General features: G+C 42.5%; 50 protein-coding genes and 1 tRNA gene (2 of these 51 cut by a window edge). 39 read left to right on the top strand and 12 right to left on the bottom strand.

Annotation, left to right across the window (positions count from 1 at the left end; genetic code table 11):
• Nucleotides 1-530 carry the 5' portion of a glutathione S-transferase family protein gene (locus ACEN2L_RS01755; protein ID WP_306024112.1) on the bottom strand. It extends 130 nt beyond the left edge of the window, so the window shows 530 of its 660 coding nt (coding positions 1-530); its start codon is at nucleotides 528-530; the stop codon falls past the left edge of the window.
• Nucleotides 531-682: 152 nt separating this feature from the next.
• Entirely contained in the window at nucleotides 683-3,202 is a 2,520-nt protein-coding gene (locus tag ACEN2L_RS01750; protein ID WP_441741481.1) for a TonB-dependent receptor domain-containing protein, read from the bottom strand.
• Nucleotides 3,203-3,755: 553 nt separating this feature from the next.
• Between ACEN2L_RS01750 and ACEN2L_RS01745 the strand changes: the two genes are divergently transcribed.
• Nucleotides 3,756-4,775 (top strand): LacI family DNA-binding transcriptional regulator, encoded by a 1,020-nt coding sequence (locus tag ACEN2L_RS01745; protein WP_306024110.1) that lies wholly within the window; start codon nucleotides 3,756-3,758, stop codon nucleotides 4,773-4,775.
• 49 nt (nucleotides 4,776-4,824) lie between these two features.
• On the opposite strand, the gene ACEN2L_RS01740 is transcribed toward ACEN2L_RS01745, so the two are convergent.
• Entirely contained in the window at nucleotides 4,825-6,747 is a 1,923-nt protein-coding gene (locus ACEN2L_RS01740) for an alpha-amylase family protein (RefSeq protein WP_441741480.1), read from the bottom strand.
• 270 nt (nucleotides 6,748-7,017) lie between these two features.
• Between ACEN2L_RS01740 and ACEN2L_RS01735 the strand changes: the two genes are divergently transcribed.
• The 4 genes from ACEN2L_RS01735 (at nucleotide 7,018) to ACEN2L_RS01720 (ending at nucleotide 11,164) form a co-directional block, all read left to right on the top strand.
• The gene (locus ACEN2L_RS01735) at nucleotides 7,018-8,298 is read left to right on the top strand and encodes an MFS transporter (RefSeq protein ID WP_441741479.1); all 1,281 of its coding nucleotides are present in this window, start codon (nucleotides 7,018-7,020) and stop codon (nucleotides 8,296-8,298) included.
• 164 nt (nucleotides 8,299-8,462) lie between these two features.
• On the top strand, nucleotides 8,463-8,681 hold the full coding sequence (locus ACEN2L_RS01730; protein ID WP_441741478.1) for a YgaP family membrane protein: 219 nt from the start codon (nucleotides 8,463-8,465) through the stop codon (nucleotides 8,679-8,681).
• Between the two features lie 19 nt (nucleotides 8,682-8,700).
• Nucleotides 8,701-10,623, top strand: a complete 1,923-nt coding sequence (locus ACEN2L_RS01725) for a putative bifunctional diguanylate cyclase/phosphodiesterase (protein WP_441741477.1) — start codon at nucleotides 8,701-8,703, stop codon at nucleotides 10,621-10,623.
• A 103-nt stretch (nucleotides 10,624-10,726) separates the two neighbouring features.
• Nucleotides 10,727-11,164: a DUF3010 family protein gene (locus tag ACEN2L_RS01720; protein ID WP_306021198.1), complete on the top strand. Its 438-nt coding sequence runs from the start codon at nucleotides 10,727-10,729 to the stop codon at nucleotides 11,162-11,164.
• A 171-nt stretch (nucleotides 11,165-11,335) separates the two neighbouring features.
• Here the strand turns inward: ACEN2L_RS01720 and ACEN2L_RS01715 are convergent, their stop codons facing one another.
• Nucleotides 11,336-12,217: a LysR family transcriptional regulator gene (locus ACEN2L_RS01715; protein WP_441741476.1), complete on the bottom strand. Its 882-nt coding sequence runs from the start codon at nucleotides 12,215-12,217 to the stop codon at nucleotides 11,336-11,338.
• A gap of 130 nt (nucleotides 12,218-12,347) precedes the next feature.
• Here ACEN2L_RS01715 and ACEN2L_RS01710 point away from each other — a divergent pair, with 130 nt between their 5' ends.
• Nucleotides 12,348-13,022, top strand: a complete 675-nt coding sequence (locus ACEN2L_RS01710) for a type 1 glutamine amidotransferase domain-containing protein (RefSeq protein WP_306021196.1) — start codon at nucleotides 12,348-12,350, stop codon at nucleotides 13,020-13,022.
• Nucleotides 13,023-13,162: 140 nt separating this feature from the next.
• Here the strand turns inward: ACEN2L_RS01710 and ACEN2L_RS01705 are convergent, their stop codons facing one another.
• The 6 genes from ACEN2L_RS01705 to ACEN2L_RS01680 form a co-directional block, all read right to left on the bottom strand.
• Complete coding sequence (locus tag ACEN2L_RS01705) at nucleotides 13,163-15,004, bottom strand: choice-of-anchor I family protein (RefSeq protein ID WP_441741475.1); 1,842 nt, start codon at nucleotides 15,002-15,004, stop codon at nucleotides 13,163-13,165.
• A gap of 156 nt (nucleotides 15,005-15,160) precedes the next feature.
• A complete protein-coding gene (gene cydB, locus ACEN2L_RS01700) occupies nucleotides 15,161-16,159 on the bottom strand; it encodes a cytochrome d ubiquinol oxidase subunit II (protein WP_441741474.1) in 999 nt (332 codons plus the stop codon).
• Entirely contained in the window at nucleotides 16,156-17,538 is a 1,383-nt protein-coding gene (locus ACEN2L_RS01695) for a cytochrome ubiquinol oxidase subunit I (RefSeq protein WP_441741473.1), read from the bottom strand. Before ACEN2L_RS01695 ends, cydB begins: the two co-directional genes overlap by 4 nt.
• A gap of 33 nt (nucleotides 17,539-17,571) precedes the next feature.
• Nucleotides 17,572-18,123, bottom strand: a complete 552-nt coding sequence (locus tag ACEN2L_RS01690; RefSeq protein WP_306022866.1) for a GbsR/MarR family transcriptional regulator — start codon at nucleotides 18,121-18,123, stop codon at nucleotides 17,572-17,574.
• Between the two features lie 337 nt (nucleotides 18,124-18,460).
• Complete coding sequence (locus tag ACEN2L_RS01685) at nucleotides 18,461-19,237, bottom strand: hypothetical protein (RefSeq protein ID WP_441741472.1); 777 nt, start codon at nucleotides 19,235-19,237, stop codon at nucleotides 18,461-18,463.
• 161 nt (nucleotides 19,238-19,398) lie between these two features.
• The gene (locus ACEN2L_RS01680) at nucleotides 19,399-20,520 is read right to left on the bottom strand and encodes a zinc-binding dehydrogenase (protein ID WP_441741471.1); all 1,122 of its coding nucleotides are present in this window, start codon (nucleotides 20,518-20,520) and stop codon (nucleotides 19,399-19,401) included.
• A gap of 326 nt (nucleotides 20,521-20,846) precedes the next feature.
• Between ACEN2L_RS01680 and ACEN2L_RS01675 the strand changes: the two genes are divergently transcribed.
• The 33 genes from ACEN2L_RS01675 to ACEN2L_RS01515 all read left to right on the top strand — a co-directional run bounded on the left by ACEN2L_RS01675 (nucleotide 20,847) and on the right by ACEN2L_RS01515 (nucleotide 55,698).
• A complete protein-coding gene (locus ACEN2L_RS01675) occupies nucleotides 20,847-21,590 on the top strand; it encodes a putative porin (protein WP_441741470.1) in 744 nt (247 codons plus the stop codon).
• A 123-nt stretch (nucleotides 21,591-21,713) separates the two neighbouring features.
• On the top strand, nucleotides 21,714-22,370 hold the full coding sequence (locus ACEN2L_RS01670) for a cupin domain-containing protein (protein WP_306022862.1): 657 nt from the start codon (nucleotides 21,714-21,716) through the stop codon (nucleotides 22,368-22,370).
• A gap of 110 nt (nucleotides 22,371-22,480) precedes the next feature.
• On the top strand, nucleotides 22,481-22,927 hold the full coding sequence (locus ACEN2L_RS01665) for a lipocalin family protein (RefSeq protein ID WP_441741469.1): 447 nt from the start codon (nucleotides 22,481-22,483) through the stop codon (nucleotides 22,925-22,927).
• A gap of 134 nt (nucleotides 22,928-23,061) precedes the next feature.
• Complete coding sequence (locus tag ACEN2L_RS01660) at nucleotides 23,062-23,394, top strand: zinc ribbon domain-containing protein YjdM (RefSeq protein WP_306022860.1); 333 nt, start codon at nucleotides 23,062-23,064, stop codon at nucleotides 23,392-23,394.
• A 399-nt stretch (nucleotides 23,395-23,793) separates the two neighbouring features.
• Nucleotides 23,794-24,831, top strand: coding sequence for a dihydroorotase (pyrC, locus tag ACEN2L_RS01655; RefSeq protein ID WP_441741468.1), 1,038 nt, complete (start codon nucleotides 23,794-23,796; stop codon nucleotides 24,829-24,831).
• Nucleotides 24,832-24,838: 7 nt separating this feature from the next.
• A complete protein-coding gene (locus ACEN2L_RS01650; RefSeq protein ID WP_441741467.1) occupies nucleotides 24,839-25,645 on the top strand; it encodes a substrate-binding periplasmic protein in 807 nt (268 codons plus the stop codon).
• Nucleotides 25,646-26,098: 453 nt separating this feature from the next.
• Entirely contained in the window at nucleotides 26,099-27,478 is a 1,380-nt protein-coding gene (dbpA, locus tag ACEN2L_RS01645; protein ID WP_441741466.1) for an ATP-dependent RNA helicase DbpA, read from the top strand.
• Nucleotides 27,479-27,509: 31 nt separating this feature from the next.
• Complete coding sequence (locus tag ACEN2L_RS01640; protein ID WP_441741465.1) at nucleotides 27,510-27,890, top strand: GFA family protein; 381 nt, start codon at nucleotides 27,510-27,512, stop codon at nucleotides 27,888-27,890.
• Between the two features lie 58 nt (nucleotides 27,891-27,948).
• A complete protein-coding gene (locus ACEN2L_RS01635; protein ID WP_441741464.1) occupies nucleotides 27,949-28,368 on the top strand; it encodes an MAPEG family protein in 420 nt (139 codons plus the stop codon).
• A 2-nt stretch (nucleotides 28,369-28,370) separates the two neighbouring features.
• The gene (locus tag ACEN2L_RS01630) at nucleotides 28,371-29,000 is read left to right on the top strand and encodes an RraA family protein (protein WP_441741463.1); all 630 of its coding nucleotides are present in this window, start codon (nucleotides 28,371-28,373) and stop codon (nucleotides 28,998-29,000) included.
• A 90-nt stretch (nucleotides 29,001-29,090) separates the two neighbouring features.
• Entirely contained in the window at nucleotides 29,091-30,932 is a 1,842-nt protein-coding gene (locus tag ACEN2L_RS01625; RefSeq protein ID WP_441741462.1) for an ABC transporter ATP-binding protein, read from the top strand.
• Between the two features lie 385 nt (nucleotides 30,933-31,317).
• Nucleotides 31,318-32,448, top strand: coding sequence for a pyrimidine utilization protein A (rutA, locus tag ACEN2L_RS01620; protein WP_306022852.1), 1,131 nt, complete (start codon nucleotides 31,318-31,320; stop codon nucleotides 32,446-32,448).
• Nucleotides 32,448-33,185, top strand: coding sequence for a pyrimidine utilization protein B (gene rutB / locus ACEN2L_RS01615; RefSeq protein ID WP_441741461.1), 738 nt, complete (start codon nucleotides 32,448-32,450; stop codon nucleotides 33,183-33,185). Before rutA ends, rutB begins: the two co-directional genes overlap by 1 nt.
• Before the next feature lie 43 nt (nucleotides 33,186-33,228).
• Nucleotides 33,229-33,612 (top strand): pyrimidine utilization protein C, encoded by a 384-nt coding sequence (gene rutC / locus ACEN2L_RS01610; RefSeq protein WP_306022850.1) that lies wholly within the window; start codon nucleotides 33,229-33,231, stop codon nucleotides 33,610-33,612.
• 91 nt (nucleotides 33,613-33,703) lie between these two features.
• Nucleotides 33,704-34,489, top strand: coding sequence for a pyrimidine utilization protein D (gene rutD, locus ACEN2L_RS01605; RefSeq protein ID WP_441741460.1), 786 nt, complete (start codon nucleotides 33,704-33,706; stop codon nucleotides 34,487-34,489).
• A gap of 33 nt (nucleotides 34,490-34,522) precedes the next feature.
• Nucleotides 34,523-35,113, top strand: a complete 591-nt coding sequence (locus ACEN2L_RS01600) for a malonic semialdehyde reductase (protein WP_441741459.1) — start codon at nucleotides 34,523-34,525, stop codon at nucleotides 35,111-35,113.
• A gap of 33 nt (nucleotides 35,114-35,146) precedes the next feature.
• Nucleotides 35,147-35,668, top strand: a complete 522-nt coding sequence (locus ACEN2L_RS01595; protein WP_441741458.1) for a flavin reductase — start codon at nucleotides 35,147-35,149, stop codon at nucleotides 35,666-35,668.
• Between the two features lie 123 nt (nucleotides 35,669-35,791).
• Nucleotides 35,792-37,282, top strand: a complete 1,491-nt coding sequence (locus ACEN2L_RS01590) for a CoA-acylating methylmalonate-semialdehyde dehydrogenase (RefSeq protein WP_441741457.1) — start codon at nucleotides 35,792-35,794, stop codon at nucleotides 37,280-37,282.
• Between the two features lie 298 nt (nucleotides 37,283-37,580).
• On the top strand, nucleotides 37,581-38,285 hold the full coding sequence (locus tag ACEN2L_RS01585; protein WP_441741456.1) for a hypothetical protein: 705 nt from the start codon (nucleotides 37,581-37,583) through the stop codon (nucleotides 38,283-38,285).
• 203 nt (nucleotides 38,286-38,488) lie between these two features.
• A tRNA-Trp gene (locus ACEN2L_RS01580) sits at nucleotides 38,489-38,565 on the top strand.
• Between the two features lie 83 nt (nucleotides 38,566-38,648).
• A complete protein-coding gene (gene secE / locus ACEN2L_RS01575; RefSeq protein ID WP_306022844.1) occupies nucleotides 38,649-39,026 on the top strand; it encodes a preprotein translocase subunit SecE in 378 nt (125 codons plus the stop codon).
• Between the two features lie 3 nt (nucleotides 39,027-39,029).
• The gene (gene nusG, locus ACEN2L_RS01570; protein WP_306022843.1) at nucleotides 39,030-39,566 is read left to right on the top strand and encodes a transcription termination/antitermination protein NusG; all 537 of its coding nucleotides are present in this window, start codon (nucleotides 39,030-39,032) and stop codon (nucleotides 39,564-39,566) included.
• 294 nt (nucleotides 39,567-39,860) lie between these two features.
• A complete protein-coding gene (rplK, locus tag ACEN2L_RS01565; RefSeq protein WP_306022842.1) occupies nucleotides 39,861-40,289 on the top strand; it encodes a 50S ribosomal protein L11 in 429 nt (142 codons plus the stop codon).
• Nucleotides 40,290-40,293: 4 nt separating this feature from the next.
• Nucleotides 40,294-40,983 (top strand): 50S ribosomal protein L1, encoded by a 690-nt coding sequence (gene rplA / locus ACEN2L_RS01560; protein ID WP_306022841.1) that lies wholly within the window; start codon nucleotides 40,294-40,296, stop codon nucleotides 40,981-40,983.
• Between the two features lie 338 nt (nucleotides 40,984-41,321).
• Nucleotides 41,322-41,840 (top strand): 50S ribosomal protein L10, encoded by a 519-nt coding sequence (gene rplJ, locus ACEN2L_RS01555; protein ID WP_306022840.1) that lies wholly within the window; start codon nucleotides 41,322-41,324, stop codon nucleotides 41,838-41,840.
• A 52-nt stretch (nucleotides 41,841-41,892) separates the two neighbouring features.
• Nucleotides 41,893-42,264: a 50S ribosomal protein L7/L12 gene (gene rplL, locus ACEN2L_RS01550; protein WP_441741455.1), complete on the top strand. Its 372-nt coding sequence runs from the start codon at nucleotides 41,893-41,895 to the stop codon at nucleotides 42,262-42,264.
• A 281-nt stretch (nucleotides 42,265-42,545) separates the two neighbouring features.
• Complete coding sequence (gene rpoB, locus ACEN2L_RS01545) at nucleotides 42,546-46,574, top strand: DNA-directed RNA polymerase subunit beta (RefSeq protein WP_441741454.1); 4,029 nt, start codon at nucleotides 42,546-42,548, stop codon at nucleotides 46,572-46,574.
• Nucleotides 46,575-46,670: 96 nt separating this feature from the next.
• Nucleotides 46,671-50,858: a DNA-directed RNA polymerase subunit beta' gene (rpoC, locus tag ACEN2L_RS01540; RefSeq protein ID WP_306022837.1), complete on the top strand. Its 4,188-nt coding sequence runs from the start codon at nucleotides 46,671-46,673 to the stop codon at nucleotides 50,856-50,858.
• A 209-nt stretch (nucleotides 50,859-51,067) separates the two neighbouring features.
• Nucleotides 51,068-51,442, top strand: coding sequence for a 30S ribosomal protein S12 (gene rpsL / locus ACEN2L_RS01535; RefSeq protein ID WP_306022836.1), 375 nt, complete (start codon nucleotides 51,068-51,070; stop codon nucleotides 51,440-51,442).
• A gap of 78 nt (nucleotides 51,443-51,520) precedes the next feature.
• Entirely contained in the window at nucleotides 51,521-51,991 is a 471-nt protein-coding gene (gene rpsG, locus ACEN2L_RS01530) for a 30S ribosomal protein S7 (RefSeq protein ID WP_306022835.1), read from the top strand.
• 12 nt (nucleotides 51,992-52,003) lie between these two features.
• Complete coding sequence (gene fusA, locus ACEN2L_RS01525) at nucleotides 52,004-54,109, top strand: elongation factor G (RefSeq protein WP_441741453.1); 2,106 nt, start codon at nucleotides 52,004-52,006, stop codon at nucleotides 54,107-54,109.
• A gap of 67 nt (nucleotides 54,110-54,176) precedes the next feature.
• On the top strand, nucleotides 54,177-55,361 hold the full coding sequence (gene tuf, locus ACEN2L_RS01520) for an elongation factor Tu (RefSeq protein WP_441741452.1): 1,185 nt from the start codon (nucleotides 54,177-54,179) through the stop codon (nucleotides 55,359-55,361).
• Between the two features lie 208 nt (nucleotides 55,362-55,569).
• On the top strand, nucleotides 55,570-55,698 hold the full coding sequence (locus ACEN2L_RS01515) for a hypothetical protein (RefSeq protein ID WP_441741451.1): 129 nt from the start codon (nucleotides 55,570-55,572) through the stop codon (nucleotides 55,696-55,698).
• 262 nt (nucleotides 55,699-55,960) lie between these two features.
• Here ACEN2L_RS01515 and ACEN2L_RS01510 read toward each other — a convergent pair whose 3' ends face one another.
• On the bottom strand, nucleotides 55,961-56,584 hold the full coding sequence (locus ACEN2L_RS01510) for a thiol:disulfide interchange protein DsbA/DsbL (RefSeq protein WP_306023214.1): 624 nt from the start codon (nucleotides 56,582-56,584) through the stop codon (nucleotides 55,961-55,963).
• Nucleotides 56,585-56,801: 217 nt separating this feature from the next.
• Nucleotides 56,802-57,671, bottom strand: partial view of a topoisomerase IV gene (locus tag ACEN2L_RS01505; RefSeq protein WP_306023213.1) — the 3' portion only. It continues 252 nt past the right edge of the window; the window shows 870 of its 1,122 coding nt (coding positions 253-1,122); its start codon lies off the right edge, out of view; it ends in the stop codon at nucleotides 56,802-56,804.

The following is a 57,671-nucleotide window of genomic DNA, read 5'->3' as shown; positions in this document are numbered from 1 at the left end:
AAGTCAAAATCAAAACACTTTTTAGCTACCACCGAAGCAAGGTCTGCACTGTATAAAAACATGATATCAGCAGCGCTAAACTCACTTCCGGCAATATAAGGGCTAAATTTTGCTGTTCTGGCTAAGCCTTCCATGCCTTTATATAGTGCGCGTTTTACTTCTTTTTTAGTGGCGTCACTCACCACCTGCCCAAAAAACACTTCTGGGTGGCAACGCCGAGCAGGTAATTCGAGATACAGTTCGCACATTTTAACTAGCTCTTTTACTTTTGATTTCGCAAAAGGTTCAGCAGGGTAAAGTGCTGGAAGGGGAAAAGTTTCTTCTAAATATTCGAGAATAACATTCGTTTCACATAAGGTGCCTTGATGTGTTTCTAAAGCAGGTACCTTGCCCATAGGACTCAGCCTCAGAAAGTCGCTCGATTGATTTGGATAGACAGTGTTTTTCGTGTATTCAACATCTTTATAAGCCAAAGCTAATTTAATCATGTTGAAGTAGTTACTTACATCAAAGCCATGCAGGGTTAACATTCTATGCTCCTATTATTATACTGCGTTTTAGCATGGGATAATTTAGTCCTAGTAACAAGATTATTTCATTTATAGATGTTTATAATTTGAACAACACAACAAACAAAAACGCCCGCAGTGAGCGGGCGTTTACATGTCGTTGTTAAGCGAGATTAATCAAACATATATTTAACTGAAAGTACGGTAGTACGTCCGTTAAGTGGGCGAGCACGAATGATGTCGCCTGCGTTTGCCGTTGCTTCTTCAGATTCAGTAATGACAAATTCATCGGTTGCGTTGTTTACGTTAAGTGCAACTGAGAAACGGTCACTGATCCAATAGGTCGCAAACAGGTTAACTAAGTTGTAACCATCCTGTTTAAGTTCATTTGAATCTTGAACATAAAATTCAGTAGAACCTTGGATAGAAGCACCAACTGACCAGTCATCTTGCACGTATTCAGGGGTGATGGTGTAGATCCAATCAGCTTGACGACGTGGTGTTTTGCCTTCTAGGGCAGGGTTGAAAGCATCTTTACTGATTTCAGCGTCAGTCCAAGTCAAGTTACCAGTAACCCGGATGTCATCAGTTGCATTCCATCTGCCTTCGAACTCAAGACCTGTCGCTTTATATTCACGAATGAAGGTTAGGCCACTAGTAAGCTCTGCTTGCGTATCTTCAGTTACAGTGTCAAATAACGTCGCGTTTAACATTAAGTCACGCGTTCCGTATTTAAAGCCTATTTCTAATTGCGTCGTTTCATCAAAACCTGAGGTTGTGCTAGTCAAGCTGCCATCAGAATTTAATGTACCAGCAATTTGTAATAAGCGGTCGGCAATTGCTCGGCTACCTTTACTGTAACGGGCGAAAATTGTTTTTGTATCGTCAAGTAAGTAAGAACCACCTAACGAGTAAGAAACATTGCTTGCTGTGTAGTCAACAATTTGTGAGCTTGCGCCAGCACGATTTAAGTTGATGACACCACCAGCAATAAATCCACTGTTAACTGCTGAAGCGTCTTCGATTTGCTCGATGGTACCGTTGCCGTTTAAGTCAAAGTCAGTATTGCCACCACAACATGAGCTAATAAGTTCGCCAGAAGCAGTCACTTCGTCGTAACGAACAGAGGCATCTACTAAGATATTGTCTGACAATTCGAAGCCGATGTTCATGTAAGGTGCTTTAGTAACGTAGTTTAAATCCCAATCCCAAGACAAGAAGCTGGCTGATAATAAGCCATCAGCAACGAGTTGTGTGCCATCGCCATCGGTGATGTTAAGCATCTGAGAGTTACTGCCATCCAAGGTTTGGATAAAAGTCTGCCAGCTAGCCCAGCTTGTAGCGATGTTTTGATTTGAGTAGTAATAACCCGCTGTCACAGATACGCCATTATCAAATTCTTTACGTAGGCTCATGTCGTTGATCATGTTGCCTAAGTCGTTAATGCGAGTATCAAACAACAAGTTAGTAAATGCTAAGCCATTATATGCATCACCGGCGTTTGGTCCATTTGCTAACGTAACAGACGTTGAATCACAGTTTAATGCACTGCCATCACCAGCTGTTGCGCCTGAACATAAAGCGGCAGCAAAACCATTAGCACTTTGAGGGCCTACAGGAAATCCGTCTGTGAACGGTGCAATAAAGCCACCAGAGATATCAGACATACGGAATTTATTTAAAAAGAACACGTTGTCCGCTACTTCTAAGTCAACTTCCATTCCAAAAGACGTTACTTTTGATTCAATGCCATCACGAAGATCACGGTTTTGCGCGTTACCGTAGCTATCAAAAGTGGAAATATTAGTGTTGTAAGCTGAGTTAAGCGCTTGTGAGCTAGCATCGTAGTTGTCTACTGGACCAAATTCGCCATTGCCGTTGAAACGCACAGGAGACGGCAAGTAAGTTGAGACTTTGTCATCTAAGTTTTTGAAGTAAAAACGAAGATGGCCTTTATCAAGTACCTTGGTGATGTTTAGTTTGATCTGACCACCTTGGTCACCATTGTAACCCGTTTCACGAGGGCCTTCACCGTTGCGGGCAAAACCAGCGACATGGTAAAACAAGTCATCAGCAAGCTCTCCGCCGTAGCGAAAATCTAAGCGAAACTCATCATAGTCAACACCAAAAGATGTTCCGATAGCACCACCACCTGATTCACCGGTGTTGCTGATTAGGTTGATTACACCGCCTGGAGAGTTACTTGCAAACGTCGAGGCAGAACCACCACGAACAGATTCTACTGTAGCTACAGACCAATCGTAACGTAGGAAGTTATCGGCATTACCGAAGTTGATATCACCGTATTCTAATACTGGCAGGCCATCTTCATGTATTTGCAGGAATTTAGAACCACCAGTAGCTAGAGGAATACCACGAATAGTAATGTTCGCATTACCACCACCGCCAGACGATTCGGCGCGTATACCAGGGATAGCACGAAAAACTTCTGCGGTAGAACGCGGAGCAAGTTTAAGTATGTCATCTTCGCCTAAGGCACTAACTGAAACACTCGCCTCTTGCATGGTTGCGCCAGCAGGAGAAGCGGTGACTACGATTTGTTCATAAGTCTCTTTGGCCTTTTGCGCTTCCGGTGCTTGGGTTTCCTGTGCGAATGCTTGGACGCTTAGACTTAAAGTTGCAATAGCGATCGCGGCACTAATTTTGTTCTTGTTAAAAACGGAATTAGTCATTGTGAACCTCATTTAGTTTTAGTGTGTTTGTGTAACCAAAGTAATTAAGCGCTATTCAAAACAGCTAGAAACCGGCTTAATCGTTTAAGATGTTGCGCAAATGATAGTGCTTAAAATCTGACTTGTAAATAAATTATAACAATAAAATAACAATGAATTTTAAAAATGCCTGCTTATTCACGCCAATAAAACTCTATGTGCATGATAAATATAGCTTATTTTTTTTACGATTTTTTGAACTTTTATTGTTAAATTAGTGTCCGTTAGTTGTTGTTTTAATCTTTATTAATCGGTTAAGCAATTTAGGTGTTTTGTCACTTGTTGTTTAGATGTTGCTGACGCAAAGCCTTGAGAGTGTTGTTTAGTTAACATTGATTAGAAAAAACACTGAGGGATTATTACAAAATTTCATCGCGTAAATTAGCGCTGATTAGGTTGACATGCCGCGATAATTAGAACAAATCACTGTTAGGTTTCACTAGTAGATTCCGGTAGTATTGCAAGATGCACAAAGTAAAAAAGTCAGGAAATAGTGATTAAAAAGAAACTCAATTTGAAACAAGTTGCAGCGCAGTTAGGTGTTTCGACAGCGACGGTTTCTAACGCATATAACAGACCAGATCAGTTGTCAGAAAAGTTAAGAGAGCGAATTTTACGAGAGTCCGCTGAACTAGGTTACTACGGTCCTAATTTAGCTGCGCGCTCGTTACGACGGGGAGAGTCGGGCGTTATTGGTGTTATGTTGGCCGACTCGATCAGCTATAGCTTTTCTGATCCTGTGGCTAATCAACTGATGCAAGGAATCGCAGAAGTTTTAGTTGAAAACAAAAAGCAATTATTGCTGTTGTCTAGCGGTATGACATCTGCAGAGCAAAGTAGTGCAGAGTCTTTACCCGACGGTTTTATTCTTTATGGCGCTTTGCAAGGCAACGGATTTGAACACATCAAACGCACCGGTAAACCAGTGGTTGTGGTAGATTTTGAATTTGCCGATAGTGGCTCAGTAAATATAGATAACGAGCAGGGCGCCTATAACATTGCTGAACATGCGCTGCAAAAAGAAGACAACAGCCAAGTGGCGGTTTTGGGCCTTCGTCTGATTGACTCCTCTCGAATCTGTCGCCTAAGTCAAGAGGATCTAAGCATGCCCAGCCAAGAGATTTCTCGATTAAGGTTAGCGGGTTATATGCGAGCCGCCGAAGCGAATAAAGTCAGTATACCGGTCGATAAAATATGGCATATACCAATCAATTCTCCTGAAAAAGCAGAAGTAGCTGCCAGAGAGGCGTTGACCTCTTCACCTTTACCCACTGTGTTACTGTGTATGAGCGATGTAATTGCTTTAGCAGCCTTAAGGGTGGCGAATGAATTGAATATCGCCGTGCCGGGGCAAGTGCAAGTAACAGGCTTTGATGACATACCCGAGGCATCCCGCAGCACGCCACCGTTATCTACTGTCTGTCAGCAAAATTTGGAAAAAGGTAGATTAGCTGCCACTATGTTACTTGAGGGAAATTCAAAGGAAAAAGTCATTCTTGAAACTCGTTTGGTCGTCCGTCAAACCTGTAAATAAAAAAGCTGCTGACATTCATTTACCGTCAGCAGCTTGTCTTAATATTACTTTAGGCCAACCACATCACTTGATAAGCTTGAAGTGCAATTTGCCCCTGATTAGATGACACAGACTGTTGGGTGATTAAATCATGACCCAGTGAGCTGTAGAGTTGATCGACAATTTTACTGTCTACGTGTTGTTCAAATTCACTGAAGTTGCACAATACTAATAATGTTTTACCTTCGTTGTCGTGTCTGGCAAAAGCAAATATATGACCGTTGTTTGTTTCAAGTATCTGAGTCTCTGCTTGTCCAAAGATACTGTTTTGTTGCCTTATTTGAATTAATGTTTTCAAACCTTGCGATATTTTGTATTGCGCTGATTGTGGGATATTTGCCTGATCAATGGCGGAATCGGTTACAGCAATCCTATTTACCCAACGGTCATCGTGCTTTTTACTGTCGTCATGTTGATAAGAGTAATCGTTCAACAACCCTAATTCATCACCCGAATAAAGCAGAGGTACGCCACCAATGCTCAAAATAATACTATGAACCAGTAGGATACGTTTGATCGCGTGGTCGATATTTTGAGAGTCATTATGCTCAATAGCGCTTTCTAAGCCTGCTAAGGATGCCAACGAGCCGCATACTCGACAGTCTCCTGTGCTGGGGTTTTCGCCAAAAGCAACGCCGCTGGCAAAAGAACCTTCAAAGCGACCAGTATAAAACTGATTGAGAAAGTAACGGTGGTCGTTACCATTGATGCCAAGTTGTTGCGCAACATCATCGTCAAACGTCCAGCCAATATCGTCATGACAACGAATATAGTTGACCCATGCACACTGGTTTGAAATAGCAAAGCTCTTGCGCATAGATTGCGTTAACAATTGTGTTTTACGCGTTGCTAAACTCTCCCACACTAAAGCCATTAATAAGGGATTATAGGATAACTGGCACTCTTGTTTATCGATATATTTAAGCACTTCGTCAGGATGAACAATGGCTTCTGACTTAAAGACGACAGCTGGAGCACTGATTTGCAGGCAACTATTAAATGCTTGAATCAAAGTATGGGCTTTGTCTTGATTTTCACAAGTCGTGCCCATTTCTTTCCAAATAAACGCTAGGGCATCAAGGCGTAATGCTTCACAACCCAAGTTCGCTAAAAATAGCATCTCGTCTGTAATACCGTTAAATACAGCGGGGTTAGAGTAATTTAAATCCCACTGAAAACTATTAAATGTTGTCCACACCCATTTTTTAGCCTGCTCATTCCAGGTAAAGTTTCCTCTTCTTACTTGAGGAAATATTTCTCGAAGTGTGTGTTCGTACTGATCAGGCAGGGTGCGATCATCAAACATATGATAGAAATCGGTGTACTCACTGTCACCCTCTTTGGCTGCCATGGCCCAACGGTGTTCATCAGATGTATGGTTAAATACAAAATCCAGTACCAAACTGATACCAGATTTTTCTAATGCTTTGGCTAGCGTTTTAAGGTCGTCTATATCCCCTAATTTTTCATTTACCTTCCGATAATCAGATACGGCATAACCACCGTCACTATCGCCTTTGGGCGAGTCATAAAGAGGCATTAGATGCAGATAAGTAATGCCTAGTTCCTTTAAGTAGGGGATCTTAGCCTGCAGATTAGTTAGGTCACCCGCGAATAAATCTACATAACATGCCATACCTAGCATGTTTTCCGATTGATACCAGTTAGGATCATTCAAACGTTTTTTGTCTTTGCTCTTTAGGGCTCTAGATCGCTGACTAAAGCCTTGCGCCAAGGTATCGACTAATTGCTGTAAATAGTAATAGAAATCGTAACGGTGACCATAAAGTTGGAATAATAGTTCAAACAACCTTGGAAACTCTGTATTTAGCCTAGCTTCAAATACGGCCATATCACTTTTCGACAACTGAGAACGATCGAGACTGATTAGGATGCGATTCAATGAGCGTTGACTTTCTTGTAATAAGTTCATAATTAATTAATCTTCTGATACGTTTAAGTTAAAAGTGTGTGTGCTAATTATTATTGATTCTACCGCATAAAGTAAATACTTTGCTAGGTTATTTTTACAAGGTATTTACAAATAAATTCTGATTTGTTAATGTTAATTCATTGATGCTTAATCGATTAAGTGTTTATTTTAGTATGACATAAAGAAAGATATTCGCTTAAGATTAGCTGTTGATAACATATTTTACGTAAAAACGTTAACCGAATTGAATTGATTAAAGGGTAATAGGCAATGACAAAAGATCAAATAGGAAGCAGTACTACGCTTATTCGTTGGCTTACTTACCTCATGTTTATGATGTTTGCCATGACATCAGATTCTGTTGGTGAAATTATTAAAGAGGTCAAACGTGAATTTGATGTAAGTAACACGGAAGCCAGTTTGTTACATTCATTGTTTATGATAGGTATTGCATTTTCTGGACTTTTTCTGGGTTTCTTAGCGGATAAATTTGGTAGAAAAATCACCATAATCTTGGGTTTAAGTTTATTCGCTCTTTCTTGTTATTTTTTCCTCGCAGCTAATAGTTTTGGCTTCATTCTAGGCCTTATCACCTTATCGGGTATTGCGGTTGGTGTATTTAAAACGGCAGCATTGGCGTTGATAGGTGATATATCGACATCGACTAAAGAGCATACTGGTACAATGAATGGGGCTGAAGCTTTTTTTGGTATAGGCGCTATTATCGGGCCCTTGATTGTAGCCTGGATGGTTAGAGAGGGCGTGGATTGGAAATTACTGTATGTGCTTGCTGGTGGTATGTGCACGTTACTTATTCTGTTAGCTTGGAAAGCTGACTATCCAACTCACAAAAAGCAAACCTCAAACAAAGAACCCATAAACTTTATGAGTAGCTTAAAACTACTTAAGAACCCCTATGCAATGGGTTTTTCAGTGGGGGCATTTTTGTATGTTGCAGCCGAAAGTGCGATTTACGTATGGATGCCAAGTTACTTAGTGTGTGATGCTGCGAGCCTTAGTGATACCTTTGCTTGTTATACCGATGGCCCCGATAAAATGCTAGCTATGTATGCCGTATCTGTCTTTTTCTCCTTACGCGCAGCAGGTCGTTTTGTTGGCATTTGGATGATGCAACGCTACAACTGGTCTTTAGTTTTGATGTTGTTTAGCTTTGCTATCATGGTCTGTTTTGTTGCGGGGCTTCTTGGCGGCAAAGGTGTCGCCCTTTACACCTTCCCATTGACGGGGATTTTTATGTCGGTCATATACCCAACATTCAATTCTAAAGGTATAAGCTGCTTTACAAAACGCGAGCACGGAACGGTTGCCGGTGTTATATTGTTTTTTACCGCTGCTGGAGCCGCCGCCGGGCCATTCATCATGGGTGTGATCAGTGATGCTTACGGTGGCGATGCGAAATACGGATTTATTGTAGCAACCGCGTTTACTGCGATACTCTTTGCAGGATTGCTATATAACTACTTATTTAATCCGACAGAAAAACGTTTGGCTGAAATAGAAAAATCTGAATATGGCAACGCCCATAATTAGTGTTGGTATCTGCTAGGCTGTTGACAGTTAACAGTGTGGTCAGTTTAGCTGCGCCGTTTAAAGGCGTAGTTTTATTTTTAGACTAAAGTGAATTCATGAAGTCGTCGAGATTACTGACGTCTGGTTAATGATTGGTATTTATATTTTGAAAGAGATGAACAACGATGACCCTTCCCAAAATGAATTTGTCTAAGGCCGACCGTCTTATTCGAGGTGTTTTAAGCATTGTCTTAATTATATTCGCGGTTTTTTGGTCTGAACAAATAGGCGATGTGCTACTGCAGGCTCTTATTATTATTTTTGCTGTATTAAACCTCATTTCCTTTACCATCGGATGGTGCCCAGTTTATAAATTAGCGAATATCTCTACTTTTAAAGGCTAAGTTTTTTTAAGGGTGACTATTGTCTAATTTTAGCTCTTCAATCTCTGACGCTAACCTACGCCGCAGGCTGATCATTGGGTCAATTAGTTTGGCGGTCGCGGTATCCATAATTTTTATTGTAGTGGCCTATCGATTGTCCAGCGATTTAGCTGAGTCAATCGAGGTAAAAGAGTTTAACAAACAATTTCGTTGGTTTTTTACTGAGCTTGAATCTTTAAATAGGCAAATTGAAGACCCTGAGCAATTGATAACTGCGGTGCAGGACAACCCTGTTTTTCAAAACTTAGAAAGTGAACTAGTTGCAGTGGAGGTTTGGTCAAATCAAAAGCTGCATAAGGTACTTAATCGCATCAATGCAGCGGACATGATTAATGAACTTGCATCGATAGGGGAGTCTTTAGAGGCAAACGGGGCTCTAAAATATCAAGATCAGCATTTATTTTGGCAGTTTCAACGCACCCCAGGAAACACTTTCTCGTTACTGTTAGTACGCAAAATCAGTAGTCTCGACCAAGCTTTAAGTTTCATTGCGAATCGCTTGTCCATCACAGCATTCTTAACGTTTTGGTTGGCTATTTGGGCTGCTTTGGTCATGTCGGCCGTGATCACAAAGCGATTCGAAGAAAACAATCAAAAACTGACTTTTTTGGCCTTGCATGACCCCCTTACCGGCTTAAAAAATCGGACCTATTTACATGAATATTTTAATGCCGAGGTAAATAATAGTAAGCCGCTTAGGCAAAAAATCGACCAAGAACAAGCCGCTATTTTAATGATCGATTTGAATAAGTTTAAAGATGTAAATGACATCTTTGGTCATGCAACTGGTGATGAGTTAATAAAAATTATTGCACTTCGTTTGCAAGCAGTAATAGGGGAAAACGATGCTTTGTTTCGTTATGGTGGCGATGAGTTTTTGGTGTGGCTTAATCTAGACGATTCAAGAGATGTTATGCCCTTTGCATCCGAGTTATTAAATTGCTGCGGGCGTCCTGTTCCATTGGCAAACAATCAGTTTGAAGTGGGTGCGAGTATCGGTATTGCTTATTACCCCCAGGACGGCGAAAAGTTAGATACCTTGGTGAAACATGCTGACATCGCCATGTATCACGCTAAAAAATTACGCAGTGGTTTCGAGTTTTACCAAAAACAATTGCCGGTTTTCAGTGAAAGGCATGTGTTATTGCGGGGGCAATTAACTCAAGCATTAGCATTGCAGCAATTTTTTTTAGTGTATCAACCCAAAGTGTCTTTACCTGATGGCAAAATAATCGGTGTAGAAGCGCTAGCAAGGTGGCAACACCCACTCGATGGTTTGTTGAGCCCGGTGGACTTTATTGATCTCATAGAGCAAAGCGGCGCCATTCATAGTTTCAGTCGTTTTGTCATTACCGATGCGATAAAGCAAGCAAAATTGTGGTTAGACGCCGGTACACCTATGCCTATTTCAATCAATTTATCGGTCTATAACTTGGCCGACCCTGAACTCGTTACATTCTTCCAAAACCAGTTTGCACAATTTAAAGTGCCTGCTGAATTGTTAGAAGTCGAGTTAACAGAGAGTGCCAGCATGACGGATATTAAAGTGACTCAAACTGCTTTCAAGCAATTGCATGAGTTAGGCGTAAAGTTATCAATAGATGATTTTGGTACCGGCATGAGTTCGTTTGCGTACTTGCGTGAATTAGATATGGATTTTGTCAAAATCGACCGCTCGTTCGTTGCAAGCATGCTGGACGATAGGCGCAATGAATTGGTCGTAAAAGGGCTCATATCAATGTGCCAAAGCTTGGAAAAAAATGTCATCGCCGAAGGCATCGAAACCGCCGAACAAGCTGAAAAATTGTATGAGCTAGGATGCCGTATTGGTCAAGGCTATTTCTTTGGTAAACCGTGTTTTGCCAGTGATATTAAAACGGTGACGAACGAAACTAGCCTTTGAAGGTAAGTAATTTTACTGAGAATTTAAATTGTTAGCCCTAATAACGGGCTTGTAGTTTATAATCACCGCAACTGTTGAAGTAATTAAAATTGAGTAAATTAAGATGAGAGTGATTGGTGTAGAACTAAGTGCCAACGATGCAAATGTATGTTTTTTATCGTTGGAGAATGAATTATTTCAAATTCCAGATTGTCGCGCGCGCAAAATATCTTTACCTAAAAATGCAACCAGTAAAGATTTACGTTACTTTCAAGCAACGTTCGCTAAACTCGTTCAAGACTACAAAATTGATAAAATAGTCATCCGCGAGCGGCCTATGAAAGGCAAATTTGCCGGCGGTGCAGTAGGCTTTAAATTAGAAGCCGCGCTTGAACTCATTGCGGACGTAGACGCAGTGATAATGGCACCCACTGCCATTAAAGAGGCGATAAAGCGTAATCCGGTGCCAGTGGATTTTGCTGAGACGGGGTTAAAAGGCTTTCAACAAATTGCTTTTGATGTGGCATATGGCTATTTGATGAAAGACAAGTACGATATCTAAGCAGACAAGTTCAAACCGCAAGCTTAGAGCAAGAGCGTATTATATTTACAAAAGTTCGATTTCTACTAAATGATAAAGGCAATAACATCACGTATTGTCTTTTTTTTTGCTTTTTTTTCTGCGAAAAAACTGAGGTATTAATCGAGTAACGCCAAAGAAAATCGACCTTTTTCATTCACTCCACGTAGCAAAATATTGCACTAAATAGTCAATAGCCAAACGAGCGCGAAGGGGCAAAAAACGCTTGTTCTGATAGACTATCCAACTACTTGCGCCTTTCCCCCAAAACGTACTCAATACGGGTAGTAGTAATCCTAATTCGATTGATTGCGTGAAACTACTCTTAGGCATATAGGCAATGCCTAAACCTTGTTCTGCGGCTTTGACTACGGCGTGGGCATTATTACTGCGCCACCGCCCACTAACCTTAATACTTTCTTGAGTGCCATCTTGACTAAATAGCCAATGATCATTGTTGGAAATAATGCATCGATGATTTTTTAGGTGACTTGGTTGCTTGGGCTCGCCATATTGTTGCAAATAAGCAGGACTTGCGACTGCCATCATCGGTCTGTTGGCTAATTTACGAGCGACTAGACTAGAGTCGCTTAGTTCACCATAGCGAATAGCAAAATCAAACCCGTCATCAATAAAGTTAACCATGCGAGTATTAAAGTCCATTTCAATAGAAAGTTTAGGATGATGTTCAGCAAACTGCATCAAGGCTGGTGCCACATATTGCTCACAAAACGTGCCTGCTCCACTCACTCGAAGTGTGCCGTTAATTTGGAATTGCTGAGAGCTGACTTGTTCATTTGCTTGCTCTAAGCCATGCACCAGTTCTTTACATTGTTGATAGTAAGTGAGGCCAGCTTGAGTTAAGTGAATTTGCCGCGTAGTTCGCGCAAATAAAGTGCAAGCTAGGCGCTCTTCGAGTCGTGAAATTTGACGGCTGATATGACTTGTGCTGCAGGCAAGTCGTTTGGCTGCAGATGAAAACCCTTGAGATTCTGCTACTGCCACAAATTCGATGATACCTTCAAAGCTATTCATAATAGTCCTGTTTTTATTGTTGCTATATAGCAAAAATAATTTGCTGATTGGTTATATTATCATTTGTATGGGGATGAACTACACTGGTTTCATTATTTCAAGCAGGACTAATGCTTTAGGAGCAATCAAAATGAAAAAGATACTCGTCATCGTTACCAATCACGGTACCTTAGGTACAACTGAGCAAGCCAATGGTACATACTCGCCAGAAATCACCCATGCTCTACATGTGTTTACTCAAAACGGCTTTGATTACGACATTACTTCCATTAAGGGTGGTAAAGCGCCCATCTATGGCACCGATATTGAGGGAGATTCAGTCAATAGTGAGGTACTGGCTGATACAGAATTTCAAAACCGCATGAATCACTCCATACCGATAAATCAAGTGTCGGTGACTGATTACGCTGCGATTTTCTATCCAGGTGGTTTTGGTTTACTATCAGATTTAGCAAGTAACCAAGAAGTTGCTAGTTTGGCGGCTAAACATTACGAAAATGGTGGAGTATTGGCAGCGGTTTGTCATGGCCCAGCCGGTTTATTACCAATTATATTGAGCTCAGGTGAAAAATTACTCGCTAGCCATACCGTAACAGGGTTCACTCGCGAAGAGGAGATTGACTACGGTACTATTAACGATGTGCCATTTTTGTTAGAAGAATCTTTAACTCGTTCGGCCAGTCAGTATCGAAAAGTGCAGCCATGGCAAGAATTTGTGATTGAAGATGGCCGAGTGATTACTGGTCAAAACCCAAGTAGTGCTCATGCCGTTGCAAAAGCCTTGGTTAAGCAGCTAAACGGGTAAAGGTGTCTTTTGTGGCAACTGGGTGATTAAAAGAGGGCCCGTCACTTTCTTAGCTGTGCCCCTATAGAATAAACAAAAAGGTACGACAGCAGTGTCGTACCTTTTTTTGTTCGGCCTAATTTTTCTCGAATCTCGTCGCTTTATTTGGCTTTCACTTGCCAAACTGCCACTGTACCGCTAATTTCATTTCCGATAATCACTAATGGTTCCCCTGTTGGGCTGTCGTTTGCAGCGACAAAAGCCATTCCTTCAGGACCTAGGTCACCCATCAGGTCGCCACCTTCCGTTACGTCCCGATTTATCACGTAGTCGACAAATTTAGTGTCGTAGGGGTTAGTGATGTCATAAACAAAAATGCCACTCATGCGTTCGGTGCCGATAAACGCGTAAGTGTGGTCACCAACCTGACCAACGGCTAAAGCTTCGGGTTCTGGCCCTTTATTAGCTGAACGGCCGTCGCCCGTATTCTCATCATTTTCATTATTAAATGCGTTGCCATGAATGGAAGCTGTAATGCGCTCTAAGTCATCCCCCGAGTCAAATACGGCCATTCCGTTGCTATCCCAAATAGTAAATGAACGTGCACCGTAGGCATAAATCGCTTCATAAGTACCATCTTTATCCTGGTCTCCTAACACCTTACTGACAGTAAGTCGGCCTAAGGGGTGAGCAGTAAAGTCTGAATTACGTGGATCGCCGCCTGCAATCATCTCAAGATTTGAGCTGGGTGCGTAATCTAAACGACGGGCTTGGGTTTCTTCAGTGAACGCTAAACAACCATCGTCTGAATCGAAGTCTTGACCCCCAGCCGCAATACATAAGTCTTCGTCTTGTTCACCCGCCTCGTTCAGGGTAGCGAAAAAGTATTCACGAGCATCACCTTCATTGGCTGTTATAACAAAGCTTGCGCCTTTCCAGGTAAATGATGCAATGGTGTCAGGCATATATATACCGTAAACATCTTGGTATTGACCAAAACTCACTGTACCGTCTTCCATCCCATCAAGTTGGTACTTACTCCAATCCTTAAAGCCTAAACCTTTGATGGTAAGAGAGTTATCACTCAAATCGACGATGGCAAGCCCGTTGTTTTCTTGCAGAGTCACATAAGCAATATTGTTACTAATAGTGATGTATTCTGGCTCTAAATCTTGTGCAACGGTGGTGTTGATGAGTTTGCCGTTTATGGTGCGCCCAGTTGGATTGGGGAAGTGCATACCCATCGCTTCAAGCTCAGCTTGTTTATCATTATAAGCGCTGAACGTTAGCGCTATTGCCACATCTGCAGGTACGTTATCTACTAAGTTAATGATTGAAATTGAGCCTTCAGGATCAACGCCATAGTCACCACTAGGCTCTCCTTCGTTGGCTGTGAGCACTTTATTACCTTGAGCATTGAACGTCACCATATCTGGTAAGTTGCCCACTTCTACCGCTTTGACAAATACCGGTGTTGTAGCATTGAGGCCATTATAAAAAAGTACAAATCCGTTATTGGCTTTTGCGGCGGCGGGAACAGCTACAGCCATCCAATCATCATGTATTGCGACACTTGTAGGGCTAGCAAGCGGAATATTATTAGCCGAAGTGGGTAATACAAGAGGACTGGCGGTCATGTTATCGGCAGTAAGTGGATTGCTTACCGCTTCGTTTGTAAGGCTTGATGCATCTATCATTTCAACCGTGGGTTGCGTCGCAGCACTGTTAATGGCATAAATCATTTTGCTGGCAGCATGGAATTGTACTATTTCAGCCGCACCGAGGGGATTGCTTGGATTAAGTTGGGCTCGGCCAATCAGTTCTAAATATACCCCAGCGCTTGCGTTTTGACCGTCTGCGCCATCAGAACCACTTGCACCCACAGCGCCTTGTTCACCTACTGGACCTGGTGCTCCTTCATCGCCATCTAAAAAACAGCCGGTTAAAGCGGTACTTAGTGCTATAGCGATAGCTGTATAAGAGATCTGTTTACCCAATTTCATTCGTTATCCTTTACTAACATTTTGATTTTAGTCAGGATAAAAGTAGGGTGTGACAGTTAAATTACACTCGAATGACGGATTAATGACCTATTTATTACACATTCATTACTGGGCTGTCACCACCGCGCTAGAGAGAACGGCCCAGTAATGCTGCTATTAGTAATAACGCAGATGTTCTACTTTGCCCCAAAATACTCGATATGAAAAAGCGGTATAGGCCAAGATACAAGGTATCACAATGAGCGCACCTACTAAGATAAAACGTAAGGACTCGGGAGCACTTGCTGCTTGCCAAATAGTGAGTTGCTGCGGTACTACCCAAGGAAAAAAGCTAAAAGCAAGTCCACTAAAGCAACAGATAAACAATACCAAGGTAATAACAAAGGGTAGCCAGCAACCGTGGTCATCTTTAAGTGGCAGCCGATTTAGTACCGCATTTCCTACAAATAACAACACAAAACTAATGACCGGGATTATGGCCATAAAATAGGCGTATGGAGCGCTTGTCCAACGCTCAAAAACAAAGGGATTAATTAAAGGGTTAACAATACACACGGCGATAATGCCGACAAAACTGATTTTCCCCGTAAGTTTGGCCCAGCAGATTGCTTTGAGTTGGAGCTCTCCTTCAGTTTTCATGATTAACCAAGCACTGCCTATCAAGGCATACGCACAAGTCACGCCCAAAGCGCTCAAGCCAGCAAAAAAATGTGCCTGAAGGGAGCTTTCAAAACCCATAACATACATGCCCAGCATATAGCCCTGAGCGGCAGAGGCGACAATCGAGCCCAGTTTAAAGATTTTATCCCAAGTGCGCTTGTGATCGAGGTGAACTTTGGCTCTAAAGTCAAACGCTACACCACGCAAAATCAGGCCTATCAACAAAGCAAATGCAGGGATATACAACTCCTTAAATACTAAGTTGTACGCTTCTGGAAAGGCGATGAGTAACAAGCCAACGGCTAACACTAACCATGTCTCATTGGCGTCCCAGAACGGTCCTATGGAGGCTATCATTTCGTCGCTTTGCTCTTCGTTATCTAAGGGTAAAAGCACGCCAACTCCAAGATCGTAGCCATCTAAAATGGCATACACCACCACGGCAAGGGCCATTAATCCGGCAAATATAATGGGTAAATTGTGATCGGCTATCATACAGATACCTCTGAATCAGTGTGTTGCGAAGTTAGTGGCACAAAACCTTTTTGCGCGTTGCGCTCTTCTAGTTTTATTTCTTCTATTAATACAGAATTACGCGCCATTCGAAATATTGTCTTGATATACGCTACTAGCAATAACGCGTATACCACAAGATACCCAATAAAACTGAACAGCACGTTACCAGAGGGAATATCAGTTACCGCATCGGCAGTGGTTAAAATACCACTCACTAAGTACGGTTGTCGGCCAATTTCTGTGACATACCAGCCTGCAATTGTTGCAAGCCAGCCTGAAAAGGTCATCCAAATCAGAGCCTTGACCAATACCTTAGGCAGCGGTTTATTGCGTAACACGCTAAAGCTTGCAAACCATGAAATCAGTAACATTAAGCCGCCTGTTGCTAGCATCACCCTAAATGCGTAAAACACAGGTGCTACGGGAGGATGTTCTTCAAATTCATTAATCCCTTTAACCTTGCCATGCAGTTCATGCGTGAGTATCAAACTTGCCCCATTTGGAATAGCCACTTCAAAATGATTGGTTTTTTGTTTGGCATCGGGTACCGCAAACAAGACCAAAGGTAATCCTTCTTGTGTTTCCCACGCGGCTTCCATTGCTGCCACTTTTTGTGGTTGATGCTCAAGGGTATTTAGACCATGTTGATCGCCAACGAGTATTTGAATAGGTATCAATATGGCAGCAACAATAACGGCAGACTTTAAGCTTAACTTCGGCGCTTTTTTGTCATCGCCTCGACTAATGCGATAAGCTGAGATACCTGCAATTAAAAAAGCGGCTGTCAAACCTGAAGCAAGCAAAACGTGGAGCAAGCGATAGGGCATGGAGGGATTAAATATTATTGCCCACCAATCAACCGCGTGAGCAACGCCATCGATCATTTCAAAGCCTGCAGGGGTGTGCATCCACGAATTTAGGCTGATAATCCAAAAGGCTGATAGGGTAGTGCCCACTGCGACAATTAATGTTGCCAGAGTATGCACCCAGGGCGGTACCCGATTAATACCAAAGAGCATGATGCCTAAAAATGTGGCCTCTAAGAAAAATGCCGTTAATACTTCGTAGCCGAGTAAGGGACCAGCAATATTGCCAACTGTCGCCATGAAGCCCGGCCAATTTGTACCAAATTGAAACGACATCGTTATGCCACTGACTACACCCAATGCAAAGGTTAAGGCAAATACTTTGACCCAAAATCGATAAATGCGCATCCACACCGGATGACCACTCAAATTAAAGCGTAATTTGAAATAGAATAAGAACCAGCCAAGCGCAATAGTGATACTAGGAAAAAGTATGTGAAAGCTAATATTAGCGGCAAACTGCATTCTTGAAAGCAGTAGTACATCGACCATATAATCCTCGATTATGTTGAAAGTGAATACTAATTAACTTTTTGATTTAGCCAAAAGCTTATCTTTAATATCAAGTACCTTGCCCACCCCAGAACCCAACTTCATTAGGGCATTAAGTTTTTCTGGACTTAAACGCTGTAGCTCGCTTGACCATTTTGTGATCCCTTCAAGTAAATCATGAACTTCTTGGAATTTTTGTTGCGCGTGCACCTCTTGTTGGTTAGCAGGTTCATCGAGCAGAATATCGCGCAATAAACTCAACGTTGGATCCATCTCCCGTTTACGCCGCTCTTCAAAGACCCTGTTAGCCATATCCCAAATGCTGCCATTAGCCTGAAAGTACTCTTTTCGATCACCGGGTTTGTGTTGAAGTTGCACTAAGCGCCACGCCTGCAATTCTTTTAACCCCATGCTGACGTTCCCGCGAGAAATACGTAAGGCATCGGCAATATCATTTGCTGTGATGGGTTCTTCACTCACTACTAATAGCGCCACAATTTGCCCTACTGTGCGATTAAAGCCCCATCGGCTGCCCATTTCACCAAAGTGCATTACAAATGATTCAATCATTGGAGTAAGTTGCATACATTTACCTTCTGAAATTTCAGTAATTTCTGAAAGTTTAAACATTGTTTGATTTAAGTCAATATAATTATTGGTCGACGAGCTATGCAGCGTTGGGTAGTAGGTGCTTTCTTGACGTTAACGATTAAGCGACTGAAAAGACGATGGGGCCTGAGACTTTCGACTCGCACCGGGGAATTGCTCATCCATTGGGGTAAGGTCAAACATGTGTATTTTGCCGCCAATCCGCATACCGTCGACGGGCGCTAAGTAGAATAAAAGAGTGATTATCTGCCAATTAGTGTTTAATAAAACTGCCCATTTAAGGCGAAAATAAGGACGTAAATGGCCGACTACATCAATGGGATCGAGGCACAGAACTCATCAAATTCTGTATGATTAATTCGGGCTCTGAGATGCCATATTGCAGTTTGATTTTACGAATAATTTCGGGGTGAGAGTGCATGAAATCGTTAATTTCGTCAATTAAGCCTATCTGCTTAATGGTAGATAATTTAAAATCTACCGCTGAATTCGGTAGGGTAGGATCAAAGCGAAATTGTTTAAAATCAGGGTTGTTTTGTATCTGATATTGACTAACAAAATAGTCGACTTCAGCAGCATCCACTCTGCCTAAAGCTAATAAATGAAGCTCAGCAAGCGGCGTGACCACTGAGATTAGTTTTACTTTGCCTTTTTCAATTTGTTGCAACCAGCCTAACTGAGGTGTGAACCCTAATGGAATACTTAAACGTCTAATTTTAGTTATGTCTTGATTGACTCGGGTAGCTTCTACCATTGTACCACCCAAAGTTTGTACAATCGTATCACTGTAGTATTTACCCAGTGCAAAAGCGTCAGCGTTATCAAACAAAGGGTTATCTGGATAAACTAAATCAACGGTACCTTTCTCAAGCTCCCTCTGTAGTCGTAAAACAGGCATGGTGTCGTAACTAAATTCGTGCCCGCTGTATTCGCTAAAAGCCTGGAGAACCGCCCAAATTAAACCTTTGTCAGTTTTTGATTGAAAATTATAATGAGGGTAGTAATTAAAATCTTGTGACGCGACTGTGTATTTTTCAGCTTTTAAAGGCAGGTGCCAAAAGCAAATAAACAAGAAAAATAAGCGTAGCATGCAAAACTCTTAGTGTGAAAAAACATGCTTATCTTAGCGTAGTTTGTGGTTTGATTAAACGAAAAGCCGTATGAAAGTATATTTTTTTAACCGAATGAGTTCCAGTTGAACATACCTTGACCAAGCTTCAATAACGAAGCTTGATCAAGGTATATCAAAATTTAGACTTTACTTGGATTAATGAAGTATTTAGCGCCTGTCTTTTTAGCATTGTATTGTGCAATAGTGGCGGGAGTAAGTGCCTGTTCAAAGCTTAGTTCATCAGTAAAGGTTGTAGCAAAAGTCGTTTTAATTTCATCAGCGACTTGTTTATGCAATTGAGCAACGCGTTCTGGTTGAAGTTTGCCTAAAAAGCGCATTAATAGCCAACCACCCACACTCCAGGTCATGCCGAAAGCTCGGTTTAGAATCGTTGGTGAAAAATCCAAGCCGCCATATATGTACACTTGCTTATTAGACGCTGAGCCATAAGTATTGAAACCTTTTGCATCCTTACTGCCTACGCGCTCCATTGCCGCCAGAATATCACTGACTAACTCACCACCGCCGATTGCGTCAAAAGCTAAGGTTGCACCGGTTTCTTCTATGGCCATAAGTAAGTCTTTCTTAAAGCTGGCTGCAGAAGAATCACAAATATACTGCGCGCCAATGTTTTTCAGTAGTGTGGCTTGCTGTTGATTGCGAACTACGTTGACGAGTTTTACTCCTTGGGCTAAGCAAATTTTGTTGAGCATTTGACCTAAAGCTGATGCAGCGGCCGTGTGGACTAAAGCGCTGTGACCTTCCATTCGCATGGTTTCCACCATACCCAGTGCCGTCAAAGGGTTAACAAAAGAAGAGGCGGCGTCCTTGGCTGACGTATTCTCATGATGAACGATACACGCTTGCATCGGTACGCAGCAGTATTCTGCATATGTTGCACCGGATAAAACCGCAACGGTTTTACCTATCATGGCTTGGGCGGCAGGGTGTTCTCCAGCGGCGACTACCGTGCCGGCGCCTTCATTACCAATGGGTAGTTCTTGGTCTAAACGAGATGAAATTCGGCTCAACATGCCAGGATATAGGGCTGCATGTAGCTTCATTTTGGCTTTATCGAGTGTTGCTTCTGCTAGATTAGCCGGACCAAACATTGGCCACATATCAGAGGGATTAATTGGCGCAGCTTCAATTCGTACCACAACCTCATGAGGTTTAGGAGTAGGAACGTTAACCTCACGCAGTGTCATTTCTAACTGCCCTTCTGAGGTAATCAAAGTAAATAGTTGTTTGGATGATTGCATAGTCATAACTCTCAGTAATGAAAAACGTAGTGGAGGCAGTGTAACAGCTTGTCGAAAGTGACGTTCACACACTGATGAATTGATCTCCATAAATATGACAAATATCCAAGGAGACAATGCGAAGCTGAGGGAGATAGCATCGCCAGTACGTGGCTTCACGTTATGCGAGTAAATTCAGAGTTTATTCAGTTATGGTTAAGCTCAATAACCGTATAAATGTCGCACGTTTAGCCGCTATAGAAATTAGTTTTTTCACTTAGTGCTAAACATTTTTGTGGATTTTTTATCTGAGTCAATTCGATTTTTTATTTAAGGAAAAGTAACAAATGAAAAAAATAGCTTTTGCAGCTTCACTCTTCACTATTAGTCTTATCAGCGGTGTTGCCCATGCAAATTTTAACACTGAACTCAACGGGGCAGCATTAAAAGCGGATGAGCTTAAAGTGTATTCAGTCGGTGGGAGTTACTACTTCGATAGCATCAATACAAACAAGGGGCCGCTAGCTGAAGCGAGTTTTCTTGATTTGCAAAGTTCAGTGGAAGCATTTTTTACTCGCTCTGATTTCGATGACGAGAATCTAAATAGTTGGGCAGTTGGTGGAACATACGTATTGCAAAATACAGGTTTATTTTTAAACGCTGACGTTCAGCACCTAAATGGTTATTCAGAAAATATTTATACACTGGGTGGCGGTTACTATTTAAGTCGTGATTGGTCGGTATCGGTTGATACGCAATTTGATGACGATATGAACTATCAAGCTTTTAGCTTAGCCAGTAAAAAGCTATTTGATTTAGGAGGTGATAGGTTTGTTAGTCTAGAAGGCACGTATATTAATCCTGACGACTTTGATGATAGTTTTGCCGTATCGGCTGACTATTATTTGAACCGTAATTTATCCCTTGGTTTGGGCTATGAATGGTCTGATGGTTTCAGTGATGGTTTAAGTACTGTGCGCAGCCAATGGTTTGTTAGTGAGCATTTTGCTGTATCAGCTGCAGTGTCTTATATGGATGATAATATTGGATCGACTACTCTGTACAACCTCGGTGCCACTTTGCGCTTCTAGGCTCATAATATTATGACAATATGCAAAACAAGAGCGCTCCGGCGCTCTTGTTTTTTGCTCAAATACATCCATTATCTTATGCTCAAAGTATAAGAGCACAAACTTACTTATGTTCAATAAATCATGCTAAATCAAGACTACAGTCACAAGGTGGTAATTGAGACATCTTCTATGGCTTGGGAGCCATCGCCAGCCAAAGGCATCACCCGAAAAAAACTGGAACGACAAGAAGCAGAAAGAGGCAGAGCCACCTCAATTGTGCGGTATGCACCGGGCTCAGCTTTTCCGACTCACCAACATCCTTTTGGTGAAGAAATATTCGTTTTAGAGGGCGTTTTCTCTGACGAAAACGGCGATTATCCGGCGGGAACTTATCTGCGTAATCCCGCTGGCAGTGCTCATGCGCCTTTTTCAAAAGAGGGCTGCACTTTATTGGTTAAACTTTGTTACTTTGATGCACAAGACCAACTGCAAACAGTTATTAATACTAACGAGCAGCCTTGGCTACAAGGCATGGTTGAGGGATTACATGTTATGCCCTTACATAGCTTTGAAGCACAAAATACTGCACTAGTGAAGTGGCGCAGTAATACTCGCTTTAATCCACATCGTCATTGGGGCGGGGAAGAAATATTCGTACTTAAAGGTGAGTTTTGTGATGAACACGGTCGTTATCCCGCTTTAACGTGGATCCGAAGCCCGCATTTAAGCCAGCACCAACCTTTTGTTGAAAATCAAGAGACCATTATATTGGTGAAAACCGGGCATTTACCCAACTAAGCAGGAATAAAGTCGAGATGAAAGCAGGCCACTTCTTAAAACTGATATTGAGTATAACGAGCCTAAATATGCTCGTTGCCTGCACTGCTGTCCCTGAGGGGATTAAGCCAGTGAATAATTTTGAATTACCACGATATTTAGGTAAATGGTACGAGATAGGACGTTTCGACCATTCTTTTGAAGAGGGACTACAGCAGGTAACAGCTGAATATTCAATGCGCGACGACGGTGGCGTCAGTGTGCTGAATCGAGGTTTTAATCCTAAAAAGCAAGAATGGGATGAAGCTCAAGGTAAGGCCTATTTTGTTAACAGCAGCGATGTTGGCCATTTAAAAGTGTCATTTTTTGGTCCTTTTTATGCCAGTTACGTGATATTTGAATTAGATAAACAACACTATAATTATGCGCTGATCACGGGCCCTGATCGTGACTATTTTTGGCTGTTGGCGAGAACGCCACAGCTTTCGACAGAATTGCAAGCACAACTTGTCGAGCAAGCGCGAGAAGCTGGTTTCGATACCAGTAAAATCATTTGGGTGGATCACAACAGTCAGTGAGCGTAATAATTTTTTAGGCGCGCTAATCTAAATCAATTGAGTAGTCTAGTAATCCTTATAAAAAGTAGGGATAATTACTCCTTCAAATGTCATTTAGTGCGAAGTGCGCTGTTATTACCGTTAAAGGAAGCTCAATGAGCGATTTACCCAATTGTCCCGCTTGCCAGTCAGAATACACCTACGAAGATGGCCTAAATTATATTTGCCCAGAATGCGCCCATGAATGGTCCATCGTTGCAATGCAGGAAGATGAAAAAGTGATTAAGGACTCAAATGGTAATACCTTGCAAGATGGTGACACCATTACCGTGATTAAAGATCTGAAAGTGAAGGGGTCTTCTTTGGTGGTCAAAGTAGGAACAAAAGTGAAAAACATCCGTTTAGTGGATGGCGATCATGATATCGACTGCAAAATTGATGGTATTGGAGCCATGAAATTAAAGTCGGAATTTGTCAAAAAAGTATAATTCACCCTTCTCGTAAAAGCTCCGGCAGGGATGTCGGGGTGAAAACTAGTCTTTACCAATTCTTGGCAAAATTCGCATTGAATTTTGCAACTCCACCACCGTAACGTTAAAAAACTTTAGCTATAATCAAAAGGTTTACCTTGCAGTCTATCCGATTGCCTATAGCTTGGGTGCATATATAGACATTTTAATTCAGCCCTATTTTCTTAAGTTCAGTCTTATGCGGTGGCGATTTTGACCGCAAATCTCAATCTTTTAGTTTAACCAAAAGTTCATTCTGAGCTTGTAATCGGCTAGGCAGAGCAATCCAAAAAAACAATAGTTATTTTGCACTGAAAATTACGGCATAATAGCGTGATTAAAAACGCGTAATCTATCAGTTTCAGTCAAAGGGTTTCTATGCAAACATTAACGATAACAACACCAGATGATTGGCATCTTCATTTTCGTGATGGCGACATGCTCGCTGAAACGGTGCCTGCTACCGCCCGATGTTTTTCTCGTGCGATCGTAATGCCTAACCTAGTTCCACCTGTGACGACTGCTAAAATGGCACTGGAGTACCGCGACAGAATTCTGCAAGCCAGAGGTGAGTTTCAAGGCTTTGAACCTCTGATGACTTTGTACCTAACAAACCAAACCACCGCAAAAGATATTATAGAAGCGAAACAAGCTGGCATTTTGGCTGCAAAACTCTATCCTGCTGGAGCAACGACAAATTCAGATGCCGCTGTAAAAGGCATCGAAAGTTTATACTCAGTGTTTGCTGCCATGGCTGAAGTTGGCATGTTATTGCTTGTGCATGGAGAAGTGACAGACAGTCATGTTGATATCTTTGACCGTGAGCAAGTTTTTATCGACCTCTACCTGAGTAAATTGGTCAGTGATTTCCCACAATTAAAAGTGGTTTTTGAACATATTACTACCGCAGGTGCGGTGGATTTTGTGAATGAAAGCTCGGTCAATGTCGCTGCAACCATTACCCCTCAACATTTACTGCTTAATCGCAACGATATGCTTGTGGGTGGCGTACGGCCGCATAACTATTGTTTACCTGTGCTCAAACGTAGCACTCATCAACAGGCTTTACGAGAAGCCGTTGCTAGCGGCTCGTCGCGGTTCTTCTTAGGAACGGATTCTGCGCCTCATGAAAAACATCGTAAAGAATCTGCTTGTGGTTGTGCCGGTTGCTACAGTGCTTGGAGTGCGTTAGAGCTCTATGCTCAAGTCTTTGAAGAGCTTGGCGCTTTAGATAAGCTCGAAGGTTTTGCGAGTTTTTATGGCGCTGACTTTTATGGCTTACCCCGCAACACCGACACGGTCACATTAGTAAAACAAGCGTGGCAAGTGCCTGAGTCTATTACCTTGCCGAATGAAAACCCTATCGTGCCGTTTTTTGCAGGGCAAACCATTAACTGGCAATTGCACAAAAAGTGAAATGAAGATGGTAATAGCACCTAAATTGATCTTTTTCGTATTTGTGCTGTTGTTACAAACGAAGCTTGTCCTGGCCAAACAGCCTCCATTCTGGGTCATTACCAGTTTAGAGCCACCGTTTAGTCAGCTTGATAGCCGCGGGCATTTAACTGGCCTGACTATTGATACCGTAAAAGGTATTTTACGTGAAGCAGGCATAGAGCAAGAAATATTAGTGGCACCGTGGGAGCGAGTTTTTAAAGAAGCGCAGAGTAAATCTAATGTCTTGCTTTTTTCTTTAGCGCGTTTGCCAGAACGAGAAAATGATTTTTTTTGGATAAGTCCATTAACTAACAATATTGTTGGTATTTTTAGTCTAAATGGACAGTTCGTTTCGGACATTGAACAACTTGAGGTCAATGAAAAATACGCCGTATTAGACGGTGATTATCGAATCGATGTCTTGCAGCAAGCAGGTATTAACAATATCGTAAAGTTACAAAACTGGGGGCAGGGTGTCACAGCCTTAGTCAATGGTGAAGTCAAAAACGTGTTTTTGTCGTCGATAGGAATACAGTACTTCTGTCATCAATTAAACCTTGATTGTAGCCAGGTAAAACAAAGATTTGTTTACCGGCAGGTGACCAGTTACCTTGCCCTATCGAAAGGCTCTGATATGGAAATGGTCACTAAGTTAATCGAAGCCGCAGAGAACTATAAACGTTCAGCACAGTATAGCCAGATTACTCAGCAGTGGTTAACGCTCTATCAGCAACAAAATGGCCTACATGCACATTTAGATAAGGACATAGTAAATTTATGGGCGAAACAGTAAAGCAAAACAGAACAATGCTGTAAGGGCAATAATACTGTTATTAAAAGATTGTTGTATTGGTTCTGTAGGTAAATTTAGAGTAAGGCTAAACTAAGGTGCATTATTTATGACCTTAGATTAAGTTGATGTAGATGAGTCTGCAGCACGTTTGGCTCCTGTAATTTTTAACTGAACTGTTATACTTGCGATGATAAAATCGCCACAAAGCGATAAACCTTAGCTTTAAAGATGAAGTTTGCGTGGGCTTGAGTTAAGGCAGTGATTACAGCCTTCGCTTGAGTTGGAATAAAGTTCTACCTGAGGTCACATAAGCAAACAAAATTAAACGCCAGAGCTGGATGATGTGCAGTTCTGCACAATCCATTAGCGAAAAATAAAGCAGTTGTCTTAAATGACCATTGGTGTTTTTTGCATAGTAAGCTCAGCATCGTTATTACCTAAATAGAGAATATTTTGAATAAAGAATTTGCGTCATTAGGCCTAAAAGCAGCCCTGCTCGACAATTTAGCAACCCTTGGTTTTAGTCAAATGACGGATATCCAAGCTGTCAGTTTACCGCCAATATTGGAAGGTAAAGATGTTGTGGCTAAAGCCAAGACAGGGAGCGGAAAAACCGCTGCCTTTGGTTTGGGTTTACTTCAAAACTTGCGAGTAGAGCGTTTTCGTATCCAGTCATTAGTGCTGTGTCCCACTCGCGAGCTCGCTGAGCAAGTTGCCGAAGAAATTCGCCGACTCGCCCGCGGTATCCACAATATCAAGGTACTCACACTGTGTGGTGGGGTTCCTATGGGGCCACAAATTGGTTCGTTGGAGCACGGAGCGCATATTATTGTCGGTACGCCAGGTCGCATCATTGACCACTTATCACGCCAACGCCTCGATCTGAGTGAAGTGAATACTCTGGTATTAGATGAAGCTGACCGTATGCTGGATATGGGATTTGAAGACGAAATGGCAGCGGTTGTCCGCCATATTCCACGTGATCGTCAAACTTTATTGTTTTCAGCAACCTACCCTGAATCTATTGCCCAAATAAGCGAGCAAGTACAAACTAACCCTGTTGAAGTGAGTGTTGATGCCACCCACGATACCAGCAGTATTGAACAAATCTTTTTTGAAGTTGATGAGCCGCATCGCGTAAAAGCTGTAGCGGCTTTACTAAGCCATTATCAACCTGAATCAGCGATTATTTTTTGTAATACTAAAATAGCCTGCCAAGAAGTCGCCGATGAGTTAATTAGTTTGGGCGTTTCAGCCTTGGCCTTACATGGCGATTTAGAGCAAAAAGATCGTACCCAAGTATTAACACGTTTCGCTAATAAGAGTGCTTCTGTGCTCATTGCTACTGATGTTGCTTCCCGAGGTTTGGATGTAAAAGAAGTCAATGCGGTTATCTCATATCAAATTACCCCTGATCCTGAAGTCCATGTTCATCGGATTGGTCGCACTGGTCGTGCTGATGCTAAAGGTTTAGCATTAACCTTGGTCGCACCAAAAGAAATGGCTAGAGCTAATGCTATTGAAGACTATCAAGGTAGCAAGGTTAAGTGGCTTGGTATTCAATCGATTCGCTTTCACCAAAATCGTTTGGTTGAACCTGAGTTTGTGACAGTGTGTATTGATGGCGGTAAAAAAGACAAATTACGTCCTGGCGATATTCTTGGGGCTCTAACTAAGGATGCTGATGTGCCTTTTGAAGACGTGGGTAAAATAAATGTCACTACCACTCATACTTATGTAGCGATTAAAACCAGAAGTGTAAAACGTAGTTTAAAACAATTTAGTGAAGGTAAATTAAAAGGCCGTAAATTTAAAGCACGTAAATTGAGTTAGCCAACTTTTAGCCACGCAAGAGGATTTGCAAATGAAGTATCGGGGCAGTTGTCATTGCAGGGCGCTTACCTTTGAAGTTGAAGCGCCTGATGTCATAGAAGCAGATGACTGTAATTGTTCGATATGCAGCAAATCAGGATTTTTACACTTAATTGTACCACTGAGTAAATTCAAATTACTTAGTGGTGCTAACAAACTCACTAGCTACACTTTTAATACTGGTGTGGCTAAACATACTTTTTGTTCTGTCTGTGGCGTGAAACCATTTTATACTCCGCGCTCTAATCCAGACGGCATAGATATCAATGTTCATTGCTTAGACTCTCGACCTAAATCAATTAACATAACAAAATTTGATGGGCAAAATTGGGAGCAAGGCGGCCACAAGTTAGCTCACAAAAGTGTAGAATAAAGCTTTATTTTTTGAAGTCATCATCCAGTCAAATATCTACAAACTAAGAGATTTAAGTATGAATGCCACTATTGTTGCTCTGCTTGGTTATATTGCATGGACTTTATTGTTGCTGGTGGCGCTAGCTATTTATCGTACTGATTTGGTCATGAAACGCAAAAAAGCCCCAAATGCTTTTAAGGCTGATGGCTCTGATTCGCCGCCATTTGGCCAGCGGTTAACCCGTGCTCAAGCCAATTGTGTCGAAAGTTTTGCTTTCATCGGAGGTTTGTTATTGTTTTCTTTGGCCACCAATTCCACGATGGTCACTAATGATTTCGCTTATGTTTTACTGCTAGCGCGATTTGGCCAATCAATCAGTCACTTAGTGTCTACATCAGTATTGGCGGTGCAAATACGTTTTGCTTTCTTTTTAACCCAAGTGGCTATTTGTCTATATTGGGTTGGTATGTTTGGTCTTAAATTTATAGGATTGTAGTGATGTCTGATGTCCCTTTGATACAGGATTTATTGAGTGTTTCACCTTGTGAATATGCAGAAGCTTTGCCTCGTGAACAATATATTGATCCGGCTATTCATCAGTTATGGACCCCGATGCCACGAATAGCAGGCCCCGCATTTACGGTTAAATGTGGTAAAGGTGACCATCTAAGCCTGCATGCGGCTATTTATCGTGCTAAGCCAGGCGATGTGCTGGTGGTTGAAGCCGATCACGATTTTGCCTCCACCGGCGGTAATGTATGCGCAGTGGCGAAACAACGTGGTGTTGTGGCCATGATTATTGATGGATTAGTCAGAGACATTGGTGAAATTCGCGGTATTCAATTTCCAGTTTACGCACGTGGCGTAATCCCTGTCCCTGCCGCTAAAGATAAAATTTATCCTTTTAACCAACCTATTCAATGCGGCGGGGTCACTGTTTATGCAGGCGATTATATTGTTGCAGATGAAGACGGCATTGCTGTGATCCCGCAAGCGCAACTGATACAGATTTATACCGCGGGAAAATCGCGAACTGATAAAGATGCTGCCATGGATCTAGCGCAATGGGAAAAACAACATTCGCAGAAAATTGAAGCAAAGCTTCAGGCATTAGGCTTCAACGAGTAGTTTTACAATTTCCCGCTAAAAATTTAACAACGATAGGGGCTTACGTGCGGTATCATAAGCCCACATTATTGCTGTTATTATCATGACTCTATGTTTGCATTTTTTGAACGTTTAACTAAGGCTTTTCCCACTTATACCCCGGAGCAGCCGCCCACCACCTTGTTTGCTTTTTGCCGTTATTATTCGCAAGGGATGTGGGGGGCCCTGATTGCTGTATCAATTCTAGCGGCCAGCATCGCCATGATTGAAGTCTCTATTTTTGGTTTTTTAGGCCAGCTAGTTGATTGGCTCTCTGAGCGTGATAGGGCAACCTTCTTAGAGCAAGAATTTTCTACCCTGTTATGGATGGCGGCCTTGATCCTGCTAGTGTTGCCTTGCCTTGTGATAGTGCAATCTTTGTTGACTCACCAAGCTTTGCTTGGAAATTTTCCCATGCGTATTCGCTGGCAGGCCCATCGTTATGTGATTGGTCAAAGTATGAGTTTTTTCCAAAATGAATTTGCTGGGCGTGTGGCCACCAAAGTCATGCAAACTGCCTTGGCCGTGCGAGAGGCGGTGATGAAGTCGCTAGATATCTTTGTGTATGTCAGCGTGTATTTTCTTAGCATTGTGGTGTTGGTTTTTAGTGCAGATTGGCGCTTGGCAACACCTTTGGCCCTGTGGTTTGTTATTTACGTCTTTATTTTACGTAAATTGGTTCCAAAACTAAAAAAAGTATCGCAAAAGCAAGCCGACGCCCGTTCAGTGATGACAGGACGAATTGTTGATAGTTATACCAATATTGCCACGGTTAAACTTTTTGCCCACACCAGTCGCGAAGCAGACTATGCCAAACAGGGTATGGTTGATTTTTTACATAGTGTTTATCCGCAAATGCGCTTAGTGACAGTATTAAACGCTTGTGTGTGGTTCAACAATGCATTTTTAGTATTTTGTATAAGTAGTTTGTCCATTTATCTTTGGTTGCAACAGGCAATAAGTCCTGGTGATATTGCGATTGCGGTGAGTTTAAGTTTGCGACTCAACGGTATGTCACAGTGGATAATGTGGGAAGTGTCTAATCTGTTTGAGAATATCGGTACCGTGCAGGATGGCATCAACAGCTTGTCGGTTCCGGTAGCCGTAAAAGACATCGATAATGCGCCTGAACTCAAGGTAAGTGGCGGTGCTATCGAATTTAAACAAGTAAACTTTGCTTACGAAGGGCCTGACCGCGCAGCAAATGCGGTATTTAACGAGCTCAACATTTCAATCAAGCCCGGCGAAAAAGTAGGCTTGGTAGGTCGTTCTGGCGCGGGTAAATCAAGTTTAGTGAATTTGCTGTTGCGTTTTTACGATATCCAAAGTGGTGAGATTAAAATTGACGGGCAGAATATTGCTGAGCTCAGTCAAGAAAGTCTCAGAGCAAATATCAGTATGGTCACCCAAGATACGTCCTTACTGCATCGGTCGGTGCGAGAAAACATCCTTTACGGCCGACTCGATGCCACTGAAGAAGATATGCTACGAGCAGCACGTCAGGCTGAATCTCATGAGTTCATTCAAGCGTTATCTGATGGAGAGGGGCGGGTTGGCTATGATGCTCACGTAGGCGATCGCGGTGTGAAACTTTCCGGTGGTCAGCGCCAGCGTATTGCAATAGCACGAGTTATGCTCAAAGATGCGCCTATTTTGATCCTTGATGAAGCCACATCCGCTCTTGATTCGGAAGTAGAAGCGGCTATTCAGCAGTGCCTTGATAAAATCATGGAAAATAAAACGGTGTTGGCCATTGCCCATCGTTTGTCGACCATTGCGCAAATGGACAGATTACTGATACTCGATCAAGGTCGTATTGTCGAAAGTGGCTCTCATGCCGATTTAATCGCACTAGGTGGCATCTACGCAAAACTATGGGCTCATCAGACCGGTGGTTTTATCGGCCTAGAGTAATATAATCGCCTGAGCTTACTTTGCCCCAGCAGTGAAGTAAGCTCACTTCCTTTGCACTATCTTACCCGATTTACAGTCATGCCCAATTGAGCTAAATGATTATCAAGGTATTTCAACTCATTGTTTAATACAGTGGAGTGAAACTGCGCTCTACTATGCTTTTTTTATCCGCCATGTTCTTTTGCCTAGTTGCATCATTTTTGCACAATCTGCACAACACCAATGCATTAACCTAGACCGGATGGTCTAAAATAAGTAATTTTTTAATCTAACTCATTGTTTTTAATTGACTTTCAATGTTTGGCTTAGTTTGTGCTAAATCATACTGAGAGCAAAGGGTTGCTTGCTTGTCATCAGTGGCACAAACGGTGCGCCTTGATGTGGCGTGAAAATCGATAACAAAAACAAAAGTGAGACGATTATGGACGTGGGTATATTTATTCCAATTGGCAACAACGGCTGGTTAATTTCCAGTACGTCACCACAATACAAACCAAGCTTTGATTTGAATAAAGAGATAGTGCAAAAAGCCGAGCACTACGGAATGGATTTCGCGTTGTCGATGATAAAATTGAGGGGCTTTGGTGGTAAAACCGAGTTTTGGGATTATAACCTAGAGTCTTTCACTCTGATGGCTGGTTTGGCAGCGGTCACGCAAAAAATAAAACTATATGCGACTGCTGCCACACTGGTTATGCCTCCAGCGATTATGGCTAGAATGACCACAACTATCGACTCCATCTCCCATGGTCGTTTTGGTGTTAACTTAATTACCGGCTGGCAACGTCCTGAATATTCGCAAATGGGAATGTGGCCTGGAGATGAGTTTTTCTCGAATCGCTACGAATATCTTGCTGAGTATATTCAAGTGTGTAAAGAACTTTGGACTACTGGGCGCAGTGATTTTAAAGGTGAGCATTTCAAAATGGATGATTGCCACATGCTACCTAAACCGCAAGCAGATATTCCCATTATTTGTGCCGGGCAAAGTGCCGCAGGAATGGAGTTTTCCGCTCAGCATGCCAACTATAACTTCTGTTTTGGCAAAGGATTAAACACGCCAACCGCTTTTGCACCAACCGCCCAAAGATTAAAACAAGTAGCTGATAATATTGGCCGCAAGGTCGGTTCAGTTGTCCTAATTATGGTCATCGCAGATGAAACTGACGAGCTGGCGATGGCTAAATGGGAGCGTTATAAAGCGGGTAAAGATCAAGATGCCCTTGATTGGATGACAACCCAAGGCGCAGTAGATAAAAAATCCGGTAAAGACACCAATGTACGTGACATGACCGATCCTACTTCAGCAGTAAATTTAAATATGGGAACCTTAGTCGGCTCCTTTGCCTCAGTGGCAGCGATGTTAGATGAAATTGATACTGTTGACGGCTGTGAAGGGGTATTACTGACGTTTGATGATTTTATTCAGGGTATGGATGACTACGGTCAAAAAATTCAACCGTTGATGAAGTCTCGTCAGCATATCATCGCGTCTAAGTGTGAGCAGGTAGCCTAATGCCGACCGTCACTGAATTTACCGTTGCGGGTTACTGCTCAGGTACTGAGGTGGGTGAGGTTATCCTTCCCGCACAGCCAGAGCCTTTAGCTTTGAAACTGAGCGAAAGCGCTTTAATCGTCGTCGATATGCAAAACGCTTATGCCTCTAAAAATGGCTATTTAGACAAAGCAGGCTTTGACATTTCAAGCACCGGGCCTGTGATTGAGCAAACCGCTAAAGCAATAGAAATGGCTCGAAAAGCCGGTATGCACATTGTGTTTTTTCAAAATGGCTGGGATCAACAATATAGCGAAGCGGGGGGCCCTGGTTCACCCAATTGGTATAAATCTAACGCCCTAAAGACCATGCGTAAACACCCAGAGTTAATGGGCACTTTGTTGGCAAAAGGAACATGGGATTATCAGCTAGTTGATGAGTTGCAACCGCAGGAAGGTGACATTGTTATTCCTAAGACTCGGTATAGCGGCTTTTACAATACCAACTTAGACAGCATGTTGCGCAGCCGTGGCATTCGTAACTTAGTGTTTACCGGTATTGCCACCAATGTATGCGTGGAGTCCACCTTACGAGACGGATTTTTTCTAGAATACTTTGGGGTTGTGCTGGCTGATGCTACTCATCAAGCGGGTTCAAGTGCCATCCAAGAGTCGTCGCTATTTAACATAGCCACGTTTTTTGGTTGGGTATCAACGGTAGAAGCGTTTAACCAAACCATTAATAGCAAAATTGCTTAAGTGCAATTTGTTACTACTACGTATTTTCAAATAGGGAAACAGCATGACTAAAAAATCGATTATCCCCCCAGGTACAGGCAAGCCTTTAGCGCCCTATGTCCCAGGTTCAATGGCAGATAACATCCTGTATGTTTCAGGTACATTAGCCTTTGATAAAGAAAACAACGTGGTACATGTCGGTGATGCAGAAGCGCAAACTCGTCATGTATTAGAGACGATTAAAGGAGTGGTAGAAGCTGCTGGAGGCACGATGGATGATGTTACGTTTAACACTATTATGCTGACTAACTGGGACGACTATCCAGCCTTGAATAAAGTATATGCAGAGTATTTTCCTGGTGAAAAACCTGCTCGGTATTGCATTCAGTGTGGCTTAGTTAAACCTGATGCCTTGGTAGAAATTGCCAGCATTGCACATATTGCTTAGCGTTAGGTGATGAGAGTGGACTTAACTTTCAAGTTAGTTGGGAGCTTAGTCATCAGCGCATACGCTGACTTTGGGCGGCATGAGGCATGTAATGTATTTTGAACGACTACCAGCTAAAAAAGCTAGGGCTGCAACGGTTGTGTTAAGCTCAGGATTGGGGGGCTCAGCGCATTTCTGGCAAAGACAACTAGAAGCTTTGCGCACCGATTACCACGTTATTGTTTATGATCAGCTTGGTACAGGACGCAGCCCTGCAGGTTTGCCCAAGGACTATTCCATACAGCATATGAGTGACGAATTATCACAATTGCTTGATTCACTCGACATTACCCAATGCCATTTTGTTGGTCATGCGCTAGGTGGTTTAGTGGGTATGCAGCTAGCCGCAGACCGTCCAGCAATATTGCAATCTATGGTGCTGATAAATGCGTGGAGTAGCCCCAATCCTCATACCTTACGTTGCTTCAATATAAGAAAGGCGATATTAGAGAGTTGTTCTGCAGAAATTTATCTGCAGACCCAAGCCCTGCTTTTGTATCCGCCAGATTGGATCGTAAACAATATTAATTTACTGCAAAAGGAAGAACAGCTTGCTTTGAGACACTTTCCTGACAAAACAAATTTGTTAGCGCGGATCAGTGCTTTAAGTCAGTTTGATAATGAGGCACAGCTACGTGACATTCACGTTCCAACATTGGTTGTTGCCAACAAAGATGACATGTTAGTGCCTTGGCAGCGCTCCCAGTGGTTGGCAAACAAACTACCGGCGGCTACCTTAACGTTATTTGATTACGGCGGTCATGCGTCAAGCATTACCACCCCTGAAACTTTTAATTCATTATTATTGGAGCAACTAGGTCGATTTTCTGTGGCGTAAACGCAGATTATTGCACCTGATTAGATAAACATTATGACAACACCATTAGATACATCATCACTTGAACAGCTTTTTAGTGAAGCCCATACCCACGTAAGCTGGCAAGACAAAGTGATTCCTGAATCGCTAATTCATCAGCTTTACGATTTAGTTAAGCTTGGTCCTACCTCTGCAAATTGTTGTCCAGCTCGTTTTGTATTTATTACCTCCAATGAGGGCAGAGAAAAGCTAAAGCCTGCATTGTCGAGCGGTAACTTAGAAAAAACTATGACAGCGCCGTGCACCGTGATCGTGGCCTATGATGAAACATTTTACGAGCACTTACCCATGCTGTTTCCTTATGCGGATGCTAAAAGTTGGTTTACTTCTAGCCCTGAAGCGGCTTATGAAACCGCGATACGCAATAGTTCTTTGCAAGGTGCCTATTTGATTAGCGCGGCTAGGGCGCTTGGCTTAGATACTGGGCCGATGTCAGGTTTCGATGCTAAACGATTAAATGAACTCTTTTTTGCTGATAGCTCTTGGAAAGTAAACTTTTTAATCAACTTGGGCTACGGCGATGGTCTGAAAGTACACAAACGTTTACCCCGTCTTGAATTTGAACAATCTTGTCAGATTCTATAAACACAACCCAATAAAATAAGGAGTTCAGTCTGCATGAGCGCACTAAGTAATCTAAAAATGGACGATGCTGCCAAGTGCATTTCGGCTGACGCATTTCGTAATGGCATGGCGTGTTTGCCCGGCGCAGTAAATATCGTAACAACGAACTTAGGTGCTGAAAAAGCGGGATTTACTGCCACGGCAGTTTGTAGTGTTAGTGATAATCCCCCAACGTTGCTGGTGTGTTTGAACCGCAGTGCCTCAGTTCATCAACGTTTTAGCCAAGCAACAAACCTAGCGATTAATACCTTAGGTGCAGGTCAAGATGCTTTGTCTAATGTCTTTGGTGGTAAAGCGCCCATGGAAGAGCGTTTTGCTCAAGGGCAGTGGGATACGTTAGTCACGGGAGCCCCGATTTTAGCAAGCGCTGCAGTCTCATTTGACTGCAAAATAACCGCAAGACAGAGTGTCGCAACCCATGATGTATTTTTCTGCGAGGTACTTGCTATTAAACAAAATGATGAAGCAGGTGCACTTTTGTACTTCCAACGTGCTTATCATCACCTCGAAAAATAAATTGCACTGGTTATTTTAATCCACCCAAAGCCGCACGAACATTCGCTGTATTCAAAACACCCAGCTGTGTTTGTGTTAAGGCTATCTTAATTTTTTCCCAGTCATACATTGCAAGGATATTCAATGGCTATCATCGGTCACTTTATAAATGGTCAGTTAACGACACCACAAGAACGCACGCAAAATGTATACAATCCGGCAACGGGTGAAATTGCCAACAGTGTGCTATTGGCATCAAAACAAACCCTTGATCAGGCCATTACTAGCGCACAAGCGGCTTTTCCTGGTTGGCGTAATACACCGGTCATAAAGCGGGCGCGTATTATGTTTAAGTTTAAACAACTCTTAGAAGAACACGCCGAAACAATTGCACAACTAATCGGTCAAGAGCACGGTAAGATTAGTCATGATGCTGCAGGTGAAATTCAAAGGGGCATTGAAAATGTTGAATTTGCTTGTGGAGCGCCGCAATTTTTAAAAGGTGAGCACAGTAAAAATGTGGGGCCTAATATTGATTCATGGAGTGAGTTTCAACCACTCGGTGTTGTGACTGGCATTACACCCTTTAATTTTCCTGCAATGGTACCTCTGTGGATGTTTCCGCTGGCCATTGTATGTGGCAATACCTTCATACTAAAACCTTCTGAACGGGATCCTAGCACAGCGCTATACATTGCCCAGTTATTAAGCGAAGCAGGATTACCCAAAGGGGTATTAAATGTGGTCAATGGTGATAAAGAAGCTGTTGATTTATTGTTGACTGATTCTCGCGTCAAAGCGGTGAGTTTTGTTGGTTCAACGCCTATTGCTGAGTATATCTATTCAACGGCGAGTGCAAATGGTAAGCGTTGCCAAGCGCTTGGTGGCGCGAAGAATCACGCGATTGTCATGCCTGATGCCGACATGGATAATGCGGTTAATCAGCTATTAGGCGCTGCCTTTGGCTCTTCTGGCGAGCGCTGCATGGCGCTATCTGTAGTGGTGGCTGTTGGCCAAAAGGCCGCAGACGACTTGGTCGCCAAAATGCATAAGGCCATGACCAATCTCAACGTTGGTGCTTTTGATAAACCGAGCAATGATTTTGGGCCCTTAATTACCGCCGAACATCGTGCCAAGGTCATCGCCTACATTACAGGTGCCGAACAGCAAGGCGCTAAAATTGTAGTAGACGGGCGGGACTTAAAAGTTAGCGGTCATGAAAACGGATTTTTTGTCGGCGCTACCCTGATAGATGGGGTCACTGCCGACATGGACAGTTATCAAGCTGAAATCTTTGGTCCTGTTCTGCAAGTAATGCGCGTTGATACAATGGAACAAGCGATGCAACTCATTGATGAACATGAATATGGCAATGGAACCTGCATCTTCACTCGAGATGGTGAGGCTGCCCGTTATTTTTCAGACCACATTCAGGTTGGTATGGTGGGTATTAATGTCCCTTTACCTGTTCCGGTGGCGTACCACAGCTTCGGAGGCTGGAAACGTTCATTATTTGGTGATTTACATGCGTATGGGCCGGATGGGGTGCGGTTTTATACGAAGCGTAAAACCATTACTCAGCGTTGGCCATCGAGTGGTATACGTGAAGGTGTCAGCTTTACCTTTCCATCTTAATTAGCTAGCCAAAATCAAAAAAAGGACCATAAGTGTAAAACACACTATGGTCCGCCTTCTAAGAGATTGTAGTTTACTGCGAGGCCTTTTATTCTTATATATTGGTCGCCGTGTGGCTAGCCTGTAAACTTAATGAGGCTGAGGTTCTATAGGCGTATATTGCTTTTTTTACCATAGCACCTACACTAACTTTGCCTTTCTATTATTAAGCCATTTCCAAAAACTTGTTTTACCCCAAAACCATCGATACCAAAAGCCGTTAATTTTGACGCACAATAATTTACATAAGGGGATAAGTTTGCAAATAGTCTTCGCAAGCCTAGTGATTTTGTGGTGCACGTCTTTTACTATTTATAGCCAAGAATTAGTCAGGCCAAAAAAAATGACGTTCTATTACGTCAACCACCCGGTTATAGTGGCTGAATTAATACCTATCATCCAAAAAGCTTATGACAGTCTTGGTATTAAAACAGAATTTGTAGAACAGCCGTCTAACCGCAATCTCAGAGCGATTAAAAATGGACTCGTGGATGGCGACGTGGTTTTTAGCCGTCTACTGCTGAAAGACTATCCAGAATTTGTGTTGGTAGAACCCCCTTTAGTCAGCTCAGTTTTTGTCGTGTTGTGCCAACCCCACCTCACCTGCGATGCTAGCATTCTGAGAGACCCAAAAAAACTATTAGTGTCAACTGCAGCCAGTCAAAGTGGTTTAAACCGATGGTATGGTAAGCAATTAGAAATTAGCTTTTATTTGATTAATAATCTTGCCGTAATCCCACAATTAATTACGGAAAAGCGCTTTGAATACGGGGTTTACATACTAACAGAAGAGCTTATGGGGAAAGTGGATAAACTCAGTTACCGCTTTTTTGAATTATTTAGAACCGACTCATTCCATATTCTGCACCCTAAATACCAGTTTTTAAAAGCCGATGTCGAACAAGCTATTAGCCAAGTGATAGCGGAATCGAACGTCGCTGATCAAGTAGATAACGATAGATAATCTTAGAGCATTCAGCGCGTTTTAACGTCCTTAGCTTGACTAAATAGCTTGATCAAGATCAGTTGTTGTATAAAGCCTTTTAATCAGTATAATACGCGTCCCGCCTTGATAGTGATTCAGAATTTTTCCTAAAAAATCTATAATTACCCAAGGCTGATGTAACTAAAATGTAGGCTTTCTCTTTAGGAAGGCAACGAGATTTTAGGGGCGTAGTTCCAATTGGTAGAACAGCGGTCTCCAAAACCGATGGTTGGGGGTTCGAATCCCTCCGCCCCTGCCACTTTAGGCAATATGTGACAGACTTTAAGCGTTCAGAAAACGGCTTATGAGTCCAACTAAATAGAATGAGAATTAGGGTCTAGCATGAGCGAAAACACAGAAAATAACTCCAACCCATTAGACGTAGTCAAATGGTTGGTAGCCTTAGGTATATTGGGCGGTATTGTTGCAGCCAACCATCTGTTCGCAGAAGAGTCAGTTGTAATCCGTGCTTCGATTGCTGTAATTGCTGTCGCTGTTGCGCTTTTTATCGCAGCGACTACAACCAAAGGTAGTGCATTTATTACGTTTGCTAAAGATGCTCGAATTGAAGTGCGCAAAGTGGTTTGGCCAACACGCCAAGAAACAACTCAAACAACCATCATTGTGCTTATTGCAACGGCTGTCATGTCTCTTTTGCTATATCTGCTGGATATGGTGATTGTTGAGTTGGTCTCATTAATAACTGGTTTGGGAATATAAACGATGTCAGACAAAAAATGGTACGTCGTACAAGCCTTTTCTGGCTACGAAGGTAGAGTTCAAAAAACCTTACTTGAACACATTAAAATGAACGCGATGGAAGACTACTTTGGCGATATTTTAGTTCCGACTGAGGAAGTGGTAGAAATGCGCTCTGGTCAACAACGTAAGAGCGAACGCAAATTTTTCCCTGGTTATGTATTGGTACAAATGGATATGAATGAAGATTCATGGCATTTAGTGAAAAGTATCCCTCGTGTATTAGGTTTTATTGGTGGCACATCGGATCGTCCCGCGCCCATTACAACCAAAGAAGCAAATGCCATTCTTAACCGTTTAGAAGAGTCACATGACAAGCCTAAACCTAAAACCATGTTTGAACCTGGTGAAGTGGTTCGTGTTACTGAAGGCCCGTTTGCTGACTTTAATGGCGTAGTTGAAGTAGTCGATTATGAAAAAAGCCGCCTGAAAGTATCAGTATTGATTTTTGGTCGCTCGACACCTGTAGAATTAGAGTTTGGTCAAGTAGAAAAAGGCTAATTCCTTCAACCTCATCGGTTTATAATCTATAAAAGATGCCTTTATGGCATCTTTTTATTTTCAGCAACAGAAGAACGAATCTCGTTGATAAAATAAGATGGGGGTTGGCACTTAGTACGCGGCGTCATTATCAATAAACCGCACAAGCATAAAAGCATAAAAAGTCAACAATAGCACTTGTGTTGCCCTTGGGCTTCATCTATAATTTGCGCCCTTTTTATGGAACGGGAAGCCGATTGAGTAATCATCCTCAGTGATTACGAGGCGTTTAACCCAAATTTGAGAGTATGAATCATGGCAAAGAAAGTCACTGGCTTAATTAAGCTACAGGTTGCAGCTGGCGCTGCTAACCCAAGTCCACCAGTTGGTCCTGCGTTGGGTCAAAAAGGTGTTAACATCATGGAATTCTGTAAGGCATTTAATGCTAAAACAGCTGACATGGAGAAAGGCTCTCCAGTTCCTGTTGTTATCACTGTATATGAAGATCGTTCATTTACCTTTGAAACTAAAACACCTCCAGCTTCTTATTTATTGAAAAAAGCCGCAGGTATCAAGAGTGGTTCTGGTCGTCCAAATACTGAAAAAGTAGGCAAGGTGACTCGCGCGCAATTAGAAGATATTGCTAAAGCGAAAGAATCAGATCTTACAGCAGCAAGTTTAGATGCAGCTGTTAATACCATCGCTGGCTCTGCACGCAGCATGGGCTTAGTAGTAGAAGGATAAGACAATGGCTAAATTATCAAAACGTATGCGTTTAGTGCGCAGCAAAGTTGATTCACGTAAAGAATACTCATTTAATGATGCTGTTGCTTTATTAAAAGAATTAGCGACAGCTAAATTCGCAGAAAGCATCGATGTATCAGTTAATCTTGGTATCGATGCACGTAAATCTGATCAAAACGTTCGTGGTGCAACAGTACTTCCAAATGGTACTGGTAAAGACGTTCGCGTTGCGGTTTTCACCTCTGGTGCAAATGCTGAAGCTGCAAAAGCTGCTGGCGCTGACATCGTTGGTATGGAAGACTTAGCAGAATTAGTTAAGAAAGGCGAAATGAACTTTGACGTCGTTGTTGCTTCTCCAGATGCAATGCGTGTTGTTGGTCAATTAGGTCAAATCTTAGGTCCACGTGGTCTAATGCCTAACCCTAAAACGGGTACGGTAACTCCAGACGTAGTAACCGCTGTTAAAAATGCAAAAGCAGGTCAAGTACGTTACCGTAATGACAAAAATGGTATTATCCATGCTAGCATTGGTAAAATCGCTTTTGAACCACAACAAATTGAAGAAAACCTTAACGCTCTGTTGGAAGCACTTAAGCGTGCTAAGCCTTCATCAGCAAAAGGTGTATTTATTAAGAAAGTTAGCTTGAGCACCACAATGGGCGCAGGTATAGCTATTGAGCAAGGCAGCCTTTAAGGTTGATTTGTTCTGGCAGTTAAACCTTAGAGTTTAACTGCTTCTCTGTAAAGGTTATGGGTTGGAGTCTGGTTTGTTCGCAAACTTAGACTCCCGTCCAAGACCGCAGGCGTAAACTGGTGGAAGCAGTAAGAGAACTTTCGCATTAACAGTTTGCTTAAACTAACAGCCTGCGCAGACGGTGATTTCGACTCAGACTCTCTGGGATTAACGAACACCGTAGAGCGGTATTGTTGTTAAAATGAGGTTTATTTTACTAACAGTATCTATCTGTGAATCCTGAAAATGATATTTCGACAGAAATGAAATGATTTTTCAGACTTTAAGAGGTGAACTCAGTGGCACTAGGCTTAGCAGCAAAGAAAGAGATCGTAGCAGAGATAAGCGATGTTGCGTCTAAAGCTCTATCCGTTGCCGTCGCTGAATACCGTGGAATGGAAGTTGGGGAACTAACTGCCCTGCGTATTAAAGCCCGTGAACAAGGTGTTTACATTCGTGTAATTCGTAACACTCTTGCAAAACGTGCTTTAGCAGACAGTAATTTTGCTGACATCGACAGTGCCTTAGTTGGTCCGTTGATTTATGGTTTTTCTATGGAGGCACCTGGTGGTGCAGCCCGTCTTTTCAAAGACTTTAGTAAAACTAACAGCAAGCTTAAAGTTACCGCATTGACCATCGGTAGTGGTTTATTGGGTCCAGAAAAATTGGATGCAGTAGCTTCTCTACCTACCCGCGACGAAGCGTTGGCAAGATTACTTGCTACCTTCAAAGCGCCGGTTGGCAAATTCGTTCAAACAATCAACGAAGTGCCTTCCAAGTTTGCGCGTGTATTGGCGGCGATCAAAGAAACCAAATAATTTGGCTCTTTGTATTTTTGAATATTAACATTAACCCCAGGAGTTTAGAGAAATGGCTCTAACCAAAGAAGATATCTTGAACGCTATTGCTGAAATGCCAGTAATGGAATTAGTTGAATTAATCGCTGCAGCCGAAGAAAAATTCGGTGTAACTGCGACTGCCGCTGTTGCTGCTGCTGCTCCTGCAGCCGCTGCTGAAGCTGCTGCTGAACAAACTGAATTTGACGTTGTAATGACTTCATTCGGTGCGAACAAAGTTGCTGTTATCAAATGCGTACGTGGCGCAACTGGCCTTGGCTTGAAAGAAGCTAAAGACTTAGTTGAAGCTGCTCCAAAAGCGATCAAAGAAGGCATCGCAAAAGCTGACGCTGAAGCACTTAAGAAAGAGCTTGAAGAAGCTGGTGCAACAGTTGAGCTTAAATAATCTGCCTAACGACAGATTAGTTGCCTGAAATGGCATAGGCTGGTGATTTAATAGTCACCAGCCTTTTTGCGCTGTAGGATTTGATATTTTCATCCTTTGATATCGGTTCTAGTTTTTCGGTGCAAATTGTCTACAAACATTAATAAAACCAATAAGTTAAGTAAGCCTCTTAATGAATTTGGTCAATGCGTTGCAGACAAGCTTTAAGGATGGTGGAAGTTTGCTTTATTAGTCAATTCTAATGAGCAAGTTGGGTCAAAAATCGGCAGGCTGAGGAACCCATGGTTTACTCTTATAGCGAAAAGAAACGTATCCGTAAGGATTTTGGCAAACGCCCACAGGTATTGGAAATACCGTATCTACTTTCAATCCAATTAGATTCTTTTAAGAAATTTATTGACCTCGATACCGATGGTCAACATGGACTGGAAGCAGCATTTAGATCCGTTTTTCCAATAAAAAGTTACTCTGGTAACGCTGAATTGCAATATGTAAGTTATCGTTTAGGTGACCCCATATTTGATGTTAAAGAATGTCAAATACGCGGTGTAACTTATTCAGCTCCCTTACGTGTAAAGCTCCGCTTAGTGTTGTTTGATAGAGAAGCAGCGCCAGGCACAGTCAAAGACATCAAAGAGCAAGAAGTCTACATGGGTGAAATTCCACTCATGACTGATAACGGTACTTTCGTTATCAATGGAACTGAGCGCGTTATCGTGTCGCAATTGCACCGTTCTCCAGGCGTGTTCTTTGATCACGATAAAGGTAAAACTCACTCATCAGGTAAAGTATTGTATAACGCGCGCGTTATTCCTTACCGTGGTTCGTGGTTGGACTTTGAATTTGACCCTAAAGATAACCTTTTTGTACGTATTGACCGTCGCCGTAAACTACCTGCGACTATCATCCTACGTGCATTAGAAATGGGAACAGAAGAGATTCTTGATTTATTCTTCGAGAAAAACCAAGTTCGCATTGCAGACGACAAGTTTTTATCAGATATCGTGCCAGACCGTCTTCGTGGTGAGACCGCACAGTTTGATATTCTAGATGCCAAAGGTAATGTGTTGGTTGAGGCAGGGCGTCGTATCTCTGCAAGACACACTCGCGCTCTAGAAAAAGCAAATATTACAGAACTAGAAGTACCCGCTACTTATCTAGTTGGTCGTGTATTTGCTAAAGATTATGTTAGTAAAGAAACTGGCGAAGTTATCGTTAGTGCTAACGATGAATTAACGTTGGAAAATATTGAAGCGATCAAAGAAGCTGGTTTTACTAGTTTTGACACTTTGTATATCAACGAATTAGATCACGGTGCTTATATATCTGATACCTTGAGAATAGATAGTTCATCAAATAAGTTAGAAGCATTAGTTGAAATTTACCGCATGATGCGTCCTGGTGAGCCACCTACTAAAGATGCAGCTGAAACCTTGTTCAACAACTTGTTCTTTTCTTCAGACCGCTATGACTTGTCATCAGTAGGTCGCATGAAGTTCAACCGTCGCTTGGGTCGTGAAGAACTGACCGGTGAAGGTACTTTGAGCAAAATGGACATCGTAGCGGTAATAAAACAACTAATTACCATTCGTGATGGTAAAGACGAAGTTGATGACATCGACCACCTAGGTAACCGTCGTATTCGTTCGGTTGGTGAGATGGCAGAAAACCAATTTCGTGTTGGATTAGTGCGTGTTGAACGTGCAGTTAAAGAGCGTTTGAGTCTAGGTGACTTAGATGCGGTTATGCCTCAAGATTTAATTAACGCTAAGCCTATTTCGGCAGCAGTGAAAGAATTCTTCGGCTCTAGCCAATTGTCGCAATTTATGGATCAAAATAACCCCTTATCAGAAGTGACGCACAAACGTCGTATTTCTGCATTAGGTCCAGGTGGTTTGACTCGTGAGCGTGCAGGCTTTGAAGTACGTGACGTACACCCGACTCATTACGGTCGTGTATGTCCAATCGAAACACCAGAGGGACCAAACATTGGTTTGATTAACTCTTTGGCAAGCTTCGCACGTACTAACGATTTTGGTTTCCTTGAAACCCCTTATCGTAAAATTATAGACGGTGTTGTTACTGACGAAATCGACTATTTGTCTGCTATTGAAGAAGGCCAGTTTGCGATTGCACAGGCTAACGTCGTACTAGATGAAAACGGTAAATTGGCAGAAGATTTGATTCCTTGTCGTTACCGTGGTGAGACAACGTTAATGTCAAGTGACCAAATCACTTACATGGACGTATCACCTCAACAAATCGTATCAGTAGCGGCAAGTATTATCCCGTTCTTAGAACACGACGATGCAAACCGTGCATTGATGGGTGCAAACATGCAACGTCAAGCTGTTCCAACCTTACGCGCCGAAAAGCCTTTGGTCGGAACAGGTATGGAAAAAACAGTAGCCGTTGACTCAGGCGTAACTGTTGTTGCTAAACGTGGTGGTTCTGTAAGCTACGTTGATGCTAGCCGTATTGTAATTAAAGTTAATGAACATGAAATGACTGCTGGTGAAGCAGGTATCGATATTTATAACTTGACTAAGTACACCCGTTCTAACCAGAACACCTGTATCAACCAACGTCCGACGTGTAACGTTGGTGAGCCGGTTGTTGCTGGTGATGTTTTGGCCGATGGTCCTTCAACCGATATGGGTGAATTGGCGTTAGGTCAAAATATGCGTATCGCATTTATGCCTTGGAATGGTTACAACTTCGAAGACTCGATCTTAATTTCTGAGCGTGTAGCGATGGAAGACAGATTTACTTCTATCCATATTCAAGAACTTAGCTGTATTGCGCGCGATACCAAGCTTGGGCCAGAAGAGATTTCAGCTGATATTCCTAATGTCGGCGAATCGGCACTAGGTAAGTTAGATGAGTCTGGTGTTGTATATATCGGTGCTGAAGTTAAAGGCGGCGACATCCTAGTAGGTAAGGTCACTCCTAAAGGTGAAACCCAATTAACGCCAGAAGAAAAACTTTTACGTGCGATATTTGGTGAGAAGGCGTCTGATGTTAAAGATACGTCTCTACGTGTACCTAACAGTGTTCACGGTACCGTTATTGATGTTCAAGTATTCACCCGTGATGGTGTTGAAAAAGACAAACGTGCTCGTGAAATCGAAGATATGCAACTACGTGAAGTCAAAAAAGACTTATCAGATGAATTTAATATTCTTGCTGATGGTATTTTTGCTCGCGCCCGAAACGTATTGATAAAAGCAGGCATTGACGAAGCGCGTTTAGACAATGTTCCAAGAGAGAAATGGTTTGATTTAACGTTGAAAGATGACGACGCTCAAACTGAATTGGATCAAATTGCTGAACAGCATTCTGAAATCAAAGCCGATTTCGATACGAAGTTCGAAACCAAACGCCGTAAAATTACCCAAGGTGATGATTTAGCACCAGGCGTGCTTAAAATAGTTAAAGTGTATTTGGCCGTTAAACGCCATATCCAGCCTGGTGATAAAATGGCGGGCCGTCACGGAAACAAAGGTGTTATCTCAACCATTAAACCTGTTGAAGATATGCCTTACGACGAAAACGGCACACCGGTTGATATCGTATTGAACCCGTTGGGTGTACCTTCGCGTATGAACATCGGTCAGGTACTTGAAACTCACCTTGGTATGGCAGCGAGTGGTATCGGTGTGAAAATCGATCGCATGTTGAAAGAACATGAAGAAATGTCAAAGCTACGTAACTTCTTAAAAGAGGTTTACAGTGCAGGCAAGTCTCACCAAGAAGTTGATTTAGACAGTTTCAGCGATGACGAAATTACCCGTCTAGCAGGTAACTTGCGTAAGGGTGTGCCAATGGCTACGCCAGTGTTTGATGGCGCGACAGAAGCCGAAATTAAACACATGTTAACCCTTGCTGATCTGCCTGAAAGCGGCCAAATTACCTTGTTTGATGGCCGTACTGGTCGTGCATTTGAACGCCCTGTGACTGTTGGTTACATGTACATGCTGAAATTGAACCACTTAGTTGACGACAAAATGCACGCTCGTTCTACTGGTTCTTACAGCTTGGTAACGCAACAGCCTCTAGGTGGTAAAGCACAGTTTGGTGGACAACGTTTTGGAGAGATGGAAGTGTGGGCACTTGAAGCATATGGTGCCGCCTATACCTTGCAAGAAATGTTAACCGTTAAATCCGATGACGTGAATGGTCGTACCAAAATGTATAAAAACATTGTGGACGGTGATCATCGTATGGAACCTGGTATGCCGGAATCATTCAACGTATTGTTGAAAGAAATTCGTTCGCTAGGTATCAACATCGAATTAGAAGAGCAATAAACCGCTCTTACTGAGCTGATAGACAGGATAGTTCGGTATTTGGGTACGCGGTACCTAATACCGGACATTTGCAACTGACTCCGCTGGGAGAGAAATGTGAAAGATTTATTAAAGTTTCTTAAGCAACAAAATAAGACTGAAGAATTCGACAATATCAAAATTGGCCTTGCCTCACCTGATATGATCCGTTCGTGGTCTTTTGGGGAAGTTAAGAAGCCAGAAACGATCAACTATCGTACCTTTAAACCTGAGCGTGATGGTTTATTCTGTGCACGTATTTTCGGTCCGGTAAAAGACTATGAGTGTTTATGTGGAAAATATAAACGCCTTAAGCACCGTGGTGTAATCTGTGAAAAATGTGGCGTTGAAGTTACATTAACCAAAGTGCGTCGTGAACGCATGGGTCACATTGAATTAGCCAGTCCGGTTGCACATATTTGGTTCCTAAAATCATTACCATCTCGTATTGGTTTGATGTTAGATATGACATTGCGTGACATTGAACGCGTTTTGTATTTTGAATCATACGTGGTTTCTGAACCGGGTATGACAACACTTGAACGTAGCCAACTTCTTAATGAAGAAGAATACTTGGATGCCTTAGAAGAACATGGCGACGAATTTGAAGCCAAAATGGGAGCGGAAGCAGTTTTTGAATTGCTAAAAGCCCTAGACGTTGATGCCGACGTTGCTTCTATGCGTGAAGAATTGCCCAGTATTAATTCTGAAACAAAACGTAAGAAGATTACCAAGCGTTTAAAATTACTTGAGTCATTTCAACAATCTGGTAACAAACCAGAGTGGATGATTTTGACTGTCCTTCCTGTTTTACCACCAGACTTACGTCCCTTGGTACCATTGGATGGCGGCCGTTTTGCGACTTCTGATCTTAACGATTTATACCGTCGTGTTATTAACCGTAACAACCGTTTAAAGCGTCTTTTAGATCTAGCTGCACCAGACATTATCGTACGTAACGAAAAACGTATGTTGCAAGAGGCTGTTGATGCTTTATTAGATAATGGTCGTCGCGGTCGTGCGATTACTGGTTCTAACAAACGCCCTTTAAAATCTTTGGCTGATATGATCAAAGGTAAACAAGGTCGTTTCCGTCAGAACTTATTAGGTAAACGTGTTGATTATTCAGGTCGTTCGGTTATTACCGTTGGTCCTACGCTACGTTTGCACCAGTGTGGTTTACCTAAAAAAATGGCACTTGAGCTATTTAAGCCGTTTATTTACGGAAAGTTAGAAGGCCGTGGCTTAGCAACTACGATTAAAGCAGCTAAAAAATTAGTTGAACGTGAAGATCCGGAAGTTTGGGATGTTCTTGACGAAGTTATTCGTGAACACCCAGTTTTACTTAACCGTGCACCCACACTTCACAGATTAGGTATTCAAGCTTTTGAACCTATCTTAATCGAAGGTAAAGCAATCCAATTGCATCCACTCGTATGTGCGGCGTATAACGCTGACTTCGATGGTGACCAAATGGCAGTACACATTCCATTGACCATCGAAGCGCAGCTTGAAGCTCGTGCCTTAATGATGTCAACTAACAACATTTTGTCTCCAGCGAACGGTGAGCCGATCATTGTTCCTTCACAAGACGTTGTAATGGGCTTGTATTACATGACTCGTGACCGTGTAAATGGTCGTGGTGAAGGCATGGTATTTACTAGTCCGCACGAAGCAGAAAAAGCTTACCGTACCGAAGCGGCTGAGTTACATGCTCGTGTCAAAGTTCGTATCACTGAATACGATTTTGACGAAGAGGGTAACAAAATTGAAAAAGTCACATTAACCGATACCACTGTTGGTCGCGCTATCTTGTCGTTGATTTTGCCAAAAGGTTTACCTTTTGAAACCATCAACCAAGCTATGGGCAAAAAGGCAATATCACGTTTATTAAACGTTTGTTACCGTACCCTAGGTTTGAAAGATACGGTTATCACTGCTGACCAAATCATGTATACCGGTTTTCACTATGCGATGATCGCTGGTGCTTCTGTTGGTATTGATGACATGGTTATTCCTGCAGCTAAGAAAGACATTATCGAAGAAGCAGAAGCAGAAGTCCGTGAGATCCAAGAGCAGTTCCAATCAGGTTTGGTGACTGCGGGTGAGCGTTATAACAAAGTTATCGATATTTGGTCTAACGCGAACGAGCGTGTTGCGAAAGCCATGATGACCAACCTGTCAACCGAAAAAGTCATGAACCGTGATGGAGAGATGGAAGAACAAGCGTCTTTTAACTCAGTGTTTATGATGGCCGACTCTGGTGCTCGTGGTAGTGCTGCTCAGATTCGTCAGTTGGCTGGTATGCGTGGTCTGATGGCTAAGCCAGACGGTTCAATCATCGAAACACCAATCACCGCCAACTTCCGTGAAGGTTTGAACGTACTGCAATACTTTATTTCTACTCACGGTGCTCGTAAAGGTTTGGCCGATACGGCTCTGAAAACGGCAAACTCGGGTTACTTAACTCGTCGTTTAGTAGACGTAGCCCAAGATTTGGTTATTAATAACGATGACTGCGGTACTTTCGAAGGTGTTAAAATGACACCGTTAATCGAAGGTGGTGATGTTGTTGAGCCATTACGTGAACGCGTATTGGGTCGTACTGTCGCTGAAGATGTTATCAAGCCTGGCTCTGATGAAGTACTAGTTGAACGTAATGTTCTGTTAGATGAAGCATTAGTAGACATGTTAGAGGCTAACTCAGTCGACCAAATTATGGTTCGCTCTGTTATCACTTGTGAAAATGACTTTGGTGTTTGTGCTAAATGTTATGGTCGTGATTTGGCTCGTGGTCACATGGTTGGTCATGGTGAGGCGGTTGGTGTTATTGCAGCACAATCAATCGGTGAGCCGGGTACTCAGCTTACCATGCGTACGTTCCACATCGGTGGTGCGGCATCTAGAGCATCAGCAGAAAACAGTGTTCAAGTTAAAACCACTGGTACGCTGAAGCTACATAATGCTAAATACGTTCGAAATACAGATGACAAAGTGGTTATTGTTTCACGTTCAACTGAGATCACTATCATTGATGATCAAGGTCGTGAGAAAGAGCGTTATAAAGTCCCTTACGGTGCAATACTGACCACTAACGACGGTTCAAAAGTTGTTTCTGGTGAAGTAGTGGCAAACTGGGATCCGCACTCGCATCCAATCGTTACTGAACGCGCAGCGAAAATTAGCTTTGCTGATATCGATGACAGTAACACTGAAATGCAGCAAGACGATCTTACAGGTTTAACCCGTATCGTGGTTAACGACTTGTCTAAAGCGAATGCTAAAGAACCTAAGCTGATCCTTGAAAGTGATGAGTTTGGTTTACAAGAAATTCGTTTACCTAGTTTTACAACTATCGAAGCCACTGATGGCATGATGGCAAAACCAGGTGATGTTCTAGCGCGTATACCGCAAGAAAGTTCTAAGACTCGAGATATTACGGGTGGTCTACCTCGTGTTGCTGACTTGTTCGAAGCACGTAAGCCTAAAGAGCCAGCTATTCTTGCTGAAGTATCTGGAACCATTGGCTTTGGTAAAGAAACTAAGGGCAAGAAACGTTTAGTAATTACACCTAAAGAAGGTGAGCCTTATGAGGAAATGATCCCTAAATGGCGTAACCTCAACGTATTCGAAGGTGAAAACGTTGAAAAAGGTGAAGTTATTGCGGACGGTCCAGAGTCGCCTCATGATATTTTACGTTTACGTGGTATCTCTGCGGTTTCAAATTACATTGTTAACGAAGTTCAAGAAGTTTACCGTTTGCAAGGTGTAAAAATTAACGATAAGCATATCGAGGTGGTTATTCGCCAGATGTTGCGTAAGTGTATGATTACCTATGCAGGCGATACTAACTTCCTTGAAGGTGAGCAAGTAGAAGTCTCAAATGTTAAGATTGCTAACCGTGAAATAGAGAAGCAAGGCAAAATCCCCGCGCAATATGAAACTCAATTGTTGGGTATCACTAAAGCGTCTTTGTCTACTGAGTCATTTATTTCAGCAGCATCTTTCCAAGAGACGACTCGTGTTCTTACCGAAGCAGCGGTGCAAGGTAAAGAAGACGAACTACGTGGTTTGAAAGAGAACGTTATTGTAGGCCGTTTGATTCCAGCGGGTACCGGTTTTGCGTATCACCAAAAACGGACAGCAGCTAAATTAGCAGCTCGTAATCCGTTCCCAGAGCCTTCAGTTTCTGCATCAGATGCCGAAGCAGCTTTGAGCGAAGCGTTAAATGCAGAAGTGAATGAATCTTCTGAAATTGATGAATAGAGAATCGATCGCTTAGGATCTGAAAAGCAAGATAAAGCCGCTAAACCCATATTATATGCAGTTTAGCGGCACTCTTACTTGACAGCCCCCACTTTGATCATTAGACTTCCGCGACCCAAAATTTGGTAATCCAAATCGAGGGCGCGGATTTTTCGCGTTATAGGCCCATAAAAGGGTAATCAGTCGTAATTTTAATCAGGAGCTAGTTAATGGCAACAGTTAACCAGTTAGTGCGCAAGCCTCGCCAAGCACCAGAGACGAAGAGCAACGTCGCTGCTTTGCAAGCTTGTCCACAACGTCGTGGAGTATGTACTCGTGTATATACCACCACACCAAAAAAGCCAAACTCTGCATTACGTAAAGTTTGTCGTGTTCGTTTAACCAACGGTTTTGAAGTTTCTTCTTACATCGGTGGTGAAGGCCATAACCTACAAGAGCACAGTGTTGTTCTTATCCGTGGTGGCCGTGTTAAAGATTTACCAGGTGTGCGTTACCACACTGTGCGCGGTACTTTGGACTGTGCAGGTGTTACTAAGCGTAGACAAGCCCGTTCTAAATACGGCGCAAAAAGGCCTAAGTCTTAACGGTTCTCCGTTAGTAAGGCCAAACTAAGTATTAATTGAGTTTTGGGATATCCCTGAAAATTCTACGGAGAATTAAAGATGCCAAGAAGAAGAGTTGTAGGTCAACGAAAAATCCTACCAGATCCTAAGTTCGGATCACAGTTACTCGCTAAATTTATGAATGTCGTTATGTTAGACGGCAAAAAATCGACTGCGGAAAAGATCGTTTACGGTGCACTAGAAATTGTTGCTGCGAAAGCTGGCAAAGCACACTTAGACGTATTTGAAGATGCACTAGACAACATCCGTCCTACGGTTGAGGTTAAATCTCGTCGTGTTGGTGGTTCTACTTATCAAGTTCCAGTAGAAGTTCGTCCAGTTCGTCGTAATGCGTTAGGTATGCGTTGGTTAGTAGACGCTGCTCGTAAACGTGGCGAAAAATCAATGGCTCAACGCCTTGCAGCTGAAATGCTCGACGCTGCTGAAAACAAAGGCTCTGCGGTTAAAAAACGTGAAGACGTTCACCGTATGGCTGAAGCTAACAAAGCTTTCGCTCACTATCGCTGGTAGTAAGAAAAAGCTATGGCTCGTATTACCCCCATTGTTCGTTATCGAAATATTGGTATTGTTGCTCATGTTGACGCGGGTAAAACCACGACAACTGAGCGCGTTTTGTTTTACACCGGTGTATCCCATAAAATTGGTGAGGTACATGATGGTGCAGCCACCATGGATTGGATGGAGCAGGAACAAGAACGTGGTATTACTATAACGTCAGCGGCTATCACCTGTTTTTGGGCAGGGATGGACAAACAGTACGAGCAACACCGTATTAATATCATAGACACGCCTGGGCACGTTGACTTTACAATTGAAGTTGAGCGGTCTTTGCGTGTGCTTGATGGTGCCGTGGTCGTATTCTGCGGTTCATCGGGTGTAGAACCTCAATCAGAAACTGTATGGCGTCAAGCTAATAAGTACCACGTTCCGCGTATTGTATTTGTTAACAAGATGGACCGAGCTGGTGCTGATTTTAAACGTGTAATAAAGCAAATTCGTACTCGTTTGGGTGCTAACTGTGTGCCTATTCATTTGAATATAGGTTCAGAAGAGACATTCAAAGGTGTTATTGATTTAATTAAGTTTAAAGCGATTAACTGGAGTGATACCGACCAAGGTATGACGTTCAGCTATGAACCAGTTCCTGCTGATTTAGAAGCGCAAGCTAAAGCGATGCGTATTGAATTAGTTGAGGCTGCTGCGGAAGCAACGGATGAATTAATGGATAAGTACTTAGAAGGCGAAGAGCTGACTGAGGAAGAAATTAAATTTGGCTTGCGTAAACGCACTTTAAACAATGAGATCGTTTTAGCTACATGTGGTTCTGCCTTTAAAAATAAGGGTGTTCAAGCTGTTCTAGATTCTGTCATTGAATATTTGCCATCGCCAACTGATGTGCCACCCATTAAGGGAATACTCGATGATAAAAATGAAACAGAAGCAGAAAGACCTGCTGACGATGAAGCGCCATTTGCAGCTTTAGCGTTTAAGATAGCCAGTGATCCCTTTGTTGGAACACTGACCTTCTTCCGTTGTTATTCAGGTGTGGTAAACAGCGGTGACGCGGTTTATAACCCAGTTAAAGCTAAGCGTGAACGCTTTGGACGTATAGTGCAGATGCATGCTAAAGACCGGGTTGAACTAAAAGAAGTTCGAGCTGGGGATATAGCTGCAGCTATAGGTTTAAAAGATGTCACAACGGGTGATACCCTGTGTGATCCAAACCATATAATCACCCTAGAACGCATGGAGTTTCCTGAGCCTGTAATATCAATTGCAGTTGAGGCGCGCTCTCAAGCTGACCAAGAAAAGATGGGCATAGCGTTAAGCAAACTTACCGCTGAAGATCCTTCTTTCAAAGTCAAAACGGATGAAGAAACAGGGCAAATTATCATCTCTGGTATGGGGGAATTACACCTCGATATTATTGTTGATCGCATGAAACGAGAATTTAACGTTGAATGTAATGTCGGTAAGCCGCAGGTAGCCTATAGAGAGACAATACGCTCTAAAGTCGATGCCGAAGGTAAATTCATTCGTCAGTCTGGTGGTAAAGGACAATATGGCCATGTATGGTTAACCTTAGAACCCAATGAAGAAGGGGCTGGATACCAATTTACGAATGCAATAGTCGGTGGCGTAGTGCCTAAAGACTATATCGCAGCGGTTGATAAAGGTATTCAAGAACAGTTACAAAATGGTGCGTTGGCGGGCTATCCGGTACTTGACGTAAAAGTGACTCTGTTCGACGGCTCTTACCATGATGTTGACTCTTCAGAAATGGCGTTTAAAATCGCTGGTTCTATGGGTTTCAAGAATGGTGCTGCGCAAGCGAATCCTGTATTACTTGAACCTACCATGAAAGTAGAAGTCACCACGCCAGAGGATTGGATGGGTGATGTGGTTGGCGATTTAAATCGTCGCCGCGGAATGATTGAAGGCATGGAAGACGGTTTAGCTGGAATAAAAATAATTCGTGCTAAAGTGCCATTGTCAGAAATGTTTGGTTATGCAACTGCACTGCGTTCTGCAACTCAGGGCCGTGCGTCATACTCAATGGAATTTTTTAATTACGCAGAAGCGCCCAATAACGTGGCTAAAGCGATTATTGACGCTAGACACTCTTAATAATGAAGGTCTGGTCCGGTTATCTATCTATATAGGGGCCGGACTTTTAACTTAGGAAAATTGTAAAATGGCAAAATCAAAGTTTGAACGTACTAAACCGCACGTAAACGTAGGTACTATCGGCCACGTTGACCACGGTAAAACCACCTTAACTGCAGCTATCACAACTGTATTGGCAAAAACCTACGGCGGAACTGCGAAGAACTTCGCAGCAATCGATAACGCTCCAGAAGAGCGTGAGCGTGGTATTACAATCAATACTTCACACGTAGAATACGACACACCTGCACGTCACTACGCACACGTTGACTGTCCTGGACACGCTGACTATGTTAAAAACATGATCACCGGTGCAGCTCAGATGGACGGCGCAATATTAGTAGTAGCGGCGACAGATGGTCCTATGCCACAAACTCGTGAACACATCTTGCTAGGTCGTCAGGTTGGCGTACCTTACATCATCGTATTCATGAACAAATGTGACATGGTTGACGACGAAGAGTTGTTAGAGCTAGTAGAAATGGAAGTACGTGAATTACTTTCTGAATACGATTTCCCAGGCGACGACTTGCCCGTAATCAAAGGTTCAGCGTTAAAAGCCCTTGAAGGCGACCCAGAATGGGAAGCAAAAGTGGTTGAGTTAGCAGAAGCCCTTGATACTTATATCCCAGAGCCAGAGCGTGCCATTGACCGTCCGTTCATCTTACCAATCGAAGACGTATTCTCAATCTCAGGTCGTGGTACTGTTGTAACAGGCCGTGTTGAGCAAGGTATCGTTAAAGTAGGTGAGCCAGTAGAAATCGTTGGTATCAAAGATACAACTACGACTACGTGTACTGGTGTAGAAATGTTCCGTAAATTGCTTGACGAAGGTCGTGCTGGTGAAAACGTAGGTGTGTTACTACGTGGTACTAAGCGTGAAGACGTAGAGCGTGGTCAAGTATTGTGTAAGCCTGGTTCAATCAAGCCCCACACCACTTTCGAAGCCGAAGTTTACGTATTGTCTAAAGATGAAGGTGGCCGTCATACTCCATTCTTCAAAGGCTACCGTCCACAGTTCTACTTCCGTACAACTGACGTAACTGGCGCTGTAGAGCTTCCAGAAGGCGTAGAAATGGTAATGCCTGGTGACAACCTTAAATTTGTTGTTACGTTGATTCACCCAATCGCGATGGACGAAGGTTTACGCTTCGCAATCCGTGAAGGTGGCCGTACAGTAGGTGCTGGCGTAGTAGCTAAAATCATCGCTTAATAGCTGATTTAACTCACGTTCTAAAAAAGGTCACTTCGGTGGCCTTTTTTTATGCTTACTATTCTTGTAAAACGCCGCTCAAGTCCAATTGACTGACGTATCCTGTTCGTACCTCAATTCATCACGTGGATGTGATGTTCAATCGCTTAAATCATCGCTAAATCGGGTTAGGTAATGATGAGTAAAAACGCATCTTACTGGCGATGTTATGTCTGTAGTTGCAGCATCGTGCAGTAATGTAGTCAATTTACGGTGTATAGCTGGTTTGGGCTTAGAACAAGTTGTTGATGAAGTGTGGCGGGTTTGTAGTTGGAATTATCGCCTGTATAACGATTAGTGGGCTGAACAACTATTCATGTTGGAGAGTGATTGCTAACAATTCAATTCGGCGTTAAGCGTTTTTACCTAGGCTAAAACAATTACAGCTAAAAGAGGTATATCGAAAGTCATTACCCTTGAATAACGACCATGGCAAAAACGATCCGTAGACTATACGATTATGGTCGATCAAATTGGGGCTGAATCAATGTAGGCGAAAAAGACTTGCTGGTATTTACCAGTAAGTCTTTTCTTTAAGCCTGTCTTTCAGAGTCGAAGTATTATTTTTGCTTTGTCAACCAGACAACCAAATCAACAAAATCTTCTTCTTTCATGCCTGCGGCAAATTTCGCTTGGTATTTACCGTTAACAATAAAGTTAGGAACACCGCTTAAGTGCTTACGGTACTGATCTACCGTTTTGTTGTTTTTTTGCAGCATGCTATTTACGCCAAAGCTAGCGCTTAATTTTGTAAACTCGGCGGGTTCAACTCCATTTACGGCAAATACGTTTTGAAGGTCTTTACTGCCCGCAACAGTGGAGCGCTGAACATGAATATAATTGAAGATTGCCTTATTCATTGCTTCTTCTTGTTTAAGAGCACGGGCAACCATTAATGCACGTGTGGCATCATCTTGGATCGCTTCAGTTGTAAAGCGCATAAAATTGACATGAACCTTGGTAAATGTCGTGTCACTGTCTAATTTTGCTTTAATGCTTTTTACAAGTGGCTCAAACTGAAAGCAGTGTGGGCACCAGTAAGAAAAGAACTCAAGCACCTCTGGTTTAGCAGTAGCCTCGTCACTAATGACTGTGTAGTGAGTGCCTTCTTTCCATGTCTCTTGTGCACAGGCTTGTAAAGGAATTAAAACAGCGATGAGTAAACTTAGTAAGATTTTCTTCATTTTCAATATTATCTCTTAAGGCTAATTTAAAGGTAAAACTTGGACTAATATGGGAGGTTACCATAGCTAGTATAAAATACCGATAGTCTGTTTTAGACAAGATTGTAAATGAGTGTTAAATGTATTGTGTTGGCGCTTGAAATAAAAGAAGGTCGTACTTAGTACGACCTTCTTGAACTGACAAGCTGTTAGCTCATTTTATATCAAGCATTTTCGACTAGAAAACGTAGTTAATCGCAAAGCGTAATAACGTAGCATCTAAGGAGTCATTTAAATCATCAGAATACTTACTTAAGTCTGCTTTTAATGCAACGTTAGTGTCAACATCATAACGAACGCCGGCAGTGATAACACTGTACTCGTTCATCACAGCTTGTTGTAAACCAACAGTTATGGCTGTTGCGGTAGGTCTAAGCGCCTCTGGAGCAGCAGCAACACGGTCTAAGAACTTATACTGATCGTCTTCTTTAAACTTTTCATAGGTAATTGAAGGCGTAAACTTGCCTGAGCGCATACCCGCAGTAACATAGAATGCGGTGGCTTTGGGGCTGAAGGAATCTTTATTTTCCGTTATGGTAATTTCTGCGCTGGCAAAATAATCGAAGGTGTCAACTTCAGTTCCAAAACCAAAGAAAGTACCAGTGTTGTTGTCAAGGGCAAGGTCGTCAGCTAATTCAGGCAAACCTAAGCTAGTTAATGTGCCAAGAGTACCATCGATGTCAGTACGGCTATAAGTAGACTTGTTAGTGCCGTATACCCCACGCATTTTAAACCACTCGTAAGTTGCTTCAGCAGAGAAAAGCAATAAGTTTTTACCAGACAAATCACCACCTAGAAAGTCTGAGTTGTAAGTGCCCGCTACTGCTTGTAGATTGTATTCCCAGTCACCTGAGTAGGTGCTGTAATCAAACTTAACACCATCAACGTTACTAAAACCTACATCATAAACAGAACGAGGCGCAGATACCCAGTGATAAGAATAGCCTACATCAGATGATGCAGAATAGCGGAACAGTGGTAAACGAATGCGACCAGCAGAAATAGCTAATTTGTCAGTTGCTTGATACGTCATATATGCCCATTCAAA

The organism is Flavobacterium sp. W21_SRS_FM6, assembly GCF_052119645.1.
Taxonomy (GTDB): Bacteria; Pseudomonadota; Gammaproteobacteria; order Enterobacterales; family Alteromonadaceae; genus Paraglaciecola.
The sequence above is the reverse complement of the archived record's forward strand: the minus strand, read 5'-3'. Positions and strand labels throughout refer to the sequence as shown.

Coding starts and splice junctions, on each gene's coding strand:
- rplA (WP_306022841.1), top strand. CDS start 40,294: ATGGCTAAATTATCAAAACGTATGCGTTTAGTGCGCAGCAAAGTTGAT.
- ACEN2L_RS01680 (WP_441741471.1), bottom strand. CDS start 20,520: ATGCAATCATCCAAACAACTATTTACTTTGATTACCTCAGAAGGGCAG.
- ACEN2L_RS01635 (WP_441741464.1), top strand. CDS start 27,949: ATGAATGCCACTATTGTTGCTCTGCTTGGTTATATTGCATGGACTTTA.
- ACEN2L_RS01640 (WP_441741465.1), top strand. CDS start 27,510: ATGAAGTATCGGGGCAGTTGTCATTGCAGGGCGCTTACCTTTGAAGTT.
- ACEN2L_RS01710 (WP_306021196.1), top strand. CDS start 12,348: ATGAAAAAGATACTCGTCATCGTTACCAATCACGGTACCTTAGGTACA.
- ACEN2L_RS01730 (WP_441741478.1), top strand. CDS start 8,463: ATGACCCTTCCCAAAATGAATTTGTCTAAGGCCGACCGTCTTATTCGA.
- ACEN2L_RS01650 (WP_441741467.1), top strand. CDS start 24,839: ATGGTAATAGCACCTAAATTGATCTTTTTCGTATTTGTGCTGTTGTTA.
- ACEN2L_RS01750 (WP_441741481.1), bottom strand. CDS start 3,202: ATGACTAATTCCGTTTTTAACAAGAACAAAATTAGTGCCGCGATCGCT.
- ACEN2L_RS01715 (WP_441741476.1), bottom strand. CDS start 12,217: ATGAATAGCTTTGAAGGTATCATCGAATTTGTGGCAGTAGCAGAATCT.
- rplK (WP_306022842.1), top strand. CDS start 39,861: ATGGCAAAGAAAGTCACTGGCTTAATTAAGCTACAGGTTGCAGCTGGC.
- fusA (WP_441741453.1), top strand. CDS start 52,004: ATGGCTCGTATTACCCCCATTGTTCGTTATCGAAATATTGGTATTGTT.
- ACEN2L_RS01625 (WP_441741462.1), top strand. CDS start 29,091: ATGTTTGCATTTTTTGAACGTTTAACTAAGGCTTTTCCCACTTATACC.
- rutB (WP_441741461.1), top strand. CDS start 32,448: ATGCCGACCGTCACTGAATTTACCGTTGCGGGTTACTGCTCAGGTACT.
- ACEN2L_RS01705 (WP_441741475.1), bottom strand. CDS start 15,004: ATGAAATTGGGTAAACAGATCTCTTATACAGCTATCGCTATAGCACTA.
- ACEN2L_RS01690 (WP_306022866.1), bottom strand. CDS start 18,123: ATGCAACTTACTCCAATGATTGAATCATTTGTAATGCACTTTGGTGAA.
- rpsG (WP_306022835.1), top strand. CDS start 51,521: ATGCCAAGAAGAAGAGTTGTAGGTCAACGAAAAATCCTACCAGATCCT.
- ACEN2L_RS01600 (WP_441741459.1), top strand. CDS start 34,523: ATGACAACACCATTAGATACATCATCACTTGAACAGCTTTTTAGTGAA.
- ACEN2L_RS01510 (WP_306023214.1), bottom strand. CDS start 56,584: ATGAAGAAAATCTTACTAAGTTTACTCATCGCTGTTTTAATTCCTTTA.
- cydB (WP_441741474.1), bottom strand. CDS start 16,159: ATGATAGCCGATCACAATTTACCCATTATATTTGCCGGATTAATGGCC.
- ACEN2L_RS01670 (WP_306022862.1), top strand. CDS start 21,714: ATGCTAAATCAAGACTACAGTCACAAGGTGGTAATTGAGACATCTTCT.
- ACEN2L_RS01515 (WP_441741451.1), top strand. CDS start 55,570: ATGTCTGTAGTTGCAGCATCGTGCAGTAATGTAGTCAATTTACGGTGT.
- ACEN2L_RS01695 (WP_441741473.1), bottom strand. CDS start 17,538: ATGGTCGATGTACTACTGCTTTCAAGAATGCAGTTTGCCGCTAATATT.
- ACEN2L_RS01630 (WP_441741463.1), top strand. CDS start 28,371: ATGTCTGATGTCCCTTTGATACAGGATTTATTGAGTGTTTCACCTTGT.
- ACEN2L_RS01735 (WP_441741479.1), top strand. CDS start 7,018: ATGACAAAAGATCAAATAGGAAGCAGTACTACGCTTATTCGTTGGCTT.
- ACEN2L_RS01740 (WP_441741480.1), bottom strand. CDS start 6,747: ATGAACTTATTACAAGAAAGTCAACGCTCATTGAATCGCATCCTAATC.
- secE (WP_306022844.1), top strand. CDS start 38,649: ATGAGCGAAAACACAGAAAATAACTCCAACCCATTAGACGTAGTCAAA.
- rutC (WP_306022850.1), top strand. CDS start 33,229: ATGACTAAAAAATCGATTATCCCCCCAGGTACAGGCAAGCCTTTAGCG.
- ACEN2L_RS01595 (WP_441741458.1), top strand. CDS start 35,147: ATGAGCGCACTAAGTAATCTAAAAATGGACGATGCTGCCAAGTGCATT.
- nusG (WP_306022843.1), top strand. CDS start 39,030: ATGTCAGACAAAAAATGGTACGTCGTACAAGCCTTTTCTGGCTACGAA.
- pyrC (WP_441741468.1), top strand. CDS start 23,794: ATGCAAACATTAACGATAACAACACCAGATGATTGGCATCTTCATTTT.
- rpoB (WP_441741454.1), top strand. CDS start 42,546: ATGGTTTACTCTTATAGCGAAAAGAAACGTATCCGTAAGGATTTTGGC.
- ACEN2L_RS01590 (WP_441741457.1), top strand. CDS start 35,792: ATGGCTATCATCGGTCACTTTATAAATGGTCAGTTAACGACACCACAA.
- rpsL (WP_306022836.1), top strand. CDS start 51,068: ATGGCAACAGTTAACCAGTTAGTGCGCAAGCCTCGCCAAGCACCAGAG.
- rplL (WP_441741455.1), top strand. CDS start 41,893: ATGGCTCTAACCAAAGAAGATATCTTGAACGCTATTGCTGAAATGCCA.
- ACEN2L_RS01720 (WP_306021198.1), top strand. CDS start 10,727: ATGAGAGTGATTGGTGTAGAACTAAGTGCCAACGATGCAAATGTATGT.
- tuf (WP_441741452.1), top strand. CDS start 54,177: ATGGCAAAATCAAAGTTTGAACGTACTAAACCGCACGTAAACGTAGGT.
- ACEN2L_RS01675 (WP_441741470.1), top strand. CDS start 20,847: ATGAAAAAAATAGCTTTTGCAGCTTCACTCTTCACTATTAGTCTTATC.
- ACEN2L_RS01660 (WP_306022860.1), top strand. CDS start 23,062: ATGAGCGATTTACCCAATTGTCCCGCTTGCCAGTCAGAATACACCTAC.
- rutD (WP_441741460.1), top strand. CDS start 33,704: ATGTATTTTGAACGACTACCAGCTAAAAAAGCTAGGGCTGCAACGGTT.
- ACEN2L_RS01685 (WP_441741472.1), bottom strand. CDS start 19,237: ATGCTACGCTTATTTTTCTTGTTTATTTGCTTTTGGCACCTGCCTTTA.